The following is a 57,671-nucleotide window of genomic DNA, read 5'->3' on the forward strand; positions in this document are numbered from 1 at the left end:
TATCGGCCGCTTCCTCCTCATCGTCTCTATCAAAAAGGTAATATCCCCAGTCCAGCCACACATCAATACTGTCCGGGGCCACAACAGAGGCTGTCAGGTAACTTTCTGCGGCTTCATCCTCCTTATCAAGTTCAGCGTAAAGAGCTGCCATCTGCAGCCAGAATTCAGAATCATCTGCTCCGCTTTCCTCTTCCGCTTTCCGGGCAAGATGAAGGGATACTGCGGGATTAACAACCGAATATGTCCAGGCCAGGTCTACCCAGGCGTAAGGATACTCATCCGCTATAAGTCTGAATAGACTGTCAGCTTCATCATCTCTGCCGGTACTCTCGTAAATGAGTGCTCTCTCACATAAAGCGGTACTTTCGAATCCTCCGGCTTCAATGTAACTGTCCCACATGTCCAGAGCTTCCCCTGAGTTTCCTCCCCTCGAGAGAATGGGCGCCAGCCGCTGGTAACCAAAAATGTAGGTAGAATCAACAGATATGGCTTCAGAATAGTAAACGGCGGCGCTATCTGGAGACCCAAGCTGCTCAAGAACAAATCCCAGTTCTCCAAGGAGCCATGTTCCCGGATCGGTGGTTTCGACAACAGCTCTCCTGTACCAGTCGGCGGCAGCTTCCATATCTCCTTCGCTTTCGAAGAGAAGCCCTCTCTGTTCCCACGCCCATACATATTCATTGTCAATCGCTATTCCGTTCTCGAATGCCTCTCCCGCTTCTTCGGGTTTCCCCAGCTGCTGCAGCACAAGACCCAGTTCTCCCCATGTCCATGTATTAACAGGATCGATTTCCAGAGCCCTGCGGTAAGCGGTTTCGGCCGCAGTGTAAGTACCGTTGTCTTCGTACAAAAGACCCTGAGCTATCCACGCGTCCACAAAGCTGCTGTCGGATTCCGCACACTCGATATACCATTCAACAGCATCATCAATATCCCCGTTCTCTTCAGCTATGATACCCAGCCTGTACTGGGCAAAGGCGTAATCGGGATTAACCTCGATTCCCTCCAGATAACTTCTACGGGCAGCATCCGAATTGCCGCTGTTTTCAAGGCATACGCCTATCTCGCCAAGGCACCAGTAATCCTCAGGGTCCCGTCTGAACAGTTCTCTGTAAGCCTTGATCGCTTCACCGTATTTATCCTGGCTTTCAAGCAGAAGGCCAAGGTCGATAAGGCAATCCGTATCATCTGGATATGTACCTGCAATTTTTCTGTAAATCATTTCTGCCGCACAATTCTTGCCTGCAAGCTCCAGAATCCATCCCGCTTCAAACATCAGCTGCATATTCGCAGGCCATTCCTCAAGAGCGGTATTCACACACTCCAGAGCTTTGCCGAATTCCCGCTGATACCGATAGATTTCCGCGGTTTTAAGCCAGACGGAAATCCAGGAAGGATCTATGTACATAGCTCGAGTAAGTTTATCAAGTGCTTCAGAATAGTTTTCCTGGACCATAAGACAGTGGGCTTCCCCGACAAGTCCGAGAATGAATGTTGAATCGTATTCTAGTGCTGTCTGAAAACTGTTCAGCGATTCCTCTATGCTATCGGCGCACGTTCTTCCAAGGGCTCCCCATGACATCGCTGAAAGCGAATCAAGTTCAATCGCCCTTCGCGCAAATACAGTTGCCTCATTATCGTATCCCAGAGCTGTAGCGGAAAATGCGAGAGCCGCCCATGCATCTGAACTTGTGGAATCATTTTCAACAGCGTCTTCAGCCTGAGTGTAAGCATTTTCCCAGTTCCCAGACGCATAGCTGTCCTGCCAGCCGGACAGGTTAACTGAGGCAAGTACGCAGAGCAGGATAAACTGCACTTCAGCTTCCGATCAAGGCAACAGTCAAACCGGTAAGCCCCAGCAACCAGCAGTACCAGGCAAAAACTGAGAATTTTCCAGCTTTCAGGAATCTCAGTAGAATCATGAGGGCAAAGTACCCGGTAAGCGCGGAAATAGCAAACCCGGTGATAAGCAAGAGAACATCAATACCGCTGGATACTGCATCTCCCAGCTTAAGAACCGCTGCCCCGGCAATTGCAGGTATCGAAAGGAGGAAGGAGAACCGGGCAGCCTTTTCCCTCCTTATCCCGGCAAAAAGACCGGTCGAAATGGTAAATCCAGAACGGGATATTCCAGGCAGAAGAGCCATTGCCTGAGAAAGACCCACAATGAAGCTTCCGATGAGGTTGGGGTTATCCCTGGTTCCCCTCTTCGCGAACCTTGTGCTGAAGAGAATGCAGCCGGTTACCAGCAGCATTAGCGAAACGATTACTGGATTGTCAAAGCTTTTTTCAATGGAATCCGCCAGCAGGAATCCGGCCAGGCCGGCGGGAATAGAACCTGCTATAAGCAATCCCGCGAGAACAAGTGATTCTCTCTTCCTTCTGAAAATACCAATTACAAGTTCCCCCAGGTCTTTTCTGTAAACCGCGAGAACCGCCATGAGCGTACCCAGATGAACCACGATTTCAAACGTAATATCACCCTCCGGTACTTTAAGTATCATCCCGGCAAGAGCAAGATGCCCTGAACTGGAAACCGGCAGGAATTCCGTAAGCCCCTGTATAACAGCTAATATGATTACAGATAAGAATGTCATTGTTCAAGGAACTCCCTGTGAAGAGCTCTGAGAGCTTCATCCCTGTGCCGCAAAAGAACCAGGGCTGAAATGGTGGCATGGGAGTCAACCGACTGGAGCATATCGATACCTGCTTTATCAAGAGCGGAGGAGAATTTCGCCATAACACCTTTAATCCCGTGCATACCAGCTCCTACTATGGATACCTTTGCGCAGGGCGATTTCGTCTCATGGTCAATATTGTTGCGATTGAGGACTTCAATAACCTTCTCTTTATCCTCAAGAGGAACGGTGAACATGGCTGCCGCGTCAAAAACGCTGAACATATCCATTGACACACCTGCATCCGCGACAAGACCAAATACATCTGAATAGAATTCATGCATCGAAGCGCAACTGTCTGTCCTGATTCTGAATTGCACCGCATCAGAGCCTGAAGCAACACCGGTTATGTACATTCCGCTTTTGATTACAAAGGGTTCTATTTCGGTAGCCGGTTCGCCGGTACGATGCGACTTGACCGTGATTCTGATACCCGCATCGCCTGCGATCTCAGAGGCTCGGGGATGCACAACTTTCGCCCCCTGCCAGGCCAGCTGCCTGAGGTCTTCGGAGCTTATTCTGTCTACTTCAAAGGCTTCCGGAACCTTTTCGGGGTCAGCGGTGAAAACCGAATCGATCATTTTGAAGAGCATCAACTCGTCTGCATTCAGGGCTGCGGCTATTGCTGTTGCTGTAATATCGCTGCCCCCTCTTCTGAGGATGGATATCGTTCCTTTCCTGCTCATTCCCTGGAATCCTGCCACAACGACGCAATCGTTCCCTTCGAGGGATGTCTGGAGGTATTCCTTTTCGACCGATTCCAGATCGGCACCGCAATGCTGCTCATCGGTACGCAGCCCGGCGTTCCAGCCGGTTACCGCCTTCGCGGAGATTCCCTTCTGGCGGAGCATGTCGGCAAAAACAGCTGCGGATATTATCTCTCCGCAGGCCATCAGACAGGATTTCTCACGGGGAATCGGGGATGACACAAGTTCCAGTAAAGCATCCGTAGAATAGGGATCACCATTTCTGCCCATCGCGGAAACAACGACTACAGCCCTGTGATACGATTCAAGCTCCTTTATACATAGCTCAACTGATTTGCGCCTGTCCTCTTCGGTCGCAAGGCATGTGCCGCCGAACTTCATAACGCAAAGATCACTCATTTTTTCTGCCCCGCTGCCGCTTTAACAACAAGCTCCATGAATTCCTTTCCGGTATCGTTCCAGTCGTTCATTCTTTCGGCGAACATACGGCTTTTTTCTCCCATCTGCAGCCTTAATTCTCTGTTTCTGATAAGGTTTTTCATCGCGCTCGCAAGTTTTTCAGCATTTTCCGGAGGTGTAAGAAGGCCATTTACACCGTCACGGACCAATTCAGGTATAGCCGCAATACCCGAGGCGATTACGGGCAGCCCGTACCACATCCCCTCAATAATGGACATGCCGAAAGCTTCCCAGATGGAGGGATGAACAAGTATATCGGCATTCATATAAGCCTTCTCAAGATCTTCGCCGGAAAGCTCCCCTGAAACCATTATGGAATCGGAAAGATCATTTTCTTTTATAAGATCCTGAACGCTCACAGCGTATTTTTCGTCAGATTCGATACTTCCGGCGAATTCCATTTTGTAGCTTCCCCCGTCAAGATATGTGCAGGCCTTAATCAGGACATGCTGTGCTTTCCCCGGAGAGATGCTGCCAACGCAGAGCAGCCTGACAGGCCCATCTCGCCTGCAGCGATCGGGCAGGGACACAGGGTTTTTGTTAAAACCCGGACTGATGAGACAGATACGGTCCCTGTTAATTCCGATGCCTTCAATGGCTTCTTCCGTATTACTGCTGTTAACCCAGATAACGCTCGCCATTCCAAGCAGCCATCTCACATATACTTTATACATGAATGCCTTGAGTTTATTCCCCAGCGCCATCCATTCAAGATTATGCATGAGGTAGATAACAGGAGTACAAATGAATCCTCTCATCATGCGGAGCATAGGCACGTACTGATAACTCTTGCTTACGATTACCAGATCGGGTTTCTCCCTTCGGATTTTTCCGCAGATGTACCTCGATGCCATGAACCATTTAAAAGGAAGCCCCGGGGGAACAGTTGTAAAGTGAATCATATCCACTTCAACACCATGAGCCCGGAGGTATTCCATCATTTTAAAGTTGAAGCCGTACCCTCCAGAATGGAAATCTTTCTTACCGAGCATTACAAAAATAATTCTGGCTGGAATAAGTGTTTCCTTTCATTTGCTGCTATTTACTGAATACTTGCCGAATAGCAAGTATACTTCCGGTAAGGTCATGCTGTCATAGTATGTTAGATGGTACGATTCACTGAACCTGGTTCAAACCCGGATATCTGAAGTCTCTCGCCGGGATTCAGACACCTTCCCCAGGAGTACTACATCGACAGTTATCTGCAAATTGAGTTATCAGTAGAGTCAAATGTCAAGAGTAAAGATTTGACCCCTATGTTCTTTATGAATATATTCATGTTTGGAGGTTATTCATGGGATTGAGAGAGATAAAGAAGGCCCGAGCGCGGATGTCCATACTTAAAGCTGCCAGAAGCATGTTTTTCAGTCAGGGCTTCGACGGAACAACGATAGAAGCTATTGCTGAAAAGGCCGAAGTCGCGGTGGGAACGGTATACAATTACTTCGAATCAAAAAGCGCGATTATTCTGGCGATTACCGCCGATGACACATCAGAGGCTCTTTTTGAGAAATTTCAGCTTCCCGAGTCGTGCACAGGAATTGAAGGTGTGAAGCGGTACGTAGATACTTTTATGAAAAGCCTGTCGATGTATCCGAAAAGGCTTATTCGCGAATTGATGAGAGAGGCGTGGAGTATCGACAGCACATTGTGCAACGGCCTTATCAGGCAGGATCTGACACTTCTAAACGGTCTTGTCGGTGTACTTGCGGAGCTGAAGGCGAACCACAGGATCAAACCCGATACGGATATCGAACATGCGTCGATGGTGATATACGGAACGGTGAGCACCGCGCTCATGTGGTACGCGGCGGATGAGAACAGGACTTCGGAACAGCTGATGGAATCCCTTGAGGAGATGCTTGAGGTTCTTTTCATCGGTCTCGCTCCTGAGGGGAGAAATTTGTGAAATATCCGTTAATCATCTTCGTAATGATGATCATTCCCGGTTTCATTACAGCAGCCCGTTCACAGCCTGATATCGGTGAACTGGTGCATTCCCTTGACCAGCTTTACAGAAGCGACGACAGTTACACTGAGATGTCGATGCGCATAGTAACGGAACACTGGGAACGGACACTTACGATGAAGGCGTGGTCCCACGGAACGGACAACACATTCATCAGAATACTCTCCCCAGCAAGGGAAGCCGGAATGGCAACCCTCAGGATCGGTACCGAAATGTGGAATTACCTTCCGAACACCAACAGCACAGTCAGAGTACCACCCTCGATGATGGCAGGCTCGTGGATGGGCTCGGACATCACCAACAACGACATAGTCAGAGAAATAACCTACGCTGAGGATTACACCTACTCGTACACAACAGACACAACCCTTACAGGTACTCCTGCGGAAGGCGTTGTGTACATCAAACTGGTTCCGAAACCATCCACCGCAGTGGTATGGTCAAGCATCATTTGCGCGGTGAGAACTTCTGACACAATTCCTCTCTGGGAAAAGTACTTCGACAGTCACTGTAATCCTATTAAGACTGTCACCTACTCCGATGTACAGGAAATGGGCGGCAGAACAATACCCTCGCGGATGCAGGTAATTCCCGCTGATAATGAAGATCAGAGCACAACGATAACCTGGTCCAACGCTGAATTCAACCAGGGTGTGGACGAGAATATCTTCTCCCTCAGAAACCTTCAGTCCCGGTGATATGCTCTTAAAACTGGCCTGGCGGAACGTCTTCCGTCAGAAAAGAAGAACGATTCTTACCCTTCTAACCATGACCGGCGGTTTCTTCCTCTCCTCCATTTCCATCGGGTGGATGAACGGCTCGTACGGCAGCATAATAATGTTCTTCACGAACGGCAGGACGGGGCAGATCCAGGTACACCGCAGAGGTTATCTCGAAGATCCATCCATCTATTCAACGATCAGCGATTACCGGTCGGTTGGAGCCGTCCTGGATTCCATGCCCGGCATTAGAACCTGGACGCCCAGGATCTATTCCGGAGCCCTCCTGGCGGTCAGGTCGGGGGGAGCTGTATCTGGAAATCTGTTCTCCAATTCGGCGGCAGCGTCGGTAATCGGATTGGATCCCGCGATGGAGGACGCAGCCACTGATTTCTCGAGTAACATCGTAAGCGGAGGGATGCTGACAGCTTCCGCGGCGGATTCATCCTATTTCGCCACCGGACAGATAGTACTCGGAAAGGAACTCTCCATAATTCTTAACGCTTCGGTGGGAGACTCACTTATCATGCTTTCCCAGGCTGCTGACGGCGCGAGCGCGGACAGGAAGTACGTAATTCAGGGCATTGTCAGCACAGGCAACGCCGAGATAGATAGAATCACATGTTATATAACACTGGCCGATGCCCAGATACTGTTCGCTCTTCAGGGAAAGGCGCACGAACTGGCGGTGATGACCAGTTCTTTGGGTTCAGTTGATGCTCTCACAGGAAATATATCCGCACAGCTGTCGGGAAAAGATCTTGAAATCGATTCCTGGAAAACTTTCGCGAAGGAATTCTACAACGGCATGAAGGCGGATGAATCAAGTCTTAAGGTTATGATTTTTGTAATAGTTCTTGTAGCGGCAATGGGAGTTCTCAATACGATTCTTATGATGGTTCTCGAGCGAAGGCGGGAATTCGGTGTGATGAAAGCCCTCGGCACAAAACCTGGATTTATCGTGAAGATGATAGTTCTTGAAGCGAATATCATGGGAATTTTCAGCATAATCGCAGGCAGCATACTGAGTACAGGGGGGCTTCTTTTCCTTTCGAAGCATGGTCTGACCCTTGACCCCCCCATGAATTTCGGAGGTACTGTCTTCAGCGAGATGATCGCTTCATTATCCCCGGACTGTTACTGGATCCCTGCCATCTGCGTAATCGTTACCGCTTCCACCGTAAGTTTTCTTCCGGCGCTGAAAGCCGCTCACACAAAAGCCGCGAAAACTCTGAGGACGGTTTAACATGTTCGGAAGGCTTGTGAAGTTCGCCTGGAGAAGCACCTGGAGGAATGGCAGGAGAACTGTGATAACCGGTCTTGCCGTTGGCCTGGGGCTCGGTTCAATGATCTTTTACGAAGCTCTCATGCAGGGCATGGGAGCATATATGATACAGACAACGACGAACCCCTGGATGGGGGATGCCCAGATCCACCGTAACGGATTTATGGACACCAGGAGGATTGACCTTACCGTCGAAAGACCGGATTCGGTTCTGTTCATGCTCAGACAGGATTCAACGGTAAGCGCCAGCACCCCGAGGATTCTGTCCCCCGCGTCTGCAACATCAACTACGGAAATGAAGCCTGTCACACTGATTGGCGTTGACAGTGAAACCGACCCTGCTTTGACAATGCTGGAAGCTGCTATCGATACGGGTTCTTACCTGAGTGGTGACAGCACCGAACTGATTATCGGATACAAACTGGCGGATGATCTGAACGCCGGACCTGGCGATGTGATCGTTATCACCGCTGCCCGGGCTGACAGCGGGCTATCGAGCAGCATGTTCTTCGTATCCGGTATATGCCGTTTCGGAAGTGATGACCTTGATCGATATTCCGCTTTTGTTAATCTGAACACGGCGGGCGGAATGCTCGGAATACCGGGGGATGTTCATGAAATTGCTGTCAGGTTCCCCGAATCGAAGACGGGTGCTGATACAACTATTGCTTTCTGGAGTGAATTCTCGATTTTTCGAAACAGCGCCCTCGGATGGCCGGAACTGGCGCCACAGGTCAGCGCTATGCTCAACATGGTTGACCTGGGTATGGCGGTAACTGCCATCATTCTTTTCGCTCTTGTTGTTTTTGGAATAGTCAACTCCCTGTTCATGTCCGTATACGAAAGGATGTACGAATTCGGGGTTATGAAGGCTTTGGGAACAAGGCCTGGAACCATCGGAACAATGGTGGTCCTTGAGGCTTTCTGGATCGCGGTTATCAGTACTGTAATGGGGAGCGCCATCGGCCTGCTGACGGTATGGATAACTTCGAAAACAGGTATAAACTTCGGCGAGTTCGATGTATCGGGTGTTGTATTCAACAAACCTCTGTATCCGATACTCAAACTCAGCCGGGTATGGATTTATCCCCTCTTCACCTTGATTCTTACAACGGCTGCGGGAATTTATCCGGGAATCCACGCCGGCAGACTGAACCCGGCTGAAGCAATGCGGAAAAGTTTATAGATCATGGAGATGAATATGGTTGACAATGATGTGATAGTCGCCAAAGGAATCGTTAAGACATACGATGATTCTGGCGTTCCGGTTCATGCTGTAAGGGGTGTAGACTACACTCTTGAGAAGGGTGAATTCACCGCTATAACAGGACCATCAGGTTCTGGAAAAACTACTTTTCTCAATGTTCTGGCAGGTCTCGATACGCCCACCGAGGGCAAAGTATGGCTGTCGGGAAAATTGATCTCAGAGATGAGCGGAAAAGAGCTCTCCAACTTCAGAAGGGATCATATTGGCTTCGTATTTCAGGCCTATAACCTGTTTCCTGTACTTACGGTAGAGGAAAATGTTGAATATGTAATGCTGCTCCAGGGGATTCCTCCCGCTGAACGCCACGACAGAGTAATGGATATCCTTGAAAAAGTAGGGATAGCCGAATACGTTGGCCGGCTTCCCCGAAAGCTTTCTGGCGGCCAGCAGCAGAGGGTGGCGGTGGCCAGAGCAGTCGTTTCGCATCCTTCCCTTGTTATAGCGGATGAGCCCACCGCGAACCTCGATTCAAAAACCAGCGGAGCCCTGCTTGATATGATGAGGAAGTTGAACGAGGAAACCGGTATGACTTTCCTTTTCTCAACCCATGACGAGATTGTCATGCAGAGGGCTAAAAAAATCGTCGTTCTGAGGGATGGAAAGCTTGACGGAAGCGCTCCTCCGGAAAACTTAAAATGAAATCTATCGTGTTCTTCTCTTTTATGCTGTCCGTATTCACCGGAGCAACCGCCAGCACAATCGAAATATCAGGTGTTCTGAAGCCGGAGTTCTCAATTACGGATCAACCCTTTCCGGACTCCTCACTTCGGTATCTGTTCCAGTCTCCCCTGAGGCTCATGGTTCATCACAGAACAGGTGAGATCAGCATGAACATCGCATGGACACTGTGTCCTTCCGCCGGCAACCCGGCACTCAGCGGTTCAGCTGGAACACATATATTCAGAGTTGCCGACATTGAAGCCAGAATACTTCCTTCGAACTGGGACGGCACTGAATCGTTCAGCATAATCCAGAATCCTGACAGACTGAACATCTCGCTGAGAACGTCCGTAGCAACGTTGACAGCTGGGAGGCAGGCAATTTACTGGGGAGTTGCCAAATCTGTCAGCCCCACGGATTTCATCGCCCCTTTCCAGTACGGAACGATGAATACCGATTACAGAACGGGTGTTGACGCTGTAAGATCGATTTTCCCTCTTGGCATTATGTCTGAACTTGACGCAGGGTACGTTTTCGGGAAGGATGCCGGATTCACAGACAGCGGCTGCTGGCTTCGTGGCAGATTCTATCTGTTCCGGACGGATGCCACTCTTCTCGCAGCATGCTTCAGAGAAAATCTCATGGTCGGAGGAAGCTTAAACCGTACCCTTGGAGGTGGAACCGGATGGATGGAATGCGCCATCGTATCCACGAACTTTTTCTCTCATAATGATACGGAGGGTGAGAATACTTTCTTTAGTCTTTCGGCGGGATACGACAGAAGCTGGTTCAATGCCGTCCTTTATGGATTTCTGGAATACCATTTCAATTCCTCCGGATCGGATGACTCTGCGGATTACATTGACATCATCACAAACCCGGCATGGACGAACGGCGGGATCTATCTCCTGGGAAAACATTATCTCAGCCCGGGTATCAGCTGGACGGTGACACCGCTTCTGGGCTTCACAGGCCAGATATTGGTTAACCTTACCGATGGTTCCGCCTATCTTTCTATGACCGGCGAATACGATGTTCTGCAGAATACTGTCATGAATGCGGGAGTATCCACTGGACTGGGAAGGACATCAGAGAATCCAGCCGTGAACATAAGATCCGAATTCGGATCCTGGCCCGGGTATTACTTCCTTTCAGTCGGATACTACTTTTGAAACTTTCTTAAATAAACCAGACTATTGCGCAGTATCCCACGGGCGTTTATCTTCAAGAATGCTTGGAGGTATCGAATGAGAACTGTCCGAATTCTTTCGCTGATAACTTTATGCTTCGTAGTTGATTCCGTTATAGCTAGTTCTCTTCCTTTTTCCCGCCCGGGATTGATTGATATCCCAACGGCTACCATCTTGCAACACACTCAAATAGGATTTGGCGGATCGTTTACCGCCTTCAGTTACGAGAACGCCGACAGCACTTCTGAAAACGATTTTGCCATTGCGGGCCACCTTGAATTCGGCCTGTTCGACAGGGGTCAGGTTGGGATAACATGGCTTGGAAGCGCGGGATTATCCGCCGACGCAAGAGTAATCGCTATAAATGAGGGAACACATGTCCCTGCCATAGCAGTCGGTTGTCAGAATATCACAGGCGAGGAAAATTACGAATTCTTCCGGAATACCAATGACAGCCTTTACAAATATGGGGAATCGCAGAATTTCTCAGCCTACATAGTGTTTTCAAAGGACTTTAAATACTTCTCCGAAATACCTTTATGCATTCATCTTGGTTACGGCATCGGCAGGTTCCTGCAGAGTAAGGATTTCGATTCAAGCGGGATCTCAAATCCCATAAAAGGGGCTTTCGGCGGGCTTGAATACCAACCCGCCCGGAACGTATCGATAATGCTGGAATGGGATGGAAGAGATGCCAATATCGGAGCGGGATACGTACTGAACGATAATGTCCGTTTCCTTGGGGCAGTGACGGAACTTGAACAGCTTATCCTGAGCGACAGAAATCACTCGGATGTCATGCAGAACATCAAATTCGGTTTCGGAGTGGAAATTACACTCGGACCTTTCTTCAACCGTACAACCCTTACTCCCTTCGAGGAGCTAACACGGACTTACGATGCGGAACTGCTCCGGAAACTTGAGGAAATAAGGTCTCATGCCAGAGAAGATATAGAGAATTTGAAAAGGGATATCCACTGATCAATCCCGGTCATAATTCAGGGTCTCTATTAAAAAACTCACTGGCCCACTGAAAATCACAACCTGCGTTGAAAGCAGCCTTCATATCAGCATCACGATCTCCGACAAAAAGAACTTTCTCGGGAGAGGTTCCGTAGAGTTTCATTAGACGGTTAAGCATCTCGGGTTCAGGTTTCCGACAGCCGCAGTCGCTGTGCGGAATGTGAGGGCAGATCTCTATAGTTTTCTCAGCAGGGCTGAAACCGAAAGCGTCTCGGAATGTATCCTCAAGGAGTGCTACAGCGGTACTCTCACTGAAGTAACCAACGCCCACTCCTCCCTGGTTGCTGGCAATGCCATACCCTATGCCGGATTCTTCTCCGGGATGCGCCCAGTTGAAGCCTGCGAGCATCTCGATTACACCCGGATAAAGCTTCCATTCACCTGTCCTGTTGGGGCATGGCTGCCCCTCAACCGTACAGTACCTGAGAGTTCCGTCAGCATCGAAAATTATTAGATCGTATTCCATATTCTCCCCCGGGCAGGTTTCGGTCAATACTAAAATATCTTGAAGAACACTGTCCTGTTAACGCTAAAATATCAACTCGGATGGAAATGGCAAACATTGTCTTGCGGATCAACTTCTGTCCTTATGCCACCTGTCCAGTTTCACGTACAGGCAGGGCAGAACAACCAGCGTAAGAACAGTGGCCACCGCCAGGCCTCCGGCAACGGTTCTTGCCATGGGAGCCCACATCACTGAACTTTCCGTAGCCCCAATGGCCAGAGGCATGAGCGCAAGAATTGTGGTTATCGCGGTCATAAGAATGGGGCGCATCCTTTTTCTTCCGGCGATAATTATCGCCTCCCTGGATGACAACCCATCTTTCCTTCTCAGTTGATTCGCGTAATCAATGAAGACAATACCGTTGTTCACAACTATTCCCGCGAGCATAAGCAGGCCTATAAGTGAGGTCAGTCCCAGGGTTGTTCCGGTCAGGAGCAGAGTCCAGATAACTCCGATCAGGGCCAGTGGAATTTCGACGATAATGATAAATGGCTCAAGGAGTGATTCGAACTGTGATGCCATAACCATGTAAACGAGGATTATCGCAACAGCGATGGCGATTGCCATGCTTCCGAAAGCCTCACCTCTGTCCTTTATATCACCAATTATCTCGTATCTGTGGCCGCCCAGATTAAGTGTATCCATCATAACTTCAACATCGGCCGCTACTTCACCAAGGGCTCTATCGCTGATCCTGCATGTAATTTCCACTGTCCTCGTTCTGTTCCTTCTTCCTATTTCTTCGGGAACCAGAGTGTTATGGAAGCTGCCCCATGCATCAAGGGGCATGCCGTACGCTATCAGTCCCGATACAGCTTCCCTGCTCGATCTTCCCTCCTCCGCGTAACGAATGTTAACATCGTACTCCCGGCTGTTTTCCGTATATGTTGTAGCATCCAGCCCCAGCAGGCCGATGGTGACTTCTGACCCTATCCTGGCCGGAGATTGCCCTTTTAACAAAAGTATATTCTCATCGGGTACGAAATCAAGCTGTAAAAGCTGATTCTCAAGGGAGGATGAAATGTCGACCGTTCCGGGAATACGGCTTATTTCCGATGTAACCAATTCCCCGATTCCTCGAAGTTCATCCAGATCCGTCCCGTAGATGACTATGCTTACCGGAAACTCGTTACCGATAGGCATTCCGCTTGAAAGGCTGTATTCGATACCCGGAACTTCGTTCAACAGATCACGAATAGCCGCATCGTAGTATTCAATGCTTCTGGAGCGTTCACTCTCCCTGACGAAGAAAAGATTTATTTCCCCGTTCGCGGAGGATGAGGAACCGAAAAGGGCGCTGATACCCTCCTGCTTGCCAACGTTCATATATGAATTCCCAAGATCGCCCGGTTGTATTATCTCGAGTATCCTACTTTCAATCTCCACAAACAGGCTGTCCGTGAATTCAAGACCTGTCCCGGGAGCAAGTCTTATATCGATGTCTATGAGGCCCTCCTTCGGTTCCGGGAGGTAAGTTTTTGGAATGAATCCCATCATGATAATCGATATTATGAAAACCAGTATCACCGGAATGAAAACGAATTTTGAATGTTCGGTGAACCAGCCTATCGACCTGGAATATCTCTCCTCGAACCTGTTCAGCCATCCCTCTATCCTTGTTGAAAGCGAACGCTGTGAATGAGGTTTGATCAGGTTTTTAGCTCTTGACGCAAGCAGAGGTATAAGTGACTGTGAAACGAACAGTGATATGAAGAGGGCGGCCGCGATTGTAAGGCTCAGGTCCCTGAATATCTGCCCCGTCATTCCGGGCACGAACAACATGGGAATGAATACGGCAACAGTCGTGAGTGTTGATGCTGTTACAGCCATTCCAACCTGTGCCGCTCCGTGTTCCGCAGCTTTTGCCCGGTCTTCGCCCTTCCTTCGCCATCTGTGAATGTTCTCAAGTACGACAACCGAGTTATCAACAATCATACCGATCGAAATGCTCAGTCCCGCGAGGGACATGATGTTAAGACTCACCCCGAGCAGGTACATCACAGCAAAAGTCGCCACGAATGAAAGAGGCATGGAAAGGCTGATTATCCCCGCGTTGGATACAGAGCCCAGAAAGAAAGTGAGTACCGCAGCGGCTAGAATAACAGCCTGGATCGCAGTCATCATGAGGTCTTTCATGGATCCTGTTATGAAACGCTCCTGGCTGTAGATTATCTCGGTTTCCAGTGTCCCCGCATAGTCCTCCGAAAGATCCTCAATTGCCGATTCAAGCCTGCCGCATGTATTAACAGTGTTCGCGTCCGAACTCCTTCTGAAAACAAGCAGTATCGCCTCGCCCTGGTTAAGGTGGGTGTAGTCAATCTGTTCAGCATGACTGTCAATAACCTCAGCTACCTCTTCAAGCCTTACCGGTCTTCCGCTGCGCTGACCTATCACCAGTTCCCTGATACTGCTGAGATCATCGAACCCGGATTTAACACTGACGGCAAATTCCATGTCACCATCATCTATATCACCACCGGGCTGATCTCCCCCTACAGCGCTGAGAGCACCGTATATCCGGGCAATGGGAATTCCAGTTTCAGCAAGCAGGGCAGGATCGACTTCTACGTTTATCTGCCTGACGTAACCACCGCTGACATTGATGGAAGAGATACCCTCTACCCTCCCCAGCCTCGGAGTGATCTCTTCATCAACAAGGTTTCGCAGCTGGGTTCCATTCATCATTTCGCTGCTGCAAGTCATCATTATAAGCGGCTTGCTGCTGGATTCCATGGTCATTATCACCGGGTCGCTGGAACCTTCGGGAAGCTTGCTTTTCACATTTTCAACAGCGTCCCTTACGTCCGTTTCAACCTGATCGATATCGGCACTGTTCTCAACTTCCAGTGTAATCATACTTACACCGTTTTTGGAAATGGAAACAATCGTTTCAATTCCCTCAACACCGGAAACCGCGTCTTCGATTATCTCGGTAATAAGCCCTTCGACTTCCGAAGGACCCGCCCCGGGAAGAACGGTAATGACAGCTATCTTGCCAAGGTCTACTTTGGGGAAGTAATCGATGCCAAGCTGTGTTACGGCAAAGAGGCCGGCGCCCGCCATGATAATGAAGATCATAAGGAAGGTAATTTTCCGTTTAACGACAAGTCCGGGAAGACTCATTACCGCACCACCTTTACGTGTGAGCCATTGGCAACCAGATGATGACCAAGAAAAATAACCGAGTCTCCGGGTTCGACTCCTGCCGATATTTCAAAATCCGTTCTACAGGGACGATCAAAACTGCATTGTCACGAACAAGCGCCACTTCCCATAAGGACTCATCTTCATGAAGCAGCACCCGAAGGGGTAGAACAATCGTATTCTCCGAGGTTTCAAGCCCGATGGTCGCCGTACCTGTCATCCCTGAGCGAAGCCTGCCTGAATCATCATGATATTGCGCCATAACTGAAACCAGCCCCGATACCGGATCCACAGAGGATGAGAAGGATATTACCTCTCCGGGGAAAAGCTCTCCGGGATAGTGCGAAGTGGAAAAGACAAGAGGCAGCCCTTCGGCTAGATACTGAAGATGACGTCCTGCGATCAGAAGTTCAGATTTCATGACACCGCTGTCCGTAATCGAAACAAGAGGCCCTGAAGAAACGTACCCTTCCTTTGCCCAGACCCTGGTGACAGTGCCGCTGAAAGGGGCGAGTATCTTTCCGCTCTCCGCCATGCTCCTTGCGTTTTCGTATCCCGCGAAAGCCTGTCTTTCTGTTGCTGCCGAAGCAGCTGATGTGGACACAGCCATTTCGTATTCGATTTCACTGATAGCTCCGTCAATTCTAAGTCTCTCAGCTCTATGAAGGTCATCTTCGGCGTTCGACGCCAATGTTCTGGCGGCCGTAAGCTGTGCTGATGAAGCTGAAACAGCGCTGCTGTACTGCTGATCGGTGGAAAGCTCTACTAGAATTTCTCCCTCCCGAACTTCATCACCTTCGTTGACGGTAACTTCCAGTATTCTTCCCGGGCTCATCGAAGTGATAATCGCCTCGCTGCTTGATTCGAGCCTGCAGGCAGCCACAACCGTAGAACTTATCACCTGCGGTTCCGGCACAATTACCGTAACGGGAATGAGCTTTTCGGCAATTTCTTCCTTCTGACCGCAGGATATCAACATAAGGAGAGTAAATAGAAAAATAACAGTATTCCTTCTCATTTCTTTCCTGCCATTCCATCAATAAGGATTTTTCCGACCGAGTCTATGAATTTCTCGTTTATTTCATTCGTACTCATGTCTTCGTCGAACCATACGGAAATCCTGTTCCGGGACATGAACCACATCTCGCAGATGGACATGAAACAGACAACGAACATTCTGGGGTCTACGTCAGCCCTGAATATTCCCTTTTCCTGCAGCTTCTTAAGCTTTTTAACGACTTCATTTCTCACTTCGGGGGGAGGACATATCCACATTGACTGTTCGGCGTTCAGCCATGCCAGCATCCTTACGAACTGGGGGTTACTCCTGAGAAATTCAAAATACGTGGTATGATTCTTCTTCGTCCTTACCGCCTCCAGGCCGCCGGATAGAATGGATGAAACCATCTCTATCATCCTCTCTGGAAGTCTGGCATCGAATACTCTTCTATGAATTACTTCGTCCCAAAGCTCCCTTTTTGATGCGAAGTAGTGGTAAAGAAGGCTTTTTGCCACATGTGCCTTTTCAGCGATGCTCTTCATTGATGAGCCTGAGAATCCTCTTTCTACGAAAATGCCCTCGGCGGCATTAAGGATTTCATCTTTTGTACTCATGATTCACTCATTTCTATTTGACTGACCGTTCAGTCAGTAATAATAACAAAATGAGATTTGTCAAGAAGCACTAACTCGCATCCATTACAAGTTCTCATATCGAAGCGCTGCAGTAGAGTATTTGTGATGGATGCGGGTTGATGCATGGGATTATGTGAGTTCAGCTATCCTGTTCCTGTTTCGATTCAGGATGTTCCGCAATGTAATCAAGATAGACTTTTGAAGATGCCATTTCAGGCAGAATTCCCTGATGAACCAGTTCTTCAAGATTGTTCAGAATAATTCCGATTTCGGGAAATGATCCCGTGTCCCCGCCAGTTCTTTTCATAAGAATTTTTCCCAGATCCACGGGAAGCACCCTCCTTCGGGTGTCGGGCACAAGCCTGCGCAGTCTTTCCCTCAGTTCAGCCATTCTCGTGAGCCCGACGGAAGCGTAAGTTTCTGCATGTGCGGCGATATCCGCTGAAGCAAGATCCAGCAGAAGATCGAGGTATTCTCCGCATTCACCGGCAAGCTTTCTCACTGCCCTGTCGGACCATTCGTTTGAGTAAAGAACAGGCCTCATATGATTCTTCACCAGGAAAGATACGCATTTCCTTTCCTTTTTTGAGAATCTGAACCTCTCGGCCGTTTCAACCGCGCAATCGGAGCCTGCTTTCTCGTGGCCGTAGAAATGTACATTTCCATCTTCATCAACCGTTCTGCGAAAAGGTTTTCCAATGTCATGCATAAGGGCTGCCCATCGAAGGCATCGGTTACCGGCAGTGTTCTTCACCACGTCCAGTGTATGCTCCCAGACATCTCCGTAATGAGCCCTGCCCTGAGATGCTCCATTTAAAGAGAACATCGATGTAAACTGCGGGATTAAATCCTGAAGAACTCCCGTTTCCCTCATAAGCTGCAGAACTCCGGAAACCTCTTCACCATCTGCGGCTGTAAGCAGTGAATCCATTTCCATCTTCCAGCGTTCCCTGGATATGTCCATAATCGCTGAGTGGTGCTTTTCAATTGCCTCAAGGGCTTTATCGTCTATTGAGAACCCCAGGCGGCAGGCGAAGCGGAATGCCCGAAGCATCCGAAGGGGGTCTTCCCTGAAGGTTTCTTCCGGATCCAGTGGAGTCCTGATCATTTTGTCCTTCAGATCCTGCAGTCCCCCCAGGGGATCGATAATTCTGCCATTTTCATCCATAGCCATCGCGTTTATCGTGAAGTCCCTCCTTACAAGGTCTTCCTCAAGATTTCTGCCGAAGACAACCTCAGGATGGCGGGATCCTTTCCGATAACTCTCCTTGCACCTGTAGGTGGTTATCTGAACCTCTACAGGGCCTGTATCATCGTTTATGACTGCTGCTACCGTACCGAATTCTATTCCGATGGGAATCGCCCTGTAGCCTCCTGATTCAAGAATACTCTTCGTCACTTCGGGTCTTGCTCCCGTGGAATAATCGTAATCCGCGGTTTCTCTTCCCAGCAGACGGTCCCTTACGTAACCGCCTACCAGATAGAGCTCTTCCCCGTTTTTGCGGAACAGTTCGAACAGTTTCTTAAACAATTCTTCTGACTCCGATCAAAGAAAACAAAGTTTTTCACTTCAGCTATCCGGATTATACGAAAAATGTTTATCTTCCGTAGAACGTGAAAGGACAGGCTTTGTCAATACTGTCAACAGCATGGAAACAGATCAGGGAAGCCGCGGGGGTCAGCTTCATACTTTTTCGTATAATGGTTCCCGTTGTCATCGCTGTTAAGGTTCTTGGTGAGCTTGATCTGATAAAGTACATTGCCGCAGCCTTCGCACCCTTAATGAGCCTTGCGGGCCTGCCCGGCGAGATGGGACTCGTATGGGCGACCGCCGTGATAACCAACATGTACGGCGGGATCGTAGTATTCGCCTCTATCGCCCCCGGCCTTCACATGTCAACGGCTCAGATAACCGTTATAGCCTGCATGATTCTCGTTGCTCACTCCATGCCGGTCGAAACCACTATCGCCAGAAAAACCGGTGTGAGGGTACGCTTCATGGTTCCCTTCAGACTTCTTTGCGCGCTCCTTCTGGGATTTATCCTTAACACCGCTTATTCTCTGGGAGGGTTCCTTCAGGAGGAGGGACGGATACTCTGGGAAGCGTCGCCCGTCAATGACAGTCCGGGTTCCTGGGGTCTTTCGCAGCTGCAGAATCTCGCGGCTATTTTCCTTATAGTGCTTGTGCTTATCATCCTCACGAAAATTCTGGACAGGCTTGGTATAACCAGGCTCATGAACAGAATTCTTGAACCTGTTCTTACTTCGATGGGTATCGGAAAATCCGCTTCCACAGTTACGATACTCGGCATGGTTCTGGGCATTTCCTACGGAGGAGGGCTGATTATCCGGGATATAAACTCGGGAAAGCTTTCCAACAGGGATGTTTTCTTCTCCATGTCCCTTATGGGGCTCTCACACGCTATTGTTGAGGATACTCTTCTGATGATGTCCCTTGGTGGAAATATTTCGGGTGTTCTCTTCGCCAGAATCGCTTTCACATGGATTGTCATTTCAGGATTGGTTCTCCTTGTCAGGAAAATGTCCGATAATTCTTTTTACCGGTACTTCTTCAGAAGATAGGAAGGGGAACAACACTGGCAACACCGATTAAAGGTCCGAGAACCAGGGCCGGTGCCTGCAGATTCGCGGTCGGGGGTGTCCGGCTGGAACCGGGGCAGGATACTGCGAAAGCCATTGAAGAGCTGATTCGTTACTGCCGTATGCGTAAAGCCAGCCATGTGAGCTGGGCCTGTCGCATTGTTCGGAATGATAGAATTGACGACATGAAGGGTGACGGAGGCGAGAGAGGCGCCGGGAATGTTATCCTTGATGTACTGCGTAAATCCTCTACCGAGAATGTCCTTGTAGCCGTCGCAAGATGGTACGGAGGAAAACACCTTGGGGGACTGCGTTTCCGTATCTACAGGAAGCTTACGGTGGAGATGATCGAACAACTCCAATCCGCAAAAACCATCACTTAATATTCCCAGTCAATTCTGGGGCTTGGAAGCCGGAGTATCCTGTCCAGTTTTCGAATCAGCTTTTCCGGCCCTTCCAGATCATCCGTTACGCAAAGCCCTGTCGCGGGTCTTGCCCCAATCCACATCCTTGAAAATGCGCCAACCGAAGCTTCCAGCACGGGAAGAGATCTGTCGTGCCCCTTCTCGCCATGTGATTCGGGCCCCAGTGTGACTATGTAGCTGCCGGATATTCCGTGCCACGGAGCGTCCTGTTCAAGATAATCCTCAATGGGATCACTCAGTTTAAGGTTGAAGGGTACGGGATCCCCATGAAGTATGGTTTCCTCAAGACACTTCTCCAGGTTGCATATACGAATCTGCCAGTATGCGGATGATCTGTTTGTGGCTTCGTATTTGGATTTCTCGGTTTTTCTGTTGTTTCTGAAAGGAGTCTTCAGAAGATCCTGTATCTGAATTGCCGCTGTTTCGTTGAGTTTCACCAGATGGACCTGATCCCCCAGATTCTTAATAAGCCCGAGAAGCTCCAGGAACTGAAAGTAATCTCCATAGCACATCCAGTAGATATCGTAAGGGCCGTTTTCACCCATAGCGGATCCACACCAGAAATGATGTGAGAGCAGCTCGTTGTCGGCGTCCATGTACCCGAGACCGAAACCGTTTTTACTCCACTGCATCTCGGCTCTCGTTGTTTCTTCGCGAATGAGGGAGGTGTTACCGTGAACTTGCATCCGTCCCAGCCTGGACCTGTGCACCAGTTCCCAGTCATCCTTCGTAAGACGCCTCGGAGGAGGGGGATTTACATTTAAGCTCAGAGAAGCAGGATCAAACCCGATAACTGTTTCGTAAGGTCCCGATCCGAATCCGAGTTTGTCATAAAATCCCTGTTCGAACATTCCCAGTCCCGCCACCTCAGCCCCCTCGGCAACATCAAGGGCTATCAGTTCCGCGGTAAGCTTCCCGGCAAGTCCTCTTCTCCGTCCAGCGTAACTTGTTGTTACTCCGCATACTGCAGAAAGGGGAATATCCTTTTCAAGATATCTCACCCGGCCAGGTGTTGAGACAACAAGGGCTTCCGTCTCACCGTTTATGTCACCTACCAGAGCGCGGCAGCCCTCAAGGAATATATCCATGGCCTTTTCATGCTCCTCGTTCTCAATCCAGGCTACCTCCCGCCAGATTCTGTGACAGGCTTCCAAATCCTTATTCGGATCGAATTTTCTATGTATCATTACTTATTTATGCTCCATTCAAAGATGGAAGTAGACATATCTGTATATTCGGTGCTTCTCTGAATATAGTCTCGACTACAAGAGAGTGGACAGAATCAGGACGGACTTCTCTTATAGGTTTTTCTTTTCCTTGCGAGGAAAAGCTGGCTCTTCACGATTCCCGCAATGGATTTCCAGAATGGACCCGTGTTTTCATCATCAAGGAGCTGCTTCGCATAGGTAATTACCGCTATCCATAGAAGGGAGAGAAAGAAGGCCATTAAAGTATACTTTACCACCATTTTTCCTCGCTTGGGGAAAGATCTTAGAGCGGTTGGAACGGCGGGTACCAGAACTTCTATCGTGGGGCTGTCCTTTGCTTCCTCAAGCTTAAGGGATTCGAGTTCCTGCCGCAGCATCATATAAATCGCCCGCCTGGTTTCCAGGTTTATAGTTATGTTCTCGTACTCCTTCAGCATGGAAGGCATACTCTCAAATCCCGGGAAGTAACTGAGACTATCACCGGCAGCTTTATTCATCATGCTGCTTCTGAGAAAAGCTACCTTCCTGGCAATCTCCGAATAGGCTGAACTTGATGATGACATTATGCCGCTGATACCGGCAAGATCAGCTTCAGCAAGAAGCAGCTGCGTTTCAAGGGTCCCCAGCAAATCCAGGGATTGAATGCCCTGCTGTTCGGGAAACAGCAGCCCGGTTTCCTCCCTGAACTGCTCCATTCTGTTCTGTGCTATGAGAAGGGATTCCTCGGCTACCTCAAGAAACTCTTCGGCGGCCAGTCTGCTTCTCCTGGCTCTGCTGGTGATTATTGTTGAGAGTTCGATGTTGGAAAACTCTATGATATCGTTCACCAGAGCTGCGGCTTTTTCTCTGCTGTCAGCCTCCATTGATATCACGAAGAAACCTTCGGGAGTAAGGACAACGGAGGCTCTCTTCCCGAATTGCAGCAAGGCATCGTCCATTGTGGCGACTTTAAATCCCGGTAGAAGATGGTGCTTGAATATCACCTGTTCAAATACCGTTCTGGAGGTGAGAACCTGGAAAACGAGGTTCATATCCAACGCAGCTGACCCACCGCCCATACCGATCATGCTTCCGATTCCAGAACCAGCCAGCTGATCAGATAAAAGATCGCCGGCAAGTCCGCCGATTCCAGCAAGACCTGCGGATGACTGCTGGCCACCGGGAACAGCAGCAACCGCAGAGGCAGCCCAGTATTGCTTTCTGGTCAGCGCCCATACCGAGGCAGCGATTGCAACCACAAAACAGAGTACCGCGATTTTGCGAATGTTCAACACAACGGAACGAATCCATTTACCGGTAAAGGAATCATCTATGTTCTTTTTCATGACTGCATTCTAGTTATTGATTGCATAAATTGTTATACCAATTGAAATTGTCGACGTTAACAGTGAAATCATCGCCGCATTTCTGTTGAACCAGTTGTATTTGACATTCACAATATCTCCGGGCAGAAGGTGAGCGTGTTCAACGTTTCCTTCAAACTCGGTTTCCCGACCGTTCCTATAAACTGCAATACTGTTGCTGGCTGTACTCAAACGACCGCCTGCCGTAACAATATAATCCATAACCGTGCTTTCAGGATTGTAGGGTACAGATCCGGGAATACTGATCGCGCCTCCAACTACGATTGAGTCTCTGAATGAAACAAGCAAAATAGTGTCTCCGGGAGCAAGCTCTATATCGGTAAAACCCGCTTCCTGATTCCACACAGGAATGGGAGTTTCATCCCTGACTATTTTGCTGCAGAGGAGGTTAATATTGCCCGACACCCCACCGATTCTGATCATCAGGGATTCGAAATCCTCCCCTGTCTGCAGTTCACGGGTTTGCAGCGCATTATCAGTACTTAAAATGTAGACAGGGTCTTCGCAAATATCAATGATAATACCGGCGTTGTTGGTTAGAAACGGATCAGAAACGTAAGATACGCTTCCGGGGCGGATATTCAGATCCACATCAAGCGTATCTCCGTCATCCGTAAAAAGTTTTCCGGTGCGGGCCCCGAAAGATGATATCCCCCCTGCACTTAAAACAGCGTCAGATACTCTGCCCAGTGCCGTTAGTACAAATGTACCCGGTTGATTCACCATACCACCGACGTTGACCCTCAACGCCCTGGGCTCAGAAAGGGAAAGCACGACTTGAATTGAGGGGAAGTAATCCGATGCCTTTCTCTGAAGAAACTGTTGAGCTTCATCAATTGTCAGTCCGTTCACACTGACAGCTCCGATTCCCGACACTGATAGATAACCGTCTCCCCCTATGGTACATTCTATCCAGGGTAAAACACCCGCACTCAATAAAATCTGGCTGGACCCGCCTTCAACCACAACAGTCACAATGTCTCCTGGGCCAAGTACGTAAGTACTCCTGTCCGCCAGTTCAAGAACGGACGATTCCGGATTCTGAATTTCCTGTGATGAAAACGGGAGAGAGATACTTCCCAGAATTATCATCAATATCAGCATAACGCACCTGTTTCCACTGAAAGACTGCCAATTGAATAAATACCGGTCACTGCAATACCCTCAGTTTTTCTTTGAAATACTCGATGGTTATTTCCATACCTTCCTCCAAGCCAACAGTTGGCTTCCACCCCAGTTTCTCCATGGCCAGAGAAATATTCGGTTTTCTTACTTTCGGATCATCCTCGGGCAATTCCCTGTGGATTATAGAGCTTCGCGAATCAATTTTTCCAAGTACGAATTCCGAGAAATCCGAAATCGTCATTTCATCGGGGTTACCGATGTTGACCGGACCTGAAAAATCCGACTCCATTAAACGCACAAGACCATCCACCGTATCCGAAACATAACAGAAACTCCGTGTCTGGTTACCATCGCCGAAAATCGTAAGGTTCCTGTCGGAAAGTGCCTGTGAAATAAAAGCGGGAACTACCCTTCCGTCGTTCGCTCTCATTCTTGGGCCGTACGTATTGAAAATGCGGGCAATTTTCGTGTTCAAACCGTGATACCTTCGGTATGCGAAGGTAATGGCTTCAGCAAATCTTTTTGCTTCATCGTAAACACCCCTGGGGCCAACCGGGTTCACGTTGCCCCAGTAATCCTCTGGCTGGGGATGAACAAGAGGGTCTCCGTATATCTCGCTTGTCGACGCAAGAACGAAACCGGCTTCCTTTGCAAGTGCCAGTCCAAGGGTTTTATGGGTACCCAGTGAACCAACTTTCAGGGTCTGGATAGGGAAAGCGAGATAATCCGCGGGGCTTGCCGGAGAAGCGAGATGGAAGATGAAATCAAGTCTTCCGTGTAAAAAAATGTAGTTCGTTACATCATGATGGATGAAGGAAAAATCTTCCCTGCCGGCCAAATGCGCAATATTGTCTGTTGTTCCGGTAAGCAGATTGTCCATAGCCAGGACTTCGTGCCCATCCGTAAGAAGCCTTTCACAAAGATGGCTACCGATAAAACCAGCGCCACCGGTTACAAGAATTCTCATGCATTCTCCCTGGAGTTGTTTAATCTTTCTGTATACATGGACCGGTAATACTCTCTGAATTCACCGGACTTTATACTCTGCCACCATGCGCGGTTTTCAATATACCAGGCCACGGTCTTTCTGATACCTTCATCAAAATCTGTTTCAGCCTTCCAGCCAATCTCACGTTCGATAAGATCCACATTCAGCGCGTACCGCCTGTCATGACCGGGACGATCTTCAATATATCTTACAAGGCCTCTGTCGGCACCGGTCTCCTCCAGAATGGAAGAGGTAACCTCCCTGTTTGTGTGTTCCTGCCCGGCACCAATATTGTATATCCTGCCCGGCTCAGATTTCTCAATAACCTCGAGCAGCGCATTGCAGTGGTCATCGACGAACAACCAGTCCCTTCTGTTAAGGCCGTCTCCGTAAACAGGAAGAAATTCGCCGTTCATAGCATTGGTTACGAACAGCGGGATCAGCTTCTCAGGATACTGGAAGGGTCCGTAATTGTTGGAAGCTCTGGTTACGGTTACCGGAACACCGTACGTGGTCCAGTAACTCATCGCCAGAAGCTCACCTCCTGCCTTGGATGCGGCGTACGGGCTTCTGGGAGCAAGCTGGTCAGTCTCAATGGATCTGCCGTTTTCCACACTCCCGTACACCTCATCTGTTGAAATCTGCAGGAAGAGATGTCTGTCTTCTCTTCGGAAGACTTCAAGAAGAACTCTTACTCCTTCTATATCAGTTCTGACGAATGAGGCGGAATCATCAATGGATCTGTCAACATGGGTTTCCGCGGCAAAATTAACCACCACGTCGCACCCTTCCATCGCACTTAAGACTGCCTTTTCATTGCAGATGTCTCCACGGATAAATTCGAACCGGGGATCGCTTTCGAGGTCTTTCAGATTTTCTCTTCTGCCTGCGTAAGTCAGTTTATCAAGAACGGTTACTTCCCAGTCAGGCCTGGTGCCAAGTGCCAATCTGGTGAAGTTGCTCCCTATAAAGCCGGCTCCACCCGTAACCAGTAATTTCATACGGTTTGTCCCTTTCGAAGGTTTCTTGCCATGATTCCCGCCTGCAGCAGGCCTTCAATACTGCACCCTGAATCTGCCCACCATCCATCAATTATATCAGCATGGAGCTTATTTTCCTTCAAATACGCATTGTTGATATCGGTAACCTCAAGTTCACCCCTTGCGGATGGTTCAAGACTGTCGATAATCTCAAAAGCGAAATTATCGAACATATAAACACCTATCACCGCGTAACTGCTTCTTGGTTTCCCGGGTTTTTCCTCGATCGAGATAACTCTTGTACCTTCCAGCTCCGCGACTCCGTAATCACTGGGATTGTCAACTCTTTTAAGAAGAATTCGCGCGCCGTCTTTCTGGTTTTCAAAGGCAGCTACTTTTTCAGCAAGAGAATCTTCGAGAATGTTGTCACCCAGGATCACAACGAATTTATCCTCTCCCACAAAGGTTCTTGTAAGGCCTATTGCTTCGGCAATTCCCCCCTCATTTACCTGATAGGCGTAGTTAAGTGTATTCAGGCCGAATTCGGATCCATCCCCCAGCAGTCTAAGAAAATCACCGGCGCTGTTTCCTCCTGTAACCAGCATAACATCCTTTATCCCGGCTTCAGCGAGTTTCTGCAGAGGATAGAAGATCATCGGTTGATCGTAAACCGGCAGGAGGTGTTTATTTGTTATACTTGTCAAAGGGCGAAGCCGCGTACCAAGCCCGCCGGCCAGCACTACACCTTTCATACATGACCCTCTTCCAATTTCATCGTACAATGGCCAGTTTCAGGAATCTGTCGTTCCCGCTCTGTGTTATCCGGACTATATAGGTCCCGGATGCCACAGGATTTCCATTCAGACCGTACCCGTCCCACGAGAATGTATCTCTATGCTGTGACAGAGACTCATAAATAAGTCCTCCCGTCAGGTCAAACAGACGGATATCGAATGCTTCGTTCGACAGTCCGGCTAAACCAAGAACCTGTCCATCTCCGGGTATAAACGGATTTGGATAAACTGCGGCAGTTTCAAGAATGCCGTTCATTCCCTGTTCAAGAGTGAGTTTCCACAAACCGTGATCTGTTACAATGTAAAGAAGTCCATTATCAAAATCGCAGGCTATATTTCGCACATTAAGTGATTGAAGTGATGAATTCAGTGTGTTGTACTCTTCAACGGATCCATCGGGATAGATTCTGAAAAGCCCTTCCGAAACCCCTCCCCAGAGATCTGAAGTCCCCGCCCAGAGGCAGGATAAATTATCAAAACAAAGCACATTTATATTGCCGGATACGTCTTCCACATCATTGAAAGTATCTTCTCCTGCTTTCATAACAACGAGACCGTTAATTGTTCCCACGTAGAGATCTTCGTTTCTTGAAAGAGCTATTGATTGCACATCCTCGGATGGTAATCCCTGTGAGGGGCCTGCAGAATACAGAACCTCGCCTGTTAGTATATTCCCTTTAACCAGTCCCAGTTTAGTTCCCATCCAAGCTATGGAAGATGAGAATGTCGATGCAACATCCCGTACATAGCCTGATGGAAGTCCGTTAAATGGCTCGAAGGTCTTCCAGGACGCAGTTTCCTCCTGGCCGGGTGTCCAGGAGAGTCTTACTACACCGCTGGGTTCGAATTCCGATTGCCAGTATGGTTCCTGAGCAAACCACACCTCTCCGGATGATGAAATCGCTACGTTTTTGATCTGATTATTCAAAAGACCGCTATTCTCAGTATTCCAGTTGATAAGAACATCATCATCCCTCTGAGGTGTTCCCTTCCAGTCAAGCCAGGTGACTCCGAAATGCCAGGGAGCGATGAATACACCTCCGGAATTGTCTGCCATGCAGGCGAACACCTGATCCGGTCTCGGAAGTTCATCCATGAATTCAACCCATCCGTGTTCACTGTAAACCGCAGCGCCTTTTATTTTGCTTGTCACCCATATATCGTTCCTCGAATCCACATCAACCGCATACAGGTCGTTGGATGGAGTTCCCTGCGGCCATGAAGAAATCCAGGAATTCATTGTTCCTATTCCCACACCGTTGCCGGAGGCTCTGTTCACTGCATAACTCGAGTGCTGCCCTATCATCAGACTGTCACCGGGAATCCAGCTGATTGCCTGGACCACCTGACCTCCAAGTCCGCCCGATCCGCTGGTCCAGTTCGAGCCGTCGAATATCGCGATACTGCCTTTATCCCCTACAGCAAGACGTCCGTTCGCCGATGCAAGAGACACGGGATAGCTGCCAGGATATGAATTGTTCTTCTGCCAGTCCTGCCCCGCCGCCATATAGTAAAGACCTTCCGTTGAAGCAGCCCATACAGTATCGGCTTCCACGATGATATCCTGCACTATAAGATCTGAGACGGAAGGAAACTCCAGCCAGGAATCGGATTGCCCGGGATGCTGGCCAGCCCGAAGCATAACAAGGCCGCTGGAAGTTCCGACGAAGAGTCCGGAATCAACGCTGGCAATACAATTGACAATATCTGACGGTAATCCTCCTCCAGTTGTGAATTCAGTCCAGACCTCGAAATACCCAAGTTTCTTGCTGCATAGCCCCGATGTCGTGCCGACCCATACCGTCGTATCGGGAAGAATACAGTTGATCTCAAGTGAAATCGGCAACCCCTCAAGCTGCCCGTAATGTTGAAAGCCTCCTGAAGCCAGGCTTACATCAATACCGCCTCCGTACGTTCCTATCCAGAGATTTTCGAAGGAATCCATTGCCAGACATCTTGCATCGCTGTGTGAAAGGTTCCCCGGACAGACCCAGGTTGAATCCCAGACGATACCGCCGGATTCAATTGAGCCGAAAATAACACCGCCGGTTGTAGCACCTGTAACCAGAGATTCCTCGACAAGAATATCACTGACTCCGCCAAAATGCGTATAGTGGTTCCATTCGGATTCGGAGATTCTACCTGTCAGAATCACACTGCATATCATCAGCAAAGTCATATCCTCGCCTCCCACCATGAGAATAGTTTTTTCAGCCCGCTTAATCTATCGACTTCGGGTTTCCAGCCGAGCAGGGATCGAAGTCTCGAAGGATCACCAACCTGGAATTCGACATCTGCCGGTCTGAACAGGTCTTTATCAACTTCGAGTTCGGCATCCAGACCGGATATCCCGATAAGCATTCGTACCATGTCACCGATACTGTCACCGTTCCCTGTACAAATATTGTAAATACTCCCCGAATGTCCTCTGCTTAGAATATACCGGTAGGCTCTTGCGACATCGGTTACATACAGATAGTCCCTTACCGGGTTCAGGTTTCCGACACGGATCACGTTGTTCCCGTTCCGCCTGGAATCAATAATCCTTTTACAGAACGATGGAAACGCGAAATCCTCGGACTGTCCCGGACCAAAATGAGGAAATGCGCGGGTAATAACGATGTCCAGCTCGTAATTCCGCGCAAACTGCAAAGCCGCTATCTCCGCGGCCGCTTTGGTCGTTCCGTACGGATTCTTAGGGCCGATTTCACTGTTTTCAGTAATAAGGTCGTCAGTTGATTTGTACACTTCCGCTGAGCTTGCCAGAAGCATCCTTGCCCGGGGGCATTTTGAAACCATGTACTCGAGAACCGATACGGTTCCCATCAGATTGATCTCGTAAGCCTTATGGATTTCCTTCAAGGATTTCGAAACGGAACTCATGGCCGCAAGATGTATTATGTACCTTACTTCTCCGAGCTCTTCAGGCGGTGGCGCCGGGAGTTTCCAACCGATTTTCCTGACCCCTTCGGGAGCTTGAAAGTCATCGGTTATGTCAACAGCGATATCGTTCTCTCCCATTCCGAGTTCGTTCATGAGATGGTAACCTACGAAACCTGCCGCACCGGTTACGAGAACAGGTCCGGGTTCCAGGTTTGCATTTCTGCGATTGTCTATATCTGCCATTGTTCAATTCCTCCGACCAAGATACCGGATCTCCTCTTTGAGCAGAATGCCGCTCTTTTCAAAAACCACTTCACGCACGGTGTCAATAAGTTCCGCTATATCAGCGGATGTTGCGTCTCCGGTATTTATAATAAAATTCGCGTGTTTTTCTGAAACCATGGCGCCACCTGCCGTTTTTCCCTTCAGTCCGGCATCCTCTATCAGTTTTCCGGGGGGAATCCCTTCTTCAGGTTTTTTAAACACGCTTCCTGCATTGGGGTGCTGAAGGGGAAACTTCTTCCTGCGCAGATCCAGGATTCTCTTTCCTTCGGAGCGAAGAACACCGGGATCATCGACCCCAAGCAGCATCTCTACCCCTGTAATAACAGTCTTCTCGTCCTGAAATCTGCTGAATCTGTATCCGAAACAGCATTCATCCCGGTCTATAATATTCTCTGAACCCCTGAAATCCAATACTGATACACTTTTCAGACAATCCGATATTGAATTTCCGTAAGCCCCGGCATTCATGAATACCGCCCCGCCAACTGTCCCGGGAATACCTATGGCGAATTCCAGCCCCGCAGCTCCTCTGCTGCAGGCAGCCCCGGACAACGATGGCAGGTGAACACCTCCACCGCTTTTGAGAACCCAACCGCTTTCCAGTGGACGCCATCTGATCTTCGACATATCCCCAAAAAGCCTGATTATCACTTCACCGCAGCCTGCGTCCGAAGCCAATACATTCGACCCCTGACCGAGAATGAACCATGAGATTCCTTCTTTGAACGTAAGAGCCAGGAGATCGGCAAGCATTCCGGTAGAGGTGACAGTCACAGAAACCGCGGGGCCTCCGGTCCGCCAGGTAGTCAGTTCACTCAGCTGCATTATCTCGACGTCTGACGGAAAATACTCACTGAGTAATCGATAGGTTGATTCTATACTATTCAAAATCCCTGCCTGACAATCCCAGCAAACATCCGCCAACCGAGAGGTAAGTGAAAAGAAAAGAAGGCTTCCCAACTATTTCCATCCACCTCAGTACGCATCTGTATACCGGTCGAAGGAGAGCAAGTTTTACCAATATTCTCATTGCTATGGTCGCCGGATTTGCAGGTCTTGAAAACACAGGTTTAATCCAGTTGGTCCCCTGAAGACCTTCCGCTTCCGGTATTTTCTCAAGAATATACCCAATCCCGTATTTCCCGTACTCGACCATTTTCGCCGAATGCTCCCGAATGGTAACATCAATCCCAAGATGATACACCCTTAAATCAGGATCCCAGTAAAAGGATACTCCTTTCCTGGCCAGTCTGAATCCGATTTCAGTATCTTCTCCGCCCCAGTGATCTATGGCGATATCAAACCCTCCAGTCGATTCAAGAAGAGACAGTGGAAGACTGATGTTGCCGGTAACAAAATACCGGGGAGGGAACCTTCCCGCACTGCGGTTGCCCATGCCTCTTGTATCGAACCATTTCTGCCATGGAGTTGCTCTTTCGTGCCAGGCATCCACTCTGGCGCCCATGATCACGTCTCCACATCCCATGCGGTGTAACTCAAGATGCTTTCTGATGATATCCGGTGGAAACCTGATATCAGCATCCGAAAGAAATGAGATTGGAGCGCTTGACTCCATCCATCCGCGATTTCGGGCTTCTGACCTTTTACCACTGCTTTCAAGCCTGACCACAATGACATCAACAGTTCCGGGAAAATTCAGGTTGAAATCATCCTTCACTGGAATCCTGCTGCCATCGTCAACGATTATCAGTTCCCAGTGTATGCCCCCTGTATCCTGTTTTCGAAGGCTTTCAAGACATGCCCGGAAGTTATCACCGCCATCCCTTATCGGAATCTGAAGTGATATTTCAGGTTTCATCGGAATCGCCGCCTTCCAGCCGTGTTCCCATGAGTCTGAGGAAAGCAATCGCTGAAACCGTGATAAGCGTGGAAACAATAATGATAATGGCTCTCCAGCCGGGTCCCAGAGTTGCCAGGGGGCCAAACGCGATTGGGGGTATCACTGTCAGTACAACCACAAAGAAGCTGATTGGGAATATCTTTCGTCCAAGCCAGAAAAGGCTGAGAGCCATGAACAGGTTCGTTCCCAATGTCGCAAAGGCTGCTCCCAGAGCTCCAGCCACTGGAATCAAACGGAAGTTGAACCCTATGTTAAGCATGGCTCCGAACAGGGTCATACCGGCGATAAATTTAGTCTGCCCTGTAAGCAGACACCCCGTCTGGGAGACGAGGAACAACCCGTAAAGCGCTACAGCACCTGCAAGGGTAGGCAGAACTCTGGCGGCTGGAAGGAAGTTCCCCCCTCCTGCCAGAGGAACGATCCAGGCTGAAGACATGGCCAGTATCAGTGAACCCCAGTTGACAAGCAGCATGAAAAGCAACCCTGCTCTTCCCAGCTCGGCAAGCGTGCCTCCGGTTCTCTTTTTCCGGAAGATAAACCGCTTCCATGCCATGTTGAAACCCAGAATCATCGGCATGAGAACAAGACAGGCTCTACTGGCCCATTCGTAATAACCGCTTTCAGCCATATCGGGATAAATACTTCTGAGCATGAACATGTCGGCCGAAGAAAGAACTATCATGGAAAGTGTTGCCGGAATGAGGGGAAGACTGAATCCGAGTATTTCCTTCGTGAGTCCTTCCTCTCCCTTCCGCTGTTTCGAATCAGCGGTTTTTCTCCACATCATTACCACTGCGATGAAGGCTATCAGGAAGGAAGGCGCCCACCTCGCGGTCATGAACGACGGAATAGCATCCATGGTTGATGAAAGAAGCAGCAGAATCAGAAGTCCCAGAGCCATAAACCCTCTGATCACCTGAAGGATAAGATACCTTCCGGCAAGGCCTGCGGCTCTTGGCAGGGTAAGAGCGATCTGAACGTATGCTATACCAATTCCCAGAAGGATCGCATGAAAAAGGTAATCCGGATGCTGAAGATTCAGAAACGATTTCAGAAAGCCCTGCATGAACAGAATTGCCGCAATCATCAGCACAGATGGAACAAGTGGAAATGAAATTCCTTTTATAAGAACGCTCCTGTGCTGTGTTGTTCTTTGCCACGCTCTGATGAGCGCCGTCGGAAGGCCCAGAACCACAATGCCCGCAATGGCCTCCGCGATTATCCTCAATGTGCCCAGTTCTCCGGCAGCGTCAGCCGTGAGATATCGGGAGATGAAAGGCAGGAAAGCCACCTGAACCATTCCGCTGAAAATCATTGCCAGAGCATAAAAAACGGATTCCCGAGAAAGGTCTCTGTTATGCCCGGAAGTGGAATTATCAGTCATCAGGCTCTCCCTCCCATCCCAGATTCCGGTATATCCTGTGAATCTCCTCGGCAACAGACAGCCAGTGGTGTTTTGCACTGACCCAGGAAGGGCCGGCCAGCGCATGTTTTTCCCTGAGTTCGCTGTCAAGGATAAGTTCCCGAAGGTCACGCTTCAATGTATCGGGAGTAGTAAGAAAAAATGGATGGTCCGGCAGGAAATCCTGATAAGCCCCGGAGAGATTGGTCACTGTGGCGATACCCATGGAAAGGCTTTCCAGGGAATTTACGCCGTAACCCATATCCCCGCTTGCAACCTGATCTATCGCTATGTGACATGTAGCTTTCATTCTGAGAGCTTCAGCATTTGTCATATTTTCGATAAGCACAAGTTCTACCGGGATTTCCTTTGAGAGATCCTCAACGGCGCTTATTATCTCCTCGGTTCCTTTTACAGATCTTATCCTGGGCGCATGACATACACGTATCTTACCCGAGAGTGGTTCGGCATGGGGCACAGCGCTCTGATCAAATGGCAGAAATAAGTATTCGACTTCGGGATATCTCTGATAAAGGTCGAATTCACATGTAAGGTTGAGATCCGTCGCCTCCCACACGGGCCTGATGGCTCCCCTTACTCTCAGATCCAAACCATGGTAGTAGCATACGATCTTCTTTCCGGCCTTTTTCAGGGCAATTACATCCCTGCCGTCTCTGTAGAAGCTCATCCCCCCCTCAAGGTGGTATATGTCAAAATCCCATAATCCATAATTCTCAGCAGCCCTGTTGATGATAGGTGTCCAGAACATATCCCTGGACCTGAGCATAAGTTTTTCAACCAGGCTGGGACTCCAGAATACGCGCTCGGAAGTTCCGGTAAGCGGAATTTTCAGGCTGCCCGCTTTTACGAGTTTCTTGGTTCGTTTCAGCCAATCCATGGAACCGACAAAGGGAAGATTCAGGCATATATCCTCCTCGTAGAGGTTTACCGCCCTGTAAAAAGTAACGAGCCTGCTCTCGTGACCAAGCTCATTATGCCCACGAACAAATAGATCAATCGTTCCGGTATAGTTCTGAGGAGAAAGATGGAGGATTTTCATGACAACGTTTTCCCCGCGAAGCTTTTTTTCCCAAGTAAATGAATTCCGGCTGCGGCGAGCATCGCGGCAGCTGCGAACTGGGCAAGGATTCCTGTCCACACGGGAATACCGATGGACGTTGCCATCGCCGCTCCGAAGAGGTCCGGAGTCCCCTCCGCGAAATTACTGAAAGCTGAAACAAGGGGAGATGAGGGATAGGTCCAGAGTACTGCATTCCGCGTAGCTTCTCCGAAAAGATCCGCGCTGGATGCCTGTTCAAGAAGGCTCGGATTGCTCCAGAAAGCGGGAATGCATACGACAATTCCAAGTATGGCGATTATCCGGAACGGTTTCCCTCCGGCATCCTTTCTGGTTAGCGGCAGCAGAAGAAACGGCAGCGTGGTGAAAAGGAAGCGGGGCCCCCATCCGGTACCGCCTGACCAGTCATGAAGCATACCATGAAAAACGAGAGAAAGAGCAAACGGGGTCCACAGCTTCCAGTCCTTCTGAAAAAACAGGGCAAAGACACAAAGAGGAGCGTAATACAGAAGCCCCTTGCCAGGGCTGAGAAGAAGCCCGGGTATACCGCCTTTGAATGGTTCGATAGCAATCGCGGGATCCTGTCCATGGCCGTCAAGGAACGGGCTTCCAAACCTGTACAAGTTCAAAAACAACATAAGAAATACAAATGGAGCGAGTCCCAGGGCCAGTTTTTTCATTCCCTTCCAATCGCTCCAGAACAGGGGGAGCAGAAGAAGGCTGTCAGTTCTCACAAGAATGGCAAGTCCGAGACAGAGACCCGCCGCGAACATTCTGCCTTGAAGTGAAAAATAGAAGCCAGCCATTCCGGCAGCGGCAGCAGCGGTAACATCGAAAGTCATTTTTCCGTAGACGAGAACCATTCCACATATAGCAATGGCTATGAATCGAGGAATAGAAACATCCGAGTACTTTTTCAGGGCGGAAGCGTACCAGAATCCAACCAGCGCAAGGCTGAAACCCGAGTTTATCAGGGCTGACGCGATTTTTCCTCCGTTCAGACCCATAAATTTACCCGCAAGTGCGGCAGGTATGAGGAGGATGGAGAATCCAGCCCCGTGGGGAACGAAAAGGCCGGGTCTTGTTCCCGTCACAGTCCAACCGTAATCCCCCGAAACCGTCATGAACGATCTCTGGCCAACGAAAGAGCCGGCAACTTCGTACTGAGCAAGAGCATCAGTTGTATACATCCTCCCGCCGAAAACAAATACAAGTAGCGATGCCCACAGGAAAATCACGGAATGAAGACGGGATTTCTGAACTTGCTCCACTAAACGCTTCCGTACATGGTATTTCTGAAAATGCCTCTTGCTGAAAAAGATTCCTTGAACCGGCAGAGGCCGTAATTGACCTCCATGTTCAGTGTGAATGTTCCCAGATCCATATAATGATATCCCATCTGTTTTGCCCATCTTATGACTTCCATGTATACAAGGTTCACCGGCCTGAGTACCTGGTGCTCCTGATCATGAGAAATGTAGAATGCAAGAGTTACCCTGGGATTGCAGTGGAACATCACCATTCCCGCAAGAACCTCTCCATCCAATGTGGCGATGAACTGCCTGATACGGTCTTTGCCAAGCAGGTTCCGGAGGTTTTCAAGCTCCTCAAGTGTATGGGTGGGTTTAACTCCATGACGCTGCTGGAGGTTGGATTCCAGCACATGGTAAAAGAGTGAGAAATCGGAGTTTTCCTCAACTTCAACGCCGCTCTTGACCGCTTTTCTGACACCTCTCAAAGCGGATGAACGAAAACCCAGCCTGAGTTCTTCTCCAAGCCTGCTGAGGTCAATTACGGCTGTCAGTTCCCTCTTCCTGTACTTGAATCCACGTTTTACAAGGGAGAATTCAAGGTAGTTGTTTGGTCTGCGGTAATAGATCATTGGTGGTGGTGTCATTTCAATCCCCCGGAATCCCTGAGATCTGCAGTACGATATGAGTTCGTCGATAATTCGTTCGATTTTACTCAGACCGAGCGAATCGTTGAAAACCGGACCACCGTAGGATGCCCCGGGGTAGGATCTGAACCATGTCCCATCCTCCCTTTCTGTCAGAGCACCGGGGATTACGGATACAATACCGTTTTTACTTTCAGAAATAAGGTGATGATTTCTGAATCTGCCTTCAGGATGATAGTCCAGAAAATCGGGTAGATGGAAAACGGTACCGTTGTTGGAACGTAGAATGAAATCTGTCCATCTTTTCCTTTCACCGGGTTCAATCTGTCTGATTGATATCATCGTACTACTGCAATCCTGCTTCTGATCGTATCACTGTCAGTCTCAACAATGACGATATACACACCACTGGCCAGCAGGGCTCCATCCAATGTTCCGTCCCAGGTCCATTCTTCCCAGCTGTCCGCCTGAACACTCCCCAGATACTCACCTGTCAGGGAAAAGAATTTAACTGAAACCGGTTCAGCGGTTCCCGACCAGACGATATGAAGTTCTTCCTCGGAAGGAAGGTAAGGTTGCGGGTAGAAAAGCAGATCCGGGCTTTCCATATGGTTCTGATGCGGGGAAATCGACCACAGGCCTATAAGCGATGAGAAGGAAATCGTTCCGTTTTCAGGATTGATTGAGCTGAATTCATTCTCCGTTCTGCTTGTAGGCATGTAGATTGAATTTGAACCGGTGAATTCAGTTACATCCGATCCGGCAACACTGTAAATCGCGTTCTCTGTCATGCACCAGATTACCCCGTCATTGCCCACCTGCATAGCTTTGACCGAACCGGCAATTCCTGTTACCTCAACAAATACGCTGCCGTTCCAGCGACATAGACCGTTTCCAGTCCCTGCAAAGATATCCCCGTCAGCATTTCCGGCAAAACAGAATACCTGGTTTGAGGGTAGTCCCCATGAGGCATCGTATACCTGACCGTATCCGGGATACCAGGTATCGGAGGATTTGTCCATGGGATCTCCTCCGTGAACAAGAAGCTGACAACCTCCTTCGGAAGCAAAAGCTATCCAGAGACTGTCCTGTCCGCAGGGATAAACCGTCTGAATGTTCTTGCTGGCAAGACCATCCTTTTCGGTTCTTGTAGTCCACTGGAGGTTTCCCTGTTCAGGCTCACCGGATACTGCTGTAATGCCGCTTGGTTCATCTGGCGTCTGCCAGTAAGCCTTCTGGGCAACAAGAAGGGCGCTGCCCTGCGATGCGAGCATTACCACCTGGTTATTAAGGAGAGGTGAAACAATCTGAACCACGTGCGTGGAAACGTCCGGAAGTGAGTCAGAAACGTAGGTTATTATAGTATCGTCCTCCATTGAATACGTTCCTCTGTCATCGATCCATGTAAGTCCCCAGTGATAACTTCCAGTCCATATCCCGGAACAGTCTGACTTGGCTGCCGTATAGGTTCTAAGCGAACGGGGCATATCAACAGTGAGCATATTGAATGCTCTCCACCCGCTGTCGGGATAATTTGCCAATAGACCTAAATGATGGCTGCCGATATATACCCTGTCTTCATCCAGAGCAATCTGATAGCAGTTTGAACAACCCATGCCGGGCACAGTAATGTTCTTCCAGGTTCCATTATCAAGGTAACCAAGCCCATTACCTGTATCTTTGCAGCTCTCATCCCAGGAACCGTAACCGCACCATATTCTGCCGGAGATTTCACTTAAACATGAAGCATAACTTGCCTCCGGGTATCCGGTTCCATAATACTCCCAGTTACCGTTATCGTACAGAATTATCTTTTTGCATCCTGCGATAAGACCATCCGCAGTAACAAGCAATCCGGTAACAACCGAATCAGCGCTGGATGAATAGTCCAGCAGACGCACCCATTTGTCTTCATCAATCCGTTGTGAAACACCTCCGGAACCATATCCGAAAACGGAATCGGCAGACGCTATGTAAATGTCGTCAATTCCAAGGTCTATTGTTGCATCTGAGTAACTTGTCCAGGATTGGGGATTGAAAACGCTGCCGCCGAGATCAACGGAGTATACCCCCCTGTCCGTCGCAAGGTACATCGTATTTCCGATTCCTGCAATATCAGTCACTTCGCTGGCGTTGAAAGCCCCGCCTGTAAGATCGGAATCTATAGGCAAAAAACCTTCGGAATTGCCACGGGCAAGTCCACCGTCGGTACCGGCCCATATGAACCCTCCGCCGCTGTAAACCGAATAAACGTATCCGAGACCAGGCACACCCTCGTAAGCTGAGAAGACCTGCCACGCATCTCCCTGCAGTAGAGCTAATCCACCGCCACCTGTAGCGACCCACATGAGAGAATCATCAATAATAAGGTCTGTAGCGGATATCCAGGGCAATTGATCAGGATACAAATAGCTACTCAGCCAGCCGTTTTGAGGATCGTAGTGTATTATCCCGCCTGCAGTAGCGCACCACACGGTTCCATCGTTATCAGGAACAATTGAGAAAATGTAGGATTGGGATGTTTCAAAACCCCAATTGCAGGCAGAGCTGCCGATCGTTATCAGTGTAAGATAAATTGCTATCATGTCAGTAGAAACCTCTCAAAACAGCCAGGGAAAACGAAGATGCCACACCATCCAGACAGCCTCCCATACGATGCTTTTGGTCATTTTTGAAGTGCCTGCATGCCTGTCAACGAATATTATCGGGACTTCCTTTATCGAGCAGCCAGAATTGAAAAGCTTGTAAGTAACTTCTATCTGAAACGAATAACCGTCAGATTTGACATCGTTAAGATCAAGCTTTTCAAGCGCTTCTCTTCTGAATGCCTTGAAACCGCCGGTCGCGTCTTCCATCGGCAGCCCCGTTATCAGTTTTGTATACTTGTTCGCGAACCAGGAAAGAAGAAGTCTCGACAGGGGCCAGTTCACTACGTTAACACCGCTGCAGTATCGGGAACCTATCGCGAGATCGTACTCTTCAAGAGCATTCATCAGTTCCACAACCTTTTCAGGTTTATGTGAAAAGTCAGCATCCATCTGAATGATCGGATCGAACTTGTCTCTTTCCATCGCCCACTGGAAACCGGCAATGTATGCCTGTCCAAGACCCGCCTTACCAGGGCGGCCGAGAAGGTGTACCCTGCGTGTTGATTCGAATTCCAGGACAGCGTCTCCCGTTCCATCGGGACTGTTATCATCAACCACCAGAATATCGGGTTTCACAGATAGATCAAGCAGAGCCGGGATAAGTCTGCTGATATTGTCAACTTCGTTGTAGGTGGGAACGATAATTAAAGGTGTTTTCAAGAGACCTCCACTTTCTATATTTGGTTTAATATAATTATTCATTACTGAAAATGAACAGTATATTCAATTCCGGCCGGATGGAGACCATGAAATTCAGAGCAAATATCATATTCATTCTAATCGCGCTGCTCTTTGCGCTTCCACCTCACATCCTCGCATGGAAAGCAATTCCATTACTCAGTTACAGTTCAAGCTCCGGCTTCCTCCTGGGAGGTATTGTCAATAATAACATGATATCCCCCTTCAAACCCTTTGGTTTCAGCGCCATGGCCTACTGTTACACCAACGGCAGCATTTCTGCCGAACCGAAAATTCTGTTTCCCGCAGGCGGAGGACTGGTCACCTTCGGCGCGAATTATTACGTTAAAAAGAAGGACAAATTCTTCGGCTGGGGCAACGGAGGTGATAACGAACTGTACGAATACTTCGATACCGAAATACAGGACATCTCAGGCTCCTATCATTTCAGCCCCATATCGGGTATTGTAATGACAGGAGGCCTCCTCTTCAGACATTCCACAGTATACAACAGATCCGATGATCTGTTTTGGAGGCAGTCACCGACGGATGGGTACGATTCACAATGGACGGCTGGTCCATTTGCCAGGGTAAACTGGTCTTTGCCGGTTTTACTGAACGGTTATATATCGGCTGGATATGATATGCAGACCGGACGCGAAATCGGATATTCGAGTGCACAATGCGCTCTGGCAGTGTTCACGCCGATAGGCAGCTCAACAACTCCGGCGTTCAGGATGAAGGTTGAAAAGCACTCCGGAACGGCTTCAACACCGTTTTCATTTCTACCCTCTCTTGGAGGCGGTTCAGGACTCCGGGGATACAATGACGGAAGATTCGGAGGGAACTGGTCTTTCCTGGGTAACCTGGAACTAAGACAGGAAATCGTCTCCCTCCAGATCGATGAAAACAACACGATGGATTTCTCCCTGGTTCTGTTCGGTGATGCCGGCCAGGTAACGGATCATCTGGATGATTTCGGGTGGAACAGATTTCACCTTGATGGAGGCGTGGGAGCAAGAATTTCTCTGCCGGGCGGCGGAACTCTCAGAGCAGATTTTGCCCTTTCTCCAGAGGGTCTCGGTATACAGATGGGGCTGGGAGAACTGTTCTGAACAACATCCTTGAAAGGCACCATAAATGAATCACGAATTTCTTAAGAAGCTTCCAAAAACAGACCTTCACATGCACCTTGACGGTTCTGTAAGAATATCAACCCTTATAGAGCTGGCCAGGGAATCAAAAATAGACCTGCCATCCTATACAGAACAGGGACTCAGAGAGACTGTTTTTAAAGAGCAGTACAAAGATCTGGACGAATATCTCACCGGTTTCGCGTATACCACCGCAGTCATGAAGACCAGAGAACAGCTTGAAAGAATCAGCTACGAAGTTGCCGTTGATAATCAACAGGAGGGTGTAAGGTACGTAGAAGTAAGATTCGCTCCCCAGCTTCACGCGTCTGATGAAATGGATATTGTAGGCTGCATACGTGCGGTTAACGACGGCCTCCTCCGCGCAAAGGTTGAATTCAATTCGCGCAGTGAAGTAAAAGACGGACTGGAACCTCCATTTCACTATGGGATCATCGCCTGCGCCATGCGATTCTTCACACCGGCATTTTCAGACTGGTACAGGAAGTTCTTTGAAATGCACCATTACACTCACAGGGAAAGGGTGTTTGCCCTGGCATCCCTGGAACTCGAGGCAGCGGTTGCCAGAGCAAGGTGGGAAGAGGAACTGCCGGTGGTCGGGATAGACCTTGCGGGCTCAGAAGCAGGATGGCCCGCACTGAATCACCTTGAAGCATTCAGTAGAGCCCAGAGGCATTTCCTCAAGAAGACCGTGCATGCGGGTGAGGCGTACGGACCCGAAAGTATTTACCAGGCAATTACTGATCTCTACGCTGACAGAATTGGCCACGGGCTCACTCTTCTCGATCCGGGTTCGGTGAAATCGAAGTACATACGCGATCCCGAAAAATACGTAGATGAACTGGCAGGTTATATCGCAGACCGTAGGATAACAGTTGAAGTCTGCCTTACTTCGAATCAGCAGACAAATCCCGCATTCAGAAACCTTTCCAACCATCCTTTCAGAAAAATGATGGATAGGAAATTGTCAGTAACCATATGTACCGATAACAGAACCATATCCAACACTACTGTCACAAAGGAATTGCACAAGGCGGTAAACGCCTTCGATCTCACAAAAAACAACCTTAAAAATATCCTGGTTTACGGTTTCAAGAGAAGCTTCTTCCCTGGAAGATACGATGAGAAGAGGCAATATGTGCGAAAGTGCATGGAATATTTCGAGAAGGTTGAAAAGGAATATTTCCAGAAGAAATCCAATCAATGAACAACATTTCCCTCTGGAAACTCGTAAGAAAAAAACTTGGTTCGAATACTCCGTGTGCAATGCTGCTTACAGTTGAAACAAGAGGAAGCGGCCCCGGCAGGCCCGGAGCGGCGATGGTGATTACGCCCGACGGTAAGACCAGAGGAACCGTAGGCGGCGGTATCATGGAACACCAGCTGGTCAACAGAGCTCGAAAGATGCTTGAGTCCGGCATCGGTTCTTCCGAAATTATCACTTACAATCATGCGAATGAGAACAGTGGCAGCAAAACGGATAAAGGGGGAATCCCTTCGGGAATGATCTGCTCCGGTTCTCAGATAACTGCAATTATTCCCCTTCAGCCCGGTATTCTTCTTGATACTGTAGACATGATAATCAGCATGCTCGAAACCGCAAGGACGGGTACGCTGTATCTTTCCAATACAGGTTTTACAGTATCAGACTCCCGGGAACAGGAATCACATGAGTTCGCGATGGCTGACGGGAATAACTGGGAATACTCCGGCCCTCTCGGCTTACTGGATACGGTTTTTATCATCGGAGGAGGCCATGTAGGCCGGGCACTTGCACACCTCCTTGAAGGACTTCCCTTTCAAACGGTGATAATCGATGAGCGGGAGCAGGATTCTTTCGAGAACGCTCCGCGTTGCAGATGGATTATATCTCCCTACGAAGAAGCTCACGATTGTATACCGGAAGGCAGCCACAGCTGGGCGGTCATTATGACTCCTTTTCACAAGGCCGACGCTGAAGTACTTGAAAGCCTGGCAGGTAAAAATCTGAAGTATGTAGGTATGATGGCAAGCGGCTCGAAGAAGGAAAATATCTATTCGGATCTTGTGCGGAAAGGGGTTCCCGAAGATTTTCTTAACAACGTACACTGCCCCGTAGGAATCCCCATAGGAAGCCGTACTCCCAACGAAATCGCCGTAAGCATCGCCGCCCAACTCCTCAGGGTCAGGTCTTGCATCCGGGCATTATTGTAAAATTAATTTGATATTTAATATATAAAATACTCTTATCCGAAAGATATGCTATGAAAATCTTTTTTCCATGTTGCACTTCTTCTGTTGATATCCGGTCAACCAGAGAGGTAGAAAAATCATGAATTCATTCCTTATTCCATTATCACTGCTTTTTCTTACGGGTCTCTCCAGTGACAAAGCTTCCCTTGTGGATTCAGTGGATGAACTCGTAAGCCTGATTGAAGAAGACAGCTGCCTTGGATCAAGAAGATTTCATGTCACTAATCCCTGCATGCCCCCGGTAGGATACACAAGTTCCGAACTTCTGGTTCGCACTAAGCTGGAGGGCGGAAGCGATGACCTGCATGAAACTCTTACATATATGGTGTGCTCTTATTCGTACACCGATTACCTGATCATATCAGAATACTTCTTCGATGAAGATGGTAACCTTGCATTCTGCCGTTCCATCTGGAAGGAGAGAAACTCCGGTACTTCATTACACGAAGACTGTTTCTATTTTTCCGATGAAGAAACGGTTGCCTGCGGATACGGAGATGAGAATGTCCACGAACCATCACCGGAAGATGCGCAGCGCGGATCAGCAAGACTGAGTCATTCTGAATATCTTATCGAGTATTATATTAACGCAAGAATACCTGCTCCGCCGGTTTTCATGGAACAGTTCGACGTGATTTACTTCCCGGAGCTCTCCCTTCATCATCCTGAGATCTTTTGACAAACAGTTTTCGAACCGGAATACTTATTTGAAACTTACGAATGGAGGCCCCGGTATGATCAGATTTTTAACTATTCTCTTAACAGGTAGTATGATTTTAGGGATAAGCATGTGTTCAGCACAGGATACTCAATCAATATCTCATCCGAGTATTCCAAGGAACACTGATCCGGATGTCGCTGAAACAGAACTGTTAGAGCTGGCATCGGGAAACAGCGCTTTTGCTTTCAATCTCTACAAAACAATCATAATTAATGATGATGGTAACGTTTTCTTCTCTCCGTACAGCATTTCCGCTGCACTCGCGATGACTTATGCCGGAGCGGAGGGTATTACCGAAATCGAGATGGCCGAAGTCCTGCAGTTCCCGCTCTACGAAAATCGTATTCATTCCTCATTCAACACGCTCGATCAGAACCTTACTGCTGCTGCTGAAAGGGACAGCACTTTCAGCCTGCATATCGTTAACGCTCTATGGGGACAGACCGGATACAGTTTCCTGCCTGAATTCCTTGAAATTCTTGCCGCGAATTACGGCGCGGGTATCAGTTTTCTGGATTTCTCCGATAATCCCGAACTCTGCCGCGAAACTATCAATGAATGGGTTACCGAACAGACGCACGGTAAAATTGAAGATCTCATCCCCCGTCACGTTCTCAACATAGCCACGAGACTTGTGCTTACAAACGCTATCTATTTCAAGGCGCAGTGGCTATTCCAGTTCGACGAAATGGGAACCGTTGACCAGCCCTTCCACCTGATCAATGGAGAACAGGTGATTGTTCCAACGATGCACCAGACAGAACATTTTCCCATGGCAAAGGGCGATGGCTATATAGCAGTGGAACTGCCTTACACCAGCAGAAGAATGTCCATGCTTGTTATTGTGCCGGATGAGAATCGCTTCCAGGAAGTTGAAGATAATCTGAAAAACGATTTCATCGATGAAATAATCCGCAGCCTGAGTGAGACTAACCTTTATCTCAGCATGCCGAAGTTCGAAACCGTATCCGCATTCCAGCTTCAGGATGTTCTCTCGGAAATGGGGATGCCATCGGCTTTCGGGATGTCCGCTGATTTTTCAGGAATGGATGGAAGCTTTTCACTTTACATAGCAAGCGTGATTCACAAAGCATTTGTATCAGTTGACGAAGAAGGCACTGAAGCCGCGGCTGCAACCGCTGTGGTGATGCAAAAAGTCAATGGAGAATCCTCGATTGAATTTATTGTAGACCGTCCGTTCATTTACCTTATCAGGGATCGAGAGACGGGAACGCTACTTTTCATAGGCCGCGTTTTGAACCCCATTGAATGATGGGGGGGTTTGTATTCTGTAGTTAATTCCCTGTGGGAGTTTCACAATTTTTTCTGTATTGTTGTTAACGTAGACATCGTTTGATCAATTTAACATAATTATTATAGTGATTGTAAGACAGCGGATAGTAACATGCACTATTAAAGGATTTTTGAACAATGAAACAATTACTTATTGCCATTCTGATAACGGTGGCATTTACAACTGCTGCAGGTGAAATGACCGTAACGATACCCGTTAATACATCCTCCATACAGATCGAGGAGGCAGGACCCTATACATGCGTAACCGGTACAGGTATGCGTTTAACAACAATGGCAGGGGCTCCGAGCCTTCCCGTCTTCACCGCAAAAATCGCTCTTCCCACCGGATGCGCCGCTACAGAGATTAAAGTAATCGATGCTGCATATTCTGAGATTCGAGGATATTTCACCGTATTACCAGCCAGACCCCATTTTCCCCTCTCCATCGAACATATAATCCATCCACTCGAGCCTGACCCGGATATTTACACTTCAAGCGAATCGTATCCATTATCCGCTGTAGAATTCATGAATTCAAGTGTTATCATGGGTATTCCTGTGGCGTACATCAATGTTTATCCTGTAAAATGGAACCCCGCAAGCAGGACCATTGAAATACTCACCAGCCTTACTGTCAACGTTACATATGAGAACAATCCCGCCGCATCTACCGTACTCCGAAGAAGCGTTCGGAGTGAGCTGCGTTCACAGGAAATCGTCAGAAACTCCGTTGTTAATCCTGAGAATGTTGCCTACTCGGGAGCCGATATAGTCGATTCGAGAGATCTTCTCTACGGTGAATACGTTATCATCACTCATCCGGATTATGAATCACATGCACAGGAACTTGCCGACTGGAAAACTTCAAAGGGCGTTCCAACCAACGTTTACACTACAACATGGGTAGAGGAACATTACAGCTTCTTCGATCTTCAGCAGGAAATACGAGCCTTCCTTACAGACTGTATCGATGAAGGAGTCGAATTCGTTCTTATCTACGGTGATGATGACATTATTGCCGGAAGGAATGGAAGGATTTCCCTTTGTGGTTGCTACACGGAATATCCTCCAGTAGACCTCTACTGGTCTGATATAAACGACGATTATCCAGGTGAAGATCGGTGGGACAGCAATCAGGATCATATCTGGGGTGAATGGGGAGTCGACGATGTTGATTACCATCCTGATCTCTGGGTAGGAAGAGCAAGCGTTAATTCCATAGATGAAGCTGATATTTTTAACGAAAAAGTCTTTGTCTACGAACGAATCTCATCTTCAACACATGCCCTGAAAACTCCCCATGAAATAAGAATAGGATACACTACCGGGTTCCTTTTTAATAGCACTCCGGATATCTGGGGTTCCGCAGGTGCAGAACTCATATCCTATTTTGTTCCTTCAGGATGGGCGGAGGAGAAGTGTTACGAATCCACCGGCAACAACAGCTGTTCCATCACAATAGACCTGATCAACGCCGGTCCGCACCATGTTTACCATGCCAGCCATGGAAGCCAAAGGCGCATGTATACTTCTTACGAGAGTAGCTACACTACCGACCATATCATGGCTCAGGAGAATATCATCAACGGTAACCTGCCCGCAATCTGGAACTCGATTTCATGCCTGATAGGTCAAATCGACGGATACGAATGCTGCGGAGACGCGTGGCTTAATTCCCCGAATGGAGGCGGGTTCGGAGCTTTCAACGCAAGGTACGGATGGGGATCCTATGAAGCTGGCTACGGCCCCAGCGAGATACTATCGAGATACTTCTACGAAGTGATGTGGTGTAACGATCAGTACCAGCTTGGCGTCGCACACCTCATGGGCAGCGACCTGATGTGTCCAGTCTTTGAGGAGGTCGATGACTGGTGCGTTAAAGAGTACAACCTGTTAGGAGACCCTGAACTCCCGATGTGGTTTATCGAGGCATCGGATCTTGTTGCTTCACATCCGGTCAGTATTTCAGGAACCGGTAATGTAACGGTAAGTGTATCTTCGAGTGGATCTGCCGTAAGCGGCGCCAGAGTATGCCTTCAGAAGGGCAACTGGCAGACAGGTGAGGTTTACGAAGTTGGTACTACCGATGGAAGCGGAAACGTTACTCTGTACGTTTCTCCCGCAACTACCGGAACAATGTCCGTAGTGGCATGGGAACGTGATTACATTTCCTATCTCGGATCCATCGATGTCACCGGAACCGGGTTTGAAGAAGGTGATCCTCTTCCGATTAACAAGCTTGATTCGGTCTATCCGAATCCTGCCATGAGAGGTATCACGATTCCCTTCAGTCTTGCCGCAGCAGGCGTTGCCAGTGTTGATATCTACGATATAGCAGGTAGAATCGTAACTACTCTTTCCACTGAAGAAATGACTGCAGGGCATTACAGCCTTCCCTGGAACCTTGAAGACGCAAGCGGCACAGTTGTCCCTTCAGGGGTTTACCATGTGAAGATTTCAACAGGCGGCTGGACCGGAGTAACCAACCTGGTGATCATCAGATAAACATTAGGTCAATCCAGGATACTTGTATAACACTTGCGGGAAACGGTTTTCTAATCAGTTATAAGTTTGCGTAAACCTTTTGGAGAAATAGTCATGCCAATTAAATGTATTGTTCCTGTCTGTGTTTTCCTTGTACTGATTATCGGTTCCTGCGGTGATGATCCTACAGCGCCATCCGGACCTCCACCAACCTCTTCGGTTCTTTCGGTTACATTCACCGGTGATTCCTCAAAGGTCTTATCATCCGGATCGTCCGGAATGAATGATTCCATTGCGTTGACAGAAACAGAAAGCGGAACAGGTGCAAAAGGGAGCTGCAGAATAACAGCAACCTGGTCCATTTGCCCCGATACAACATTAAAGGATTATACTCTGTATCGTTCACTCCAGCCTGATATTTCCGCTGATATCTCTTCAGCGACCATCCTTTGTACCATTGAAACCGATGACGACACAAGTTTTACCGATGATGAAGCGGATTGGGCCACTACCTATTACTATGCACTCAAGACAACGAATACCTACGACCTGATTGCCTGGAGCAACGAGATATCATTCCTAACTCCCGGTTCTGTCCCTACGCCGTCAATTCTGTCAAACAGTAATGTCTGGATGAACCATGTTGAACTCTACTGGTCGAAATGCGTCGATATGGATTTTCAATACTACAAACTCTTCTGCTCAACTTCACCGAATATTGCAGAGGACACTACGTTTGCGGAAAGAATATGTCACTATTCATTATCGGGGGTTACCTCTTATACCCACACTGAGGCAGACGCTTCTACAACCTATTATTACGCTCTCATAACATCGAATACGAAGTCCATGGTGAGCTGGAGCAACGAATTGATCGTAATTATTCCTGAAGGAATTCCCGATTCAGTTATTGCCACGGTTGGTGTAGAAAACAACCCCTGCGACATTTGCGCTCTTTCTTCCGGTAACTTCGTATACGTTGCGAATAACAGCGATCATACTGTCTCCGTAATCAGAACATCCGATAACTCCGTTATTGCCACCGTTGATGTTGGAGAAAACCCTATGGGAGTCTGTTCCCTTCCGTCCGGGGAGTACGTGTACGTGGCTAATAATGGTGATCAGAATGTTTCTGTGATTCGTACATCCGATAACACAGTTGCAGATACAGTTGACGTAGGATATCAGCCAAAAGCCATCTGTACTCTTCCTTCGGGAGAATACGTGTACGTAACCAATGCAGGATTTTTCGATGATGACGTTTCCGTGATTCGCACATCCGACAATTCCGTTGTAGCTACCGTTTCTGTGGGGAATCTTCCAGATGCAATCTGTTCTCTTCCTTCCGGGGAATACGTGTACGTGGTTAACAGCATAGACGATAATGTCTCCGTGATTCGAACTTCAGACAATACAGTTGTAGCTACTGTTAATGTAGGTGATTCCCCAGGTGGGATCTGCTCTATTCCTTCCGGGGAATATGTGTATGTGACTAATACTTCAGACGATAACGTTTCTGTGATTCGAACATCCGACAATACAATTGAAACTACCATAATTACAAACAGTTCTCCCCTTGGAATCTGCTCCGTTCCTTCCGGAGAGTATGTATACGTAACAAACAGCACAGAGAAGAGTATCATGGTAATTCGAACATCCGACAATAGAATTGTTGCTGTAATGGATATGGAGTACGAACCTTTCAGAATATGTGTTCTTCCTTCCGGGGAGTACGCATACGTAACGAATCCTCTGGATAACAGCGTCTCGGTTATTCTTCGCTGAAAAGGGATAATCATGAAACTTCCTGATAGAATCATTCCGCTGATTGGCGCTGCCTGTCTGATTCATGGTGGAGTTCAGCAAGTGCATGCAGTCGATCTCCAGGGAGAGCTTTCCGGTTTCCTGCCCGAAGGTACTTACACAATCATCGATGACATTTCAGTTGCCAGTGGTGATACTCTCACTCTGGCCCCGGGTGTTGTATTCCAGTTCGAAGATGGAATTCTTGAGGAATACGAGTTTGATGTTTTCGGTACACTTACAGCAATCGGCACACTGAATCAGCAGATCATTTTCCAGACTTCTCCGGGAACAGATGAATACAACTACATCCGAATTGCTTCCAGCAGCTCACACCTCGAATTCTGTACAATCGAAGGTGCCGGCAACATTTCCGCTGAGAACAAGGGTGGATTGTGGATTGATAATTGTTCCCCTCTGATAGAAAACTGCATTATTCGTGACGGCAAATGGCACGGTGTACTGCTGACCGGATACGAAGCCTGCCCTTCTGTCAACAACTGCCAGATAACGGACAATGACAATGATGGAATAAACTGCTGTGACGCAGCCAGCCTTCATGCAACCAACTGTATTATTACCGGCAATGGAACTGACGGCATCTGCCTGAGCAACGGTGATAACGAAATCATAGGCTGCCTGTCAGCCGGCAACGGAGAGGACGGAATAGACTGCAAAGGAATCGGCAACTACGAGGCGATACTGCTGAACTGCACTGTTGGCCCCCATCCTGGAGATGGGCTCTGCGACTCCGATGAGTTCACTCTGGTAAATTGCGTCGTTGTTGATGATTACGACAAGATACTTGACGGAACGAATACTTACATATTTGACAACCTGTCTTTTATGGGTTTCGCTGATCCTGGCAATCTGGACTTTCATCTTGTCGATGGTTCGCCCTGTCTGAATTCAGGAACACGTTTCGGTATTGCCGCGACTCTCCTGCCCGGTACCGATCCTGACGGAAATCCGAGACAGAACGGAATCGTTGACATAGGCGCCTTCGAATCAACGGAACCACCCTCCACAGGGGAAGAAGGAACGTATTTTTCGGAAGCTCTTCTTTCTCCCAGAATGACACAGCCGGTAATTCGCACAGGAGGAGAGACATTCACTATTCTAATATCACGGTTGGGTGTTTTCAGCAGCGGAGACGTTCAGGTTCAGCTGGAGAATCCCCTTAATGAAACGTTCACTCTGCCGGTAATTGAAATCTCGTTCAGTGACCGCTTTCCCGGCAGTGATTTTGAAATAGAGTTATTCGGTCCTGGAATCGAACGGGTTCAGAAAATCATAGTATCGGTTCCATCTTCAATACCCCCGGACTTCTACGATATAGGAGTAAATCTCACCGATTGCCAGTATCACAGTACAAACGCTGTCAAAATCATAAACGAGTATCCCGATGAATGGATGTTCATCAACATAACAGACCCTCACATAGGCTACGAAGACACGGACTACACGACAGCGGAGCGTCTGCATACATTCGTTGATGAGGCGAACTGCCTTAACCCGCAGTTCGTGATATTGAGCGGTGATGTATGTGAGCATATGGACATTGGAACCGCTTTCCCTGACACTGTTCTCAAAATACTTTCACTTCTCCGTGTTCCGGTGGTGGTTATGTCGGGCAATCACGATTACTACAACGACTGGCTTTTCACAAATCCATACGGCTACTTCCGCTATTTTCAAGAAATCAATCGGGTAATGAACTGCGAGTTCCGTTTCGGCAATGCCGCCTTCTACTGCATAGATTCGGGACCTGACTTGGGCCCGACACAATTGTGGCGCTGTCGCGGTCCGCTTGATGAGGTTCTCGACTGGATGGTAGAAAAACTCCAGGTTTTGAATTCAGGAAAGGATAACACCCTTTTCTTCATCACCCACGGACCTGTGTATGACATTTACATGTGGTCGGTGCTGAATACCGGAAGAGTCAGGGACATCCTTGACAGCTACGGTTTCAGTCTGGCTCTTGCAGGACACACACACCGCTTTGAAACGTATCTGAATGAAGGCGATAACTGGATGGGCAGGAATGATTTTCTGCATGCTGATGACTGGGAGAGAGATGTACCTTTTCCCGGATATCCCCTGCATGTTCAGACCTCATCCATCTGCAAGGGTCCGATGATCGATCATCGCGAACAATCCGATTCAGAGATGATTTATCCCGAGTATCAAGTCGTTGACATTCCTGAAGGAGAGTATCCAGAGGGAGACGAAGACACGGTAGGCTGGCGCTGTATAAAACTCAGTAACGGAGAAATAGAGTTTTTTGACGCTGACACTGACGGCGACGGCTACAGGAATACCGAGTACGGCTGGTATCTTGGGAATCTGGTGTTCTCTATCGATACATTATCAGGCGGTGTTATCAGATCGGAAGTAGTCAACCAGCATTATGAGACATGGTTCGACATACATCATTTCATCATGGCTGAACCCGGTATAGACTACGAAGTAACAGGCGGCATATTCGTTCGACGATACAGCAGCGGAATAATCGAGGTGGCGGTTGACTCTCTGAACGAGATGTCAAGTTCGGTGGTGATACTGACACCGATTCCAACTGGAATAGAAGAGACTGCCGATGGTCCCATAAGCTTCAACCCGAAGCCCGCCAGTCCGAATCCGTTCAGTACTTCAGCGTCTATCGGCTTCGACTTGCCGAACAGCAGTTCTCCCGTCACACTCACCGTCTTCGATCTTTACGGACGCCAGGTGAAAACACTCGTGAGAAGTTTTCAGGAATCGGGACATCACATCATCTCGTGGGACGGCAGGGATGAACGAGGCAACTTCGTTCCCGCAGGTGTATACTGTTACAGGCTGGAGTTCCAGGGAATTGACCACAGCGGCAGGATGGTTTTTATTAGATAAGTAACATTCCAGGAAAATCCTGGTTGAATGCAAAAGCTTTTCTTAAGATACTTTTACACTACTCCCAGGCGATCTTTTATAAACTGATCCCAGTCGGTTTTTGGAATATCAGGTTTGTCTTCTCCCCAGGGAACGGTCTTTGTTGATTTCTCTCGGTAGGATGTCGTTTTGAATCTTCCAGACGCGGGATTGCTTACGACTATTTTAATGGTTCCGGTCCTGCTGGTCAGAAATACCTTTCTGGATGATCTGGACATATCGTACTTCCTGAAAATCGCCGCCCCTATCAAATCAGGAAGCTTATCGCGCCCTTCGGGATCGGAAGAAACTATAACGGTACCGGGTGACAGCTTTTCAAGCCTTTCCCACTGTGTTCCGTTCATGCTTCCATGGTGAGCTGTTCTCAGAATTTTACACTTATTCGCAAGCATCCCTTCGCTGTCGTACTGAGCCCAGTTCTCCATCTGGGCATCCCCTGCGAAGACCATGCTGAATCGGTCGTATGTAAACCTTGTCATGATAGACAGATGGTTGGTGTTGAGCTTCCCGCACTGATGAAGCTCTTTGAGGATATCATTGGAAGGCCCCAGCAGTTCGAGAAGAGGTTCTTCTCCGAATGAATCGAAGGTTCCACCATCAGGATAAATCCGTTCGTAACCTGAAAGGAAGTGAAAGGATGAATTCGATTCGGGAGAATCAAGAGTATTCAGAATATCATGATAACCCACATTGGTTGTAGTTTCGAACCAGAAGGGAGAAAGAATGACTTTTTGCACATGGTACCTCTTCAGCAGACTCTGAACTGCGCTGTAATGATCCTCATGTGGATGTGTGATAATGAGATGGGAAACAATTTTCTTTCCATTTGAAGCAACTTTTGAGTCCGGGATTATCCTGTCAAGCAATTTCCTGGTTTTCCTCGGTTTTACAGCATCAATAACAATCACATTGTCTTCAGGTGTTTTTAATATAGAAGTGTCCGCCTGACCAACGTTAAGCGTATAAATTTCAACATTCGCCATAATGTTCCCTGCTTCCTGAAGGAATACCTTTACCGATTCGGATCGGCACCGTCGGACATCCCTGGTTTAAGGAGTATTTTCCCCACTGGAAATACCTGTTCAATATCCCCTTCCAGATCGTTTCCCCTTCGATTAACGGGCACCTGTTCCAAAATTCTTTCCAGACTTGCTCCATCAACAAGACCGGACTTATCTACCGAACCTCGATTCATGAAGTAAGAATAAGCTCTGCAGATTAATTCCGGCGAGAAACCCAGCTTTATCTCATACTCATCAAGAGCGTCTGCCGATACTTCTATCTCAAGACCGGATGGAAAATCTTCAATTATATCGTCCGGCGCGTCACCACTTCTAATCATTCTTCTCAGCTCATCCTCTGGAAGCCAGCAGAGAATCCGGGTTGTACCCGTTCTTGCAGGATAGTATGCCCGAGCTATTGGAATACTTATTGCCACATTTATCCTTTCAGCTGCAAGGAATTTTAATTGCACATCACTGCAACGCATCCTTGAATAAAGTTCCGGCACGTCCTTTCCAGCAAATACTCCATATATAAAGTGATAATACAGCAACCATCCCCGTTCCGTCAAACCTTGAGTAAATGCTTCCGTGAATTTCGTAACAACTACTGGCCTGTGACCAGCTTTTCGTCATTACTTGTGATTCATATCTCGCTCTCGAATTTTCTCCGAATTTGTACGGGCCCAACCCGGAATAATCCGGTTGAATCAATTATATGAATCAACGAATGAAACATCGCTGAATCCGTTATTGGTCGGAGCTGTCTGCGATGACCAGGTCGTGCCATCTGTCGTATGGAGAATTATGCCAACACCTATTCCGGTGCCCACTGTCCATGCGGTGTTCTGATCTGTAGCACATGTCCGAAGCAGATAGCATCCGTGAGCACCACCAGGTACTGACTGATGTGTCCAGCTGTCTCCACCATCCTCAGTGAGGTAGAGCCCGCCGTTATCCAACGCAACCCAGGCTCTGTTTACACTGGTGGGGCATACGCCGTTGGCATCGTAACCGAGAGGATTTCGATTCAATGAATCAGGTCCGCATAAATTCCAGTTAACACCACTATCGGTAGTATTGGCAAACGTGTAACCATGACCTACTACCCAACAATGATCCTGATCGAAAGCACTTATCGAAATCAAGGGGTAATCTATCATCAGAGTTGAATCACCTTCTGCTGTCCAGCTTGTCCCACCGTCAGTGGAGTGGATGATAATACCATCGAACATGGTTCTACCACATATCCAGATATTAGATGCATCAACAGCGCTAATGGAACTCATGTTGTACGCATCGAATGCCGGATCGGACATCGAGGTCCAGGAATTCCCCCCATCAGTTGTTTGGATAATCGTGTTATCAGAGCCAACAACCCAGATGCTGTTCTCATTAAGTATACTGATATTGAGCAGATCTGAAGCTGGTATACCCGAACTCTGGGGCAACCTCTCCCAGGTCTCCCCTGCATCCTGTGTCCTGAGGATTACGCCATAACCGCCGGAAGCATCACCCACGACCCATGCTTGAAGAGAATCGACAGCCCTGACAGATTCTAGTGGCGAATCCGGGATTGTAGAGGTATCACCCTGACGGACCCAGGTGCTTCCTCCATCTACCGTATGAATAATAATACCGAATCCACCTGAAGTACTTCCAACAACCCATCCGCACAATGAATCTACAGGGGATGGTCCGGAAACATCACCACATGCTGTCATAAGCACCGGGACGGCACATAAAGCAAGAAAGCTCAGTATTCTTATTTTATTGTTAATCATGCTAATATCCTTTCGTATTATCAGAATGACCGTAAGATCCCGAACATTATACTATATTTTTTCTTACTCACCGGCAAAACATGAAACCCTATGTTCTTATGAAAGGAATTCGAAACGACTCACAATCAGATCCGATTCTGCAGATTCAATACCCTATGCCATGAAGAATACTCGCGGAACGTGTTTCATTTTCTTAGAATTCGGAGATTTCTGAGAATATGATGAACTGGCGGAGAATTTTGAAGCGGGTGATAGCTTTACTGAGATCCAGGTAAGACGGATATAGGATTTAGTGACCATCCGGAAATAGATTTATATATGGTTGGATGATTAAGGTTCATGTATCTACTGATTTACTTGACATGCTGGGTTATACTCGGTAATGTCATTTTGATGAGATTCGTTGCTATGAGGGTTTTCGTTCAGAATTGCTATTGCAAATGGAAGAAGTCCTTTTTCTATCAGCTTGTCTTAGTGATATGATGGTCACAGCAAGTGATCCTGAGATCTTATAAACAGCAGCGAGATCGTGGTTGACGCACGCATGATCAGAATGAGGCGACAATGGAAAAATCAATGAGCGATTCTGATAGCACATTATCAGTTCAGGAATCTGCAGTCACTGACACAGACTATTCGAAAAATCAATCACCAAAACCCTCCGATGACCGACCCAGGGAAGCCATTCTCTATATCGGTCCGCTCGACATAGGTAGTGCGGCTGGCAAAACAATTAACGGAGTCGTCACGAGGTTGAGGGATGCGTGCGAGAAGCAATCCCGCACTGGCTCCTCGAAATGGAGCATCGAATGGCATTCCGGGGCCGTCACCATGTCCGATGATTCCTCAAGTCCAAAGACCCATCATGTTGCCACCATTCTGCGAAAAGATGGTGAAGAAGAAACACCAGAGTTCGATATCTTCGAATACGCGTGGGCAGCATATCTCACGGAATCCTGGGAAAGACAGAACATCATTGTGCGCATATTCCGGACGATACTCGCACTACTGCATGTTCGAACCTTCATTCGTTTCTTTAAACTATCTCCGAGTAGGGCTAAGAAGGGTCGGCTCCAGCTCGTTCTAGCAGTAGGGGTTGTAGTGGTGGTGGCGTTGTACTCAGTGTTCCTCATATGGGCCGCAATTGATGCAGTTAACCATTTTGACGAGCTCCCGATTATAGGTGATGCATCTGCTAAGATCACGATTCCCCAATTGATCATGATTGCGATGACAACTTTAGGAATACCTGCATTCTCGAAACTTCGAAATAGTATTTCATTGATTGGAAGTGGGCTGCTGTCAGCCAGCGCCTACCTGCGGACAACAGATCGGCGGGGAATACTGATGCATGGCCTATCAGAGCAGGCGGAGAGGTTTCGGGAGAACGATCGATATCGGTCGGCAACACTTATTTCGTACAGCTTCGGTTCGATACTGGCAATTGACGCCCTGTTCCCTAAGGAACATCCGCCTGAGCTAGCTTTTGAGAAAATCAAGAAGCTTGTGACAATCGGCTCGGCATATGACTTCGTAAAGGCTACCGCACCACAATATTTTAAGGACCGACATGCAGCTCCAGGAGTACCTGAGAGGTGGATCAATGTGTATGCACCCATCGATCTACTAGGCTCCAGTTTTACAAAGAATATTAAGAAGCCCGGTAAAGCTTACATAACCGTTGCGAAAATCGAAGAAGTTAAGGGACAAAAGAAGAATGTCAAGCAGCCGATCGAGAACATCCGTTACGACAACGGGATGCGTATGAGCTTCAGGAATGCCTTAGAGTTCTATGGTTTCACTTCTCACGGTGCGTACTGGGGAGCTGATGACACGCCGGATCGCAATGTGTTCATGTTTGTCATTCCTAAACTTTATCCCGAAGAGGATGGTCACCTTTGGTAGCCACATGAAATCGGATTCGGAACACTGGTTTACTGTCCAATAGAACACCACTATCAGGCAGTATATATCCTTGTGTATGATATGTTCCGATGCTACGAAGAACTCGTCTAAAATCAAGACATATCGTAACCCTGTCATTTATGCTATAGAACTTTATAGTGAAATAACCATGATAGACTGACTAGACAGCGGCTTGCTTAAGGTATAGGAATTTCGTTGGACAGGATTACCAACGGTTGTGTCTGCTGAAGCTGTCAGATGAGAGGCTACGGTAGATTGACATGTTGGGAACAAACGCGCATCCGGTTCCAATAAAGGAGTAGGTGGTATTTCCTTCGACTCGTTTCTCTTATCTGGATAAACTTATCAGCTCGGTCTTTGACCGAAAGTCCGAATCGACAACTTCTATGAAAGCAAAACCCTGTCGAACAATGTACCCATTGGTGGGTTAGAGCCATCATTTTCTGAGAATCCGGAGATTTCCGGGGATTTGATCAACTGGCGGAGAGGGAGGGATTTGAACCCTCGGAGATATAATCTCATACGCTTAGCAGGCGTACGCCTTAAGCCATACTCGGCCACCTCTCCGCAATAAGCGGGACGGAATTATTGTAAAGTAAGCACCGAAGGTCAAGGTACATTCCCTATTGCGGATGGAATTGTGTATAAATATCCTGTTATGGGAATGAGTACTTCCTATAGAAACGAAGATACAATTGCGCGGGATACAGAACCTGATAATTACGACATGTCAAAGAGGGGTTCCGGTTACAAATTGAAGTATAGTGTCGGTGTGGTTTGATGAAGCCGAAGCACGGGAGATGGAAGGGACGATTTAATGAAAACAATTTTGTTGATTACTGTTGCTATACTCGGTCTTTCCGCTGCATGTGGCGGAGAATCTG

47 protein-coding genes and 1 tRNA gene (2 of these 48 running past the window's edge) are annotated in these 57,671 nt (G+C 48.3%); 19 read left to right on the top strand and 29 right to left on the bottom strand.

Annotated elements, in window-relative coordinates; all coding sequences use genetic code 11:
• The 4 genes in view from K8S15_13865 to K8S15_13880 are tightly spaced (at most 1 nt apart) and all read right to left on the bottom strand, a layout consistent with a single transcriptional unit that may run on beyond the window.
• Positions 1-1,816, bottom strand: partial view of a tetratricopeptide repeat protein gene (locus K8S15_13865; GenBank protein MCD4777119.1) — the 5' portion only. The gene continues 992 nt to the left of window position 1, outside the view; the window shows 1,816 of its 2,808 coding nt (coding positions 1-1,816); it begins with the start codon at positions 1,814-1,816; its stop codon lies off the left edge, out of view.
• 1 nt (position 1,817) lies between these two features.
• On the bottom strand, positions 1,818-2,597 hold the full coding sequence (locus K8S15_13870) for an undecaprenyl-diphosphate phosphatase (GenBank protein ID MCD4777120.1): 780 nt from the start codon (positions 2,595-2,597) through the stop codon (positions 1,818-1,820).
• A complete protein-coding gene (locus tag K8S15_13875) occupies positions 2,594-3,784 on the bottom strand; it encodes an aspartate kinase (protein MCD4777121.1) in 1,191 nt (396 codons plus the stop codon). Before K8S15_13875 ends, K8S15_13870 begins: the two co-directional genes overlap by 4 nt.
• Entirely contained in the window at positions 3,781-4,836 is a 1,056-nt protein-coding gene (locus K8S15_13880; protein MCD4777122.1) for a glycosyltransferase family 4 protein, read from the bottom strand. The genes K8S15_13875 and K8S15_13880 overlap by 4 nt, the downstream gene beginning before the upstream one ends.
• Before the next feature lie 338 nt (positions 4,837-5,174).
• Here K8S15_13880 and K8S15_13885 point away from each other — a divergent pair, with 338 nt between their 5' ends.
• From K8S15_13885 to K8S15_13915, 7 genes are all read left to right on the top strand, one after another.
• On the top strand, positions 5,175-5,753 hold the full coding sequence (locus tag K8S15_13885) for a TetR/AcrR family transcriptional regulator (protein MCD4777123.1): 579 nt from the start codon (positions 5,175-5,177) through the stop codon (positions 5,751-5,753).
• Complete coding sequence (locus tag K8S15_13890) at positions 5,750-6,511, top strand: outer membrane lipoprotein-sorting protein (protein ID MCD4777124.1); 762 nt, start codon at positions 5,750-5,752, stop codon at positions 6,509-6,511. Before K8S15_13885 ends, K8S15_13890 begins: the two co-directional genes overlap by 4 nt.
• A 1-nt stretch (position 6,512) precedes the next feature.
• On the top strand, positions 6,513-7,778 hold the full coding sequence (locus tag K8S15_13895; protein ID MCD4777125.1) for an FtsX-like permease family protein: 1,266 nt from the start codon (positions 6,513-6,515) through the stop codon (positions 7,776-7,778).
• Position 7,779: 1 nt separating this feature from the next.
• Positions 7,780-9,003 (top strand): FtsX-like permease family protein, encoded by a 1,224-nt coding sequence (locus K8S15_13900; protein MCD4777126.1) that lies wholly within the window; start codon positions 7,780-7,782, stop codon positions 9,001-9,003.
• A 15-nt stretch (positions 9,004-9,018) separates the two neighbouring features.
• The gene (locus K8S15_13905; GenBank protein MCD4777127.1) at positions 9,019-9,723 is read left to right on the top strand and encodes an ABC transporter ATP-binding protein; all 705 of its coding nucleotides are present in this window, start codon (positions 9,019-9,021) and stop codon (positions 9,721-9,723) included.
• Positions 9,720-10,916, top strand: coding sequence for a hypothetical protein (locus tag K8S15_13910; GenBank protein MCD4777128.1), 1,197 nt, complete (start codon positions 9,720-9,722; stop codon positions 10,914-10,916). Before K8S15_13905 ends, K8S15_13910 begins: the two co-directional genes overlap by 4 nt.
• A 75-nt stretch (positions 10,917-10,991) precedes the next feature.
• A complete protein-coding gene (locus K8S15_13915; GenBank protein MCD4777129.1) occupies positions 10,992-11,915 on the top strand; it encodes a YjbH domain-containing protein in 924 nt (307 codons plus the stop codon).
• Positions 11,916-11,925: 10 nt separating this feature from the next.
• On the opposite strand, the gene K8S15_13920 is transcribed toward K8S15_13915, so the two are convergent.
• The 5 genes from K8S15_13920 to K8S15_13940 all read right to left on the bottom strand — a co-directional run bounded on the left by K8S15_13920 (position 11,926) and on the right by K8S15_13940 (position 18,772).
• Positions 11,926-12,423 carry an HAD-IIIA family hydrolase gene (locus K8S15_13920; protein ID MCD4777130.1) on the bottom strand — a complete coding sequence of 166 codons (498 nt, stop codon included), beginning with the start codon at positions 12,421-12,423 and terminating at the stop codon, positions 11,926-11,928.
• 108 nt (positions 12,424-12,531) lie between these two features.
• Positions 12,532-15,585, bottom strand: coding sequence for an efflux RND transporter permease subunit (locus K8S15_13925; GenBank protein ID MCD4777131.1), 3,054 nt, complete (start codon positions 15,583-15,585; stop codon positions 12,532-12,534).
• Positions 15,586-15,598: 13 nt separating this feature from the next.
• Positions 15,599-16,624: an efflux RND transporter periplasmic adaptor subunit gene (locus K8S15_13930; protein MCD4777132.1), complete on the bottom strand. Its 1,026-nt coding sequence runs from the start codon at positions 16,622-16,624 to the stop codon at positions 15,599-15,601.
• The gene (locus tag K8S15_13935) at positions 16,621-17,220 is read right to left on the bottom strand and encodes a TetR/AcrR family transcriptional regulator (protein MCD4777133.1); all 600 of its coding nucleotides are present in this window, start codon (positions 17,218-17,220) and stop codon (positions 16,621-16,623) included. The genes K8S15_13930 and K8S15_13935 overlap by 4 nt, the downstream gene beginning before the upstream one ends.
• Positions 17,221-17,380: 160 nt before the next feature.
• Entirely contained in the window at positions 17,381-18,772 is a 1,392-nt protein-coding gene (locus tag K8S15_13940; protein ID MCD4777134.1) for a CCA tRNA nucleotidyltransferase, read from the bottom strand.
• Positions 18,773-18,870: 98 nt separating this feature from the next.
• Between K8S15_13940 and K8S15_13945 the strand changes: the two genes are divergently transcribed.
• Complete coding sequence (locus K8S15_13945) at positions 18,871-19,824, top strand: hypothetical protein (GenBank protein ID MCD4777135.1); 954 nt, start codon at positions 18,871-18,873, stop codon at positions 19,822-19,824.
• The gene (locus K8S15_13950) at positions 19,821-20,225 is read left to right on the top strand and encodes a YigZ family protein (protein MCD4777136.1); all 405 of its coding nucleotides are present in this window, start codon (positions 19,821-19,823) and stop codon (positions 20,223-20,225) included. Before K8S15_13945 ends, K8S15_13950 begins: the two co-directional genes overlap by 4 nt.
• Here the strand turns inward: K8S15_13950 and K8S15_13955 are convergent.
• The 16 genes from K8S15_13955 to K8S15_14030 form a co-directional block, all read right to left on the bottom strand.
• Positions 20,222-21,454 carry a GNAT family N-acetyltransferase gene (locus K8S15_13955; GenBank protein ID MCD4777137.1) on the bottom strand — a complete coding sequence of 411 codons (1,233 nt, stop codon included), beginning with the start codon at positions 21,452-21,454 and terminating at the stop codon, positions 20,222-20,224. The genes K8S15_13950 and K8S15_13955 overlap by 4 nt on opposite strands.
• A gap of 95 nt (positions 21,455-21,549) precedes the next feature.
• A complete protein-coding gene (locus K8S15_13960) occupies positions 21,550-22,800 on the bottom strand; it encodes a hypothetical protein (protein ID MCD4777138.1) in 1,251 nt (416 codons plus the stop codon).
• A gap of 9 nt (positions 22,801-22,809) precedes the next feature.
• Positions 22,810-23,943 (bottom strand): polysaccharide biosynthesis/export family protein, encoded by a 1,134-nt coding sequence (locus K8S15_13965; protein ID MCD4777139.1) that lies wholly within the window; start codon positions 23,941-23,943, stop codon positions 22,810-22,812.
• A 46-nt stretch (positions 23,944-23,989) separates the two neighbouring features.
• Positions 23,990-24,931, bottom strand: a complete 942-nt coding sequence (locus tag K8S15_13970) for an SDR family oxidoreductase (protein MCD4777140.1) — start codon at positions 24,929-24,931, stop codon at positions 23,990-23,992.
• Positions 24,928-25,953 carry a dTDP-glucose 4,6-dehydratase gene (gene rfbB, locus K8S15_13975; GenBank protein ID MCD4777141.1) on the bottom strand — a complete coding sequence of 342 codons (1,026 nt, stop codon included), beginning with the start codon at positions 25,951-25,953 and terminating at the stop codon, positions 24,928-24,930. Before rfbB ends, K8S15_13970 begins: the two co-directional genes overlap by 4 nt.
• Entirely contained in the window at positions 25,950-26,684 is a 735-nt protein-coding gene (locus K8S15_13980; protein MCD4777142.1) for an NTP transferase domain-containing protein, read from the bottom strand. The genes rfbB and K8S15_13980 overlap by 4 nt, the downstream gene beginning before the upstream one ends.
• A gap of 19 nt (positions 26,685-26,703) precedes the next feature.
• Positions 26,704-28,905: a T9SS type A sorting domain-containing protein gene (locus K8S15_13985; GenBank protein MCD4777143.1), complete on the bottom strand. Its 2,202-nt coding sequence runs from the start codon at positions 28,903-28,905 to the stop codon at positions 26,704-26,706.
• Positions 28,902-29,852 carry a GDP-mannose 4,6-dehydratase gene (locus tag K8S15_13990; GenBank protein ID MCD4777144.1) on the bottom strand — a complete coding sequence of 317 codons (951 nt, stop codon included), beginning with the start codon at positions 29,850-29,852 and terminating at the stop codon, positions 28,902-28,904. Before K8S15_13990 ends, K8S15_13985 begins: the two co-directional genes overlap by 4 nt.
• A 3-nt stretch (positions 29,853-29,855) precedes the next feature.
• Positions 29,856-30,782, bottom strand: coding sequence for a UDP-N-acetylmuramate dehydrogenase (gene murB / locus K8S15_13995; GenBank protein MCD4777145.1), 927 nt, complete (start codon positions 30,780-30,782; stop codon positions 29,856-29,858).
• Positions 30,775-31,713, bottom strand: a complete 939-nt coding sequence (locus K8S15_14000; protein ID MCD4777146.1) for a glycosyltransferase — start codon at positions 31,711-31,713, stop codon at positions 30,775-30,777. Before K8S15_14000 ends, murB begins: the two co-directional genes overlap by 8 nt.
• Complete coding sequence (locus K8S15_14005) at positions 31,703-33,139, bottom strand: polysaccharide biosynthesis C-terminal domain-containing protein (GenBank protein ID MCD4777147.1); 1,437 nt, start codon at positions 33,137-33,139, stop codon at positions 31,703-31,705. The genes K8S15_14000 and K8S15_14005 overlap by 11 nt, the downstream gene beginning before the upstream one ends.
• Positions 33,132-34,217 carry a hypothetical protein gene (locus K8S15_14010; GenBank protein ID MCD4777148.1) on the bottom strand — a complete coding sequence of 362 codons (1,086 nt, stop codon included), beginning with the start codon at positions 34,215-34,217 and terminating at the stop codon, positions 33,132-33,134. The genes K8S15_14005 and K8S15_14010 overlap by 8 nt, the downstream gene beginning before the upstream one ends.
• Complete coding sequence (locus K8S15_14015; protein MCD4777149.1) at positions 34,214-35,506, bottom strand: hypothetical protein; 1,293 nt, start codon at positions 35,504-35,506, stop codon at positions 34,214-34,216. The genes K8S15_14010 and K8S15_14015 overlap by 4 nt, the downstream gene beginning before the upstream one ends.
• Positions 35,506-36,474, bottom strand: a complete 969-nt coding sequence (locus K8S15_14020; protein MCD4777150.1) for a GNAT family N-acetyltransferase — start codon at positions 36,472-36,474, stop codon at positions 35,506-35,508. Before K8S15_14020 ends, K8S15_14015 begins: the two co-directional genes overlap by 1 nt.
• Positions 36,471-38,717 (bottom strand): T9SS type A sorting domain-containing protein, encoded by a 2,247-nt coding sequence (locus K8S15_14025; protein ID MCD4777151.1) that lies wholly within the window; start codon positions 38,715-38,717, stop codon positions 36,471-36,473. Before K8S15_14025 ends, K8S15_14020 begins: the two co-directional genes overlap by 4 nt.
• Before the next feature lie 15 nt (positions 38,718-38,732).
• Positions 38,733-39,440: a polyprenol monophosphomannose synthase gene (locus K8S15_14030; protein ID MCD4777152.1), complete on the bottom strand. Its 708-nt coding sequence runs from the start codon at positions 39,438-39,440 to the stop codon at positions 38,733-38,735.
• A gap of 86 nt (positions 39,441-39,526) precedes the next feature.
• Here K8S15_14030 and K8S15_14035 point away from each other — a divergent pair, with 86 nt between their 5' ends.
• The 8 genes from K8S15_14035 to K8S15_14070 all read left to right on the top strand — a co-directional run bounded on the left by K8S15_14035 (position 39,527) and on the right by K8S15_14070 (position 52,037).
• The gene (locus tag K8S15_14035) at positions 39,527-40,573 is read left to right on the top strand and encodes a hypothetical protein (protein ID MCD4777153.1); all 1,047 of its coding nucleotides are present in this window, start codon (positions 39,527-39,529) and stop codon (positions 40,571-40,573) included.
• 25 nt (positions 40,574-40,598) lie between these two features.
• Positions 40,599-41,819, top strand: coding sequence for an adenosine deaminase family protein (locus tag K8S15_14040; protein ID MCD4777154.1), 1,221 nt, complete (start codon positions 40,599-40,601; stop codon positions 41,817-41,819).
• Complete coding sequence (locus K8S15_14045; protein MCD4777155.1) at positions 41,816-42,805, top strand: XdhC family protein; 990 nt, start codon at positions 41,816-41,818, stop codon at positions 42,803-42,805. The genes K8S15_14040 and K8S15_14045 overlap by 4 nt, the downstream gene beginning before the upstream one ends.
• 118 nt (positions 42,806-42,923) lie before the next feature.
• Positions 42,924-43,523, top strand: a complete 600-nt coding sequence (locus tag K8S15_14050; GenBank protein ID MCD4777156.1) for a hypothetical protein — start codon at positions 42,924-42,926, stop codon at positions 43,521-43,523.
• A 55-nt stretch (positions 43,524-43,578) separates the two neighbouring features.
• Entirely contained in the window at positions 43,579-44,838 is a 1,260-nt protein-coding gene (locus K8S15_14055) for a serpin family protein (GenBank protein ID MCD4777157.1), read from the top strand.
• A 158-nt stretch (positions 44,839-44,996) separates the two neighbouring features.
• The gene (locus K8S15_14060) at positions 44,997-47,366 is read left to right on the top strand and encodes a T9SS type A sorting domain-containing protein (protein ID MCD4777158.1); all 2,370 of its coding nucleotides are present in this window, start codon (positions 44,997-44,999) and stop codon (positions 47,364-47,366) included.
• Between the two features lie 93 nt (positions 47,367-47,459).
• A complete protein-coding gene (locus K8S15_14065; GenBank protein ID MCD4777159.1) occupies positions 47,460-49,130 on the top strand; it encodes a YncE family protein in 1,671 nt (556 codons plus the stop codon).
• 12 nt (positions 49,131-49,142) lie between these two features.
• Complete coding sequence (locus K8S15_14070) at positions 49,143-52,037, top strand: metallophosphoesterase (GenBank protein ID MCD4777160.1); 2,895 nt, start codon at positions 49,143-49,145, stop codon at positions 52,035-52,037.
• A 53-nt stretch (positions 52,038-52,090) separates the two neighbouring features.
• Here K8S15_14070 and K8S15_14075 read toward each other — a convergent pair whose 3' ends face one another.
• The 3 genes from K8S15_14075 to K8S15_14085 all read right to left on the bottom strand — a co-directional run bounded on the left by K8S15_14075 (position 52,091) and on the right by K8S15_14085 (position 54,861).
• On the bottom strand, positions 52,091-53,059 hold the full coding sequence (locus K8S15_14075; protein ID MCD4777161.1) for an MBL fold metallo-hydrolase: 969 nt from the start codon (positions 53,057-53,059) through the stop codon (positions 52,091-52,093).
• Between the two features lie 29 nt (positions 53,060-53,088).
• Positions 53,089-53,550: a hypothetical protein gene (locus K8S15_14080; protein MCD4777162.1), complete on the bottom strand. Its 462-nt coding sequence runs from the start codon at positions 53,548-53,550 to the stop codon at positions 53,089-53,091.
• A 237-nt stretch (positions 53,551-53,787) separates the two neighbouring features.
• Positions 53,788-54,861, bottom strand: coding sequence for a hypothetical protein (locus tag K8S15_14085; GenBank protein MCD4777163.1), 1,074 nt, complete (start codon positions 54,859-54,861; stop codon positions 53,788-53,790).
• A gap of 564 nt (positions 54,862-55,425) precedes the next feature.
• Between K8S15_14085 and K8S15_14090 the strand changes: the two genes are divergently transcribed.
• Complete coding sequence (locus K8S15_14090; GenBank protein MCD4777164.1) at positions 55,426-56,766, top strand: hypothetical protein; 1,341 nt, start codon at positions 55,426-55,428, stop codon at positions 56,764-56,766.
• Between the two features lie 499 nt (positions 56,767-57,265).
• Here the strand turns inward: K8S15_14090 and K8S15_14095 are convergent.
• Positions 57,266-57,354: transfer RNA gene (locus K8S15_14095), tRNA-Ser, on the bottom strand.
• Positions 57,355-57,604: 250 nt separating this feature from the next.
• Here K8S15_14095 and K8S15_14100 point away from each other — a divergent pair.
• Positions 57,605-57,671, top strand: partial view of a hypothetical protein gene (locus K8S15_14100; protein MCD4777165.1) — the 5' portion only. Its footprint extends 188 nt past the window's final position; only the first 67 of its 255 coding nucleotides appear in the window; its start codon is at positions 57,605-57,607; the stop codon falls past the right edge of the window.

This window comes from Candidatus Aegiribacteria sp. (assembly GCA_021108005.1).
Classification (GTDB): domain Bacteria; phylum Fermentibacterota; class Fermentibacteria; order Fermentibacterales; family JCC-6; genus Aegiribacteria.

Bases quoted from the DNA above. Each gene is read 5' to 3' on its own strand.
- K8S15_13985 (MCD4777143.1), bottom strand. From the start codon at position 28,905: ATGACTTTGCTGATGATATGCAGTGTGATTCTGACAGGTAGAATCTCC.
- K8S15_13915 (MCD4777129.1), top strand. From the start codon at position 10,992: ATGAGAACTGTCCGAATTCTTTCGCTGATAACTTTATGCTTCGTAGTT.
- K8S15_13910 (MCD4777128.1), top strand. From the start codon at position 9,720: ATGAAATCTATCGTGTTCTTCTCTTTTATGCTGTCCGTATTCACCGGA.
- K8S15_13955 (MCD4777137.1), bottom strand. From the start codon at position 21,454: ATGATACATAGAAAATTCGATCCGAATAAGGATTTGGAAGCCTGTCAC.
- rfbB (MCD4777141.1), bottom strand. From the start codon at position 25,953: ATGAAATTACTGGTTACGGGTGGAGCCGGCTTTATAGGGAGCAACTTC.
- K8S15_14000 (MCD4777146.1), bottom strand. From the start codon at position 31,713: ATGAAACCTGAAATATCACTTCAGATTCCGATAAGGGATGGCGGTGAT.
- K8S15_14035 (MCD4777153.1), top strand. From the start codon at position 39,527: ATGAAATTCAGAGCAAATATCATATTCATTCTAATCGCGCTGCTCTTT.
- K8S15_14010 (MCD4777148.1), bottom strand. From the start codon at position 34,217: ATGAAAATCCTCCATCTTTCTCCTCAGAACTATACCGGAACGATTGAT.
- K8S15_13900 (MCD4777126.1), top strand. From the start codon at position 7,780: ATGTTCGGAAGGCTTGTGAAGTTCGCCTGGAGAAGCACCTGGAGGAAT.
- K8S15_14055 (MCD4777157.1), top strand. From the start codon at position 43,579: ATGATCAGATTTTTAACTATTCTCTTAACAGGTAGTATGATTTTAGGG.
- K8S15_14045 (MCD4777155.1), top strand. From the start codon at position 41,816: ATGAACAACATTTCCCTCTGGAAACTCGTAAGAAAAAAACTTGGTTCG.
- K8S15_13920 (MCD4777130.1), bottom strand. From the start codon at position 12,423: ATGGAATACGATCTAATAATTTTCGATGCTGACGGAACTCTCAGGTAC.
- K8S15_14040 (MCD4777154.1), top strand. From the start codon at position 40,599: ATGAATCACGAATTTCTTAAGAAGCTTCCAAAAACAGACCTTCACATG.
- K8S15_13895 (MCD4777125.1), top strand. From the start codon at position 6,513: ATGCTCTTAAAACTGGCCTGGCGGAACGTCTTCCGTCAGAAAAGAAGA.
- K8S15_14065 (MCD4777159.1), top strand. From the start codon at position 47,460: ATGCCAATTAAATGTATTGTTCCTGTCTGTGTTTTCCTTGTACTGATT.
- K8S15_13935 (MCD4777133.1), bottom strand. From the start codon at position 17,220: ATGAGTACAAAAGATGAAATCCTTAATGCCGCCGAGGGCATTTTCGTA.
- K8S15_14025 (MCD4777151.1), bottom strand. From the start codon at position 38,717: ATGATAGCAATTTATCTTACACTGATAACGATCGGCAGCTCTGCCTGC.
- K8S15_13925 (MCD4777131.1), bottom strand. From the start codon at position 15,585: ATGAGTCTTCCCGGACTTGTCGTTAAACGGAAAATTACCTTCCTTATG.
- K8S15_14070 (MCD4777160.1), top strand. From the start codon at position 49,143: ATGAAACTTCCTGATAGAATCATTCCGCTGATTGGCGCTGCCTGTCTG.
- K8S15_14005 (MCD4777147.1), bottom strand. From the start codon at position 33,139: ATGACTGATAATTCCACTTCCGGGCATAACAGAGACCTTTCTCGGGAA.
- K8S15_13965 (MCD4777139.1), bottom strand. From the start codon at position 23,943: ATGCTGATATTGATGATAATTCTGGGAAGTATCTCTCTCCCGTTTTCA.
- K8S15_14085 (MCD4777163.1), bottom strand. From the start codon at position 54,861: ATGATTAACAATAAAATAAGAATACTGAGCTTTCTTGCTTTATGTGCC.
- K8S15_13885 (MCD4777123.1), top strand. From the start codon at position 5,175: ATGTCCATACTTAAAGCTGCCAGAAGCATGTTTTTCAGTCAGGGCTTC.
- K8S15_13870 (MCD4777120.1), bottom strand. From the start codon at position 2,597: ATGACATTCTTATCTGTAATCATATTAGCTGTTATACAGGGGCTTACG.
- K8S15_13905 (MCD4777127.1), top strand. From the start codon at position 9,019: ATGGTTGACAATGATGTGATAGTCGCCAAAGGAATCGTTAAGACATAC.
- K8S15_13990 (MCD4777144.1), bottom strand. From the start codon at position 29,852: ATGGCAGATATAGACAATCGCAGAAATGCAAACCTGGAACCCGGACCT.
- K8S15_13880 (MCD4777122.1), bottom strand. From the start codon at position 4,836: ATGCTCGGTAAGAAAGATTTCCATTCTGGAGGGTACGGCTTCAACTTT.
- K8S15_13875 (MCD4777121.1), bottom strand. From the start codon at position 3,784: ATGAGTGATCTTTGCGTTATGAAGTTCGGCGGCACATGCCTTGCGACC.
- K8S15_13960 (MCD4777138.1), bottom strand. From the start codon at position 22,800: ATGAAAAAGAACATAGATGATTCCTTTACCGGTAAATGGATTCGTTCC.
- K8S15_14020 (MCD4777150.1), bottom strand. From the start codon at position 36,474: ATGATATCAATCAGACAGATTGAACCCGGTGAAAGGAAAAGATGGACA.
- K8S15_14050 (MCD4777156.1), top strand. From the start codon at position 42,924: ATGAATTCATTCCTTATTCCATTATCACTGCTTTTTCTTACGGGTCTC.
- K8S15_13980 (MCD4777142.1), bottom strand. From the start codon at position 26,684: ATGAAAGGTGTAGTGCTGGCCGGCGGGCTTGGTACGCGGCTTCGCCCT.
- K8S15_14090 (MCD4777164.1), top strand. From the start codon at position 55,426: ATGGAAAAATCAATGAGCGATTCTGATAGCACATTATCAGTTCAGGAA.
- K8S15_14075 (MCD4777161.1), bottom strand. From the start codon at position 53,059: ATGGCGAATGTTGAAATTTATACGCTTAACGTTGGTCAGGCGGACACT.
- K8S15_13930 (MCD4777132.1), bottom strand. From the start codon at position 16,624: ATGAGAAGGAATACTGTTATTTTTCTATTTACTCTCCTTATGTTGATA.
- K8S15_14060 (MCD4777158.1), top strand. From the start codon at position 44,997: ATGAAACAATTACTTATTGCCATTCTGATAACGGTGGCATTTACAACT.
- K8S15_13970 (MCD4777140.1), bottom strand. From the start codon at position 24,931: ATGAGAATTCTTGTAACCGGTGGCGCTGGTTTTATCGGTAGCCATCTT.